Origin of the sequence: Curtobacterium sp. MCBD17_021 (assembly GCF_003234525.1) — a bacterium.
Taxonomy (GTDB): Bacteria; Actinomycetota; Actinomycetes; order Actinomycetales; family Microbacteriaceae; genus Curtobacterium.
This window is the reverse complement of the sequence record NZ_QKTS01000004.1, coordinates 1-57671: the sequence shown is the minus strand read 5'-3', so window position 1 is coordinate 57671 and position 57671 is coordinate 1. Positions and strand designations below refer to the sequence as shown.

The 57671-nt window shown below is 71.8% G+C and carries 50 protein-coding genes and 1 tRNA gene (1 of these 51 running past the window's edge); 4 read left to right on the top strand and 47 right to left on the bottom strand.

The genetic code is table 11. The annotated features are described in order from the left end of the window. The 6 genes from DEI83_RS05290 to polA form a co-directional block, all read right to left on the bottom strand. A protein-coding gene (locus tag DEI83_RS05290) for a class I adenylate-forming enzyme family protein (protein ID WP_181431076.1) crosses the window boundary here: on the bottom strand, nt 1-330 show its 5' end (the start). 1236 nt of this gene lie to the left of the window's left edge; 330 of the gene's 1566 nt are visible here — the first part of the coding sequence; its start codon is at nt 328-330; the stop codon falls past the left edge of the window. Nucleotides 331-352: 22 nt separating this feature from the next. Continuing rightward, a complete protein-coding gene (locus DEI83_RS05285; RefSeq protein WP_111080745.1) occupies nt 353-1420 on the bottom strand; it encodes a hypothetical protein in 1068 nt (355 codons plus the stop codon). Further along, complete coding sequence (coaE, locus tag DEI83_RS05280) at nt 1417-2019, bottom strand: dephospho-CoA kinase (RefSeq protein ID WP_111080744.1); 603 nt, start codon at nt 2017-2019, stop codon at nt 1417-1419. The genes DEI83_RS05285 and coaE overlap by 4 nt, the downstream gene beginning before the upstream one ends. A 119-nt stretch (nt 2020-2138) precedes the next feature. Continuing rightward, the gene (rpsA, locus tag DEI83_RS05275) at nt 2139-3593 is read right to left on the bottom strand and encodes a 30S ribosomal protein S1 (protein WP_111080743.1); all 1455 of its coding nucleotides are present in this window, start codon (nt 3591-3593) and stop codon (nt 2139-2141) included. 195 nt (nt 3594-3788) lie between these two features. Continuing rightward, nucleotides 3789-5468: a DUF885 domain-containing protein gene (locus tag DEI83_RS05270; protein WP_111080742.1), complete on the bottom strand. Its 1680-nt coding sequence runs from the start codon at nt 5466-5468 to the stop codon at nt 3789-3791. 31 nt (nt 5469-5499) lie between these two features. Then, nucleotides 5500-8172: a DNA polymerase I gene (gene polA / locus DEI83_RS05265; RefSeq protein ID WP_111080741.1), complete on the bottom strand. Its 2673-nt coding sequence runs from the start codon at nt 8170-8172 to the stop codon at nt 5500-5502. A gap of 177 nt (nt 8173-8349) precedes the next feature. On the opposite strand from polA, the gene DEI83_RS05260 reads away from it, so the two are divergent. Then, entirely contained in the window at nt 8350-8718 is a 369-nt protein-coding gene (locus DEI83_RS05260; protein ID WP_111080876.1) for a PaaI family thioesterase, read from the top strand. 41 nt (nt 8719-8759) lie between these two features. Here the strand turns inward: DEI83_RS05260 and DEI83_RS05255 are convergent, their stop codons facing one another. The 3 genes from DEI83_RS05255 to DEI83_RS05245 form a co-directional block, all read right to left on the bottom strand. Then, entirely contained in the window at nt 8760-9230 is a 471-nt protein-coding gene (locus DEI83_RS05255; RefSeq protein WP_111080740.1) for a GNAT family N-acetyltransferase, read from the bottom strand. A 60-nt stretch (nt 9231-9290) separates the two neighbouring features. Next, nucleotides 9291-9896 (bottom strand): ANTAR domain-containing response regulator, encoded by a 606-nt coding sequence (locus tag DEI83_RS05250; protein WP_111080739.1) that lies wholly within the window; start codon nt 9894-9896, stop codon nt 9291-9293. Between the two features lie 116 nt (nt 9897-10012). Beyond that, a tRNA-Leu gene (locus DEI83_RS05245) sits at nt 10013-10092 on the bottom strand. 107 nt (nt 10093-10199) lie between these two features. On the opposite strand from DEI83_RS05245, the gene DEI83_RS05240 reads away from it, so the two are divergent. Further along, nucleotides 10200-10739 (top strand): HdeD family acid-resistance protein, encoded by a 540-nt coding sequence (locus tag DEI83_RS05240; RefSeq protein ID WP_111080738.1) that lies wholly within the window; start codon nt 10200-10202, stop codon nt 10737-10739. A gap of 54 nt (nt 10740-10793) precedes the next feature. On the opposite strand, the gene DEI83_RS05235 is transcribed toward DEI83_RS05240, so the two are convergent. The 18 genes from DEI83_RS05235 to DEI83_RS05150 all read right to left on the bottom strand — a co-directional run bounded on the left by DEI83_RS05235 (nt 10794) and on the right by DEI83_RS05150 (nt 32203). Beyond that, nucleotides 10794-11930 (bottom strand): VIT1/CCC1 transporter family protein, encoded by a 1137-nt coding sequence (locus tag DEI83_RS05235; RefSeq protein ID WP_111080737.1) that lies wholly within the window; start codon nt 11928-11930, stop codon nt 10794-10796. Between the two features lie 186 nt (nt 11931-12116). Next, the gene (pyk, locus tag DEI83_RS05230) at nt 12117-13562 is read right to left on the bottom strand and encodes a pyruvate kinase (protein WP_111080736.1); all 1446 of its coding nucleotides are present in this window, start codon (nt 13560-13562) and stop codon (nt 12117-12119) included. Nucleotides 13563-13661: 99 nt separating this feature from the next. Further along, nucleotides 13662-15119, bottom strand: coding sequence for a glutamate synthase subunit beta (locus DEI83_RS05225; protein WP_111080735.1), 1458 nt, complete (start codon nt 15117-15119; stop codon nt 13662-13664). Between the two features lie 62 nt (nt 15120-15181). Next, nucleotides 15182-19699, bottom strand: coding sequence for a glutamate synthase large subunit (gene gltB, locus DEI83_RS05220; RefSeq protein ID WP_111080875.1), 4518 nt, complete (start codon nt 19697-19699; stop codon nt 15182-15184). 305 nt (nt 19700-20004) lie between these two features. After that, nucleotides 20005-20994: a prolipoprotein diacylglyceryl transferase gene (lgt, locus tag DEI83_RS05215; RefSeq protein ID WP_111080734.1), complete on the bottom strand. Its 990-nt coding sequence runs from the start codon at nt 20992-20994 to the stop codon at nt 20005-20007. Between the two features lie 97 nt (nt 20995-21091). Beyond that, complete coding sequence (gene trpA, locus DEI83_RS05210) at nt 21092-21877, bottom strand: tryptophan synthase subunit alpha (RefSeq protein WP_375334651.1); 786 nt, start codon at nt 21875-21877, stop codon at nt 21092-21094. A 5-nt stretch (nt 21878-21882) separates the two neighbouring features. After that, entirely contained in the window at nt 21883-23097 is a 1215-nt protein-coding gene (gene trpB / locus DEI83_RS05205) for a tryptophan synthase subunit beta (protein ID WP_111080732.1), read from the bottom strand. Nucleotides 23098-23141: 44 nt separating this feature from the next. Next, nucleotides 23142-23915, bottom strand: a complete 774-nt coding sequence (trpC, locus tag DEI83_RS05200) for an indole-3-glycerol phosphate synthase TrpC (RefSeq protein ID WP_111080874.1) — start codon at nt 23913-23915, stop codon at nt 23142-23144. A gap of 28 nt (nt 23916-23943) precedes the next feature. Beyond that, nucleotides 23944-24183, bottom strand: coding sequence for a DUF6704 family protein (locus DEI83_RS05195; protein ID WP_110825049.1), 240 nt, complete (start codon nt 24181-24183; stop codon nt 23944-23946). Further along, the gene (locus tag DEI83_RS05190; protein ID WP_111080731.1) at nt 24170-24928 is read right to left on the bottom strand and encodes a Trp biosynthesis-associated membrane protein; all 759 of its coding nucleotides are present in this window, start codon (nt 24926-24928) and stop codon (nt 24170-24172) included. Before DEI83_RS05190 ends, DEI83_RS05195 begins: the two co-directional genes overlap by 14 nt. Next, on the bottom strand, nt 24925-26457 hold the full coding sequence (locus DEI83_RS05185; protein WP_111080730.1) for an anthranilate synthase component I: 1533 nt from the start codon (nt 26455-26457) through the stop codon (nt 24925-24927). The genes DEI83_RS05190 and DEI83_RS05185 overlap by 4 nt, the downstream gene beginning before the upstream one ends. After that, complete coding sequence (gene hisI, locus DEI83_RS05180) at nt 26454-26861, bottom strand: phosphoribosyl-AMP cyclohydrolase (RefSeq protein WP_111080729.1); 408 nt, start codon at nt 26859-26861, stop codon at nt 26454-26456. Before hisI ends, DEI83_RS05185 begins: the two co-directional genes overlap by 4 nt. 98 nt (nt 26862-26959) lie before the next feature. Beyond that, entirely contained in the window at nt 26960-27751 is a 792-nt protein-coding gene (gene hisF, locus DEI83_RS05175; RefSeq protein WP_258371069.1) for an imidazole glycerol phosphate synthase subunit HisF, read from the bottom strand. Then, entirely contained in the window at nt 27748-28587 is an 840-nt protein-coding gene (hisG, locus tag DEI83_RS05170; RefSeq protein ID WP_111080728.1) for an ATP phosphoribosyltransferase, read from the bottom strand. The genes hisF and hisG overlap by 4 nt, the downstream gene beginning before the upstream one ends. A gap of 57 nt (nt 28588-28644) precedes the next feature. Further along, nucleotides 28645-28908, bottom strand: coding sequence for a phosphoribosyl-ATP diphosphatase (locus tag DEI83_RS05165; RefSeq protein ID WP_111080727.1), 264 nt, complete (start codon nt 28906-28908; stop codon nt 28645-28647). Nucleotides 28909-28917: 9 nt separating this feature from the next. Continuing rightward, entirely contained in the window at nt 28918-29583 is a 666-nt protein-coding gene (gene rpe / locus DEI83_RS05160) for a ribulose-phosphate 3-epimerase (RefSeq protein WP_111080726.1), read from the bottom strand. A gap of 23 nt (nt 29584-29606) precedes the next feature. Then, nucleotides 29607-31268 (bottom strand): RsmB/NOP family class I SAM-dependent RNA methyltransferase, encoded by a 1662-nt coding sequence (locus DEI83_RS05155; RefSeq protein WP_111080725.1) that lies wholly within the window; start codon nt 31266-31268, stop codon nt 29607-29609. Further along, nucleotides 31265-32203 (bottom strand): methionyl-tRNA formyltransferase, encoded by a 939-nt coding sequence (locus DEI83_RS05150; RefSeq protein WP_111080724.1) that lies wholly within the window; start codon nt 32201-32203, stop codon nt 31265-31267. The genes DEI83_RS05155 and DEI83_RS05150 overlap by 4 nt, the downstream gene beginning before the upstream one ends. An 87-nt stretch (nt 32204-32290) precedes the next feature. Here DEI83_RS05150 and DEI83_RS05145 point away from each other — a divergent pair, with 87 nt between their 5' ends. Then, nucleotides 32291-32620, top strand: coding sequence for a hypothetical protein (locus DEI83_RS05145; RefSeq protein WP_111080723.1), 330 nt, complete (start codon nt 32291-32293; stop codon nt 32618-32620). A 161-nt stretch (nt 32621-32781) separates the two neighbouring features. Further along, nucleotides 32782-33243 carry a DUF4383 domain-containing protein gene (locus tag DEI83_RS05140; protein WP_181431075.1) on the top strand — a complete coding sequence of 154 codons (462 nt, stop codon included), beginning with the start codon at nt 32782-32784 and terminating at the stop codon, nt 33241-33243. A 107-nt stretch (nt 33244-33350) separates the two neighbouring features. On the opposite strand, the gene DEI83_RS16115 is transcribed toward DEI83_RS05140, so the two are convergent. The 20 genes from DEI83_RS16115 to alaS form a co-directional block, all read right to left on the bottom strand. Further along, on the bottom strand, nt 33351-35552 hold the full coding sequence (locus tag DEI83_RS16115) for a primosomal protein N' (protein ID WP_111080722.1): 2202 nt from the start codon (nt 35550-35552) through the stop codon (nt 33351-33353). A gap of 7 nt (nt 35553-35559) precedes the next feature. Further along, nucleotides 35560-36771 carry a methionine adenosyltransferase gene (gene metK / locus DEI83_RS05130; protein WP_111080721.1) on the bottom strand — a complete coding sequence of 404 codons (1212 nt, stop codon included), beginning with the start codon at nt 36769-36771 and terminating at the stop codon, nt 35560-35562. Between the two features lie 4 nt (nt 36772-36775). Continuing rightward, nucleotides 36776-37039, bottom strand: coding sequence for a DNA-directed RNA polymerase subunit omega (gene rpoZ / locus DEI83_RS05125; RefSeq protein WP_110902190.1), 264 nt, complete (start codon nt 37037-37039; stop codon nt 36776-36778). Between the two features lie 29 nt (nt 37040-37068). After that, entirely contained in the window at nt 37069-37977 is a 909-nt protein-coding gene (gmk, locus tag DEI83_RS05120) for a guanylate kinase (RefSeq protein WP_111080871.1), read from the bottom strand. A gap of 44 nt (nt 37978-38021) precedes the next feature. Next, nucleotides 38022-38906: an orotidine-5'-phosphate decarboxylase gene (gene pyrF / locus DEI83_RS05115; RefSeq protein WP_111080720.1), complete on the bottom strand. Its 885-nt coding sequence runs from the start codon at nt 38904-38906 to the stop codon at nt 38022-38024. Then, entirely contained in the window at nt 38903-42181 is a 3279-nt protein-coding gene (carB, locus tag DEI83_RS05110) for a carbamoyl-phosphate synthase large subunit (RefSeq protein WP_111080719.1), read from the bottom strand. The genes pyrF and carB overlap by 4 nt, the downstream gene beginning before the upstream one ends. Then, nucleotides 42181-43398, bottom strand: coding sequence for a glutamine-hydrolyzing carbamoyl-phosphate synthase small subunit (gene carA / locus DEI83_RS05105; protein WP_111080718.1), 1218 nt, complete (start codon nt 43396-43398; stop codon nt 42181-42183). Before carA ends, carB begins: the two co-directional genes overlap by 1 nt. Further along, complete coding sequence (locus tag DEI83_RS05100; protein ID WP_111080717.1) at nt 43398-43940, bottom strand: hypothetical protein; 543 nt, start codon at nt 43938-43940, stop codon at nt 43398-43400. The genes carA and DEI83_RS05100 overlap by 1 nt, the downstream gene beginning before the upstream one ends. After that, a complete protein-coding gene (locus tag DEI83_RS05095) occupies nt 43937-45292 on the bottom strand; it encodes a dihydroorotase (protein ID WP_111080716.1) in 1356 nt (451 codons plus the stop codon). The genes DEI83_RS05100 and DEI83_RS05095 overlap by 4 nt, the downstream gene beginning before the upstream one ends. Continuing rightward, nucleotides 45289-46248: an aspartate carbamoyltransferase catalytic subunit gene (locus tag DEI83_RS05090; RefSeq protein ID WP_111080715.1), complete on the bottom strand. Its 960-nt coding sequence runs from the start codon at nt 46246-46248 to the stop codon at nt 45289-45291. Before DEI83_RS05090 ends, DEI83_RS05095 begins: the two co-directional genes overlap by 4 nt. Further along, nucleotides 46245-46814 carry a bifunctional pyr operon transcriptional regulator/uracil phosphoribosyltransferase PyrR gene (gene pyrR, locus DEI83_RS05085; protein WP_111080714.1) on the bottom strand — a complete coding sequence of 190 codons (570 nt, stop codon included), beginning with the start codon at nt 46812-46814 and terminating at the stop codon, nt 46245-46247. Before pyrR ends, DEI83_RS05090 begins: the two co-directional genes overlap by 4 nt. A 77-nt stretch (nt 46815-46891) precedes the next feature. Beyond that, entirely contained in the window at nt 46892-47344 is a 453-nt protein-coding gene (nusB, locus tag DEI83_RS05080; protein WP_111080713.1) for a transcription antitermination factor NusB, read from the bottom strand. 11 nt (nt 47345-47355) lie between these two features. Continuing rightward, entirely contained in the window at nt 47356-47916 is a 561-nt protein-coding gene (efp, locus tag DEI83_RS05075) for an elongation factor P (protein ID WP_111080712.1), read from the bottom strand. Nucleotides 47917-48017: 101 nt separating this feature from the next. Next, nucleotides 48018-49709 (bottom strand): AarF/ABC1/UbiB kinase family protein, encoded by a 1692-nt coding sequence (locus DEI83_RS05070; RefSeq protein WP_111080711.1) that lies wholly within the window; start codon nt 49707-49709, stop codon nt 48018-48020. Nucleotides 49710-49769: 60 nt separating this feature from the next. Beyond that, nucleotides 49770-50852, bottom strand: a complete 1083-nt coding sequence (gene aroB / locus DEI83_RS05065) for a 3-dehydroquinate synthase (RefSeq protein WP_111080870.1) — start codon at nt 50850-50852, stop codon at nt 49770-49772. Nucleotides 50853-50863: 11 nt separating this feature from the next. Beyond that, nucleotides 50864-51385 (bottom strand): shikimate kinase, encoded by a 522-nt coding sequence (locus DEI83_RS05060; protein WP_111080869.1) that lies wholly within the window; start codon nt 51383-51385, stop codon nt 50864-50866. A gap of 38 nt (nt 51386-51423) precedes the next feature. Continuing rightward, nucleotides 51424-52644 carry a chorismate synthase gene (gene aroC / locus DEI83_RS05055; protein ID WP_111080868.1) on the bottom strand — a complete coding sequence of 407 codons (1221 nt, stop codon included), beginning with the start codon at nt 52642-52644 and terminating at the stop codon, nt 51424-51426. Nucleotides 52645-52741: 97 nt separating this feature from the next. Then, on the bottom strand, nt 52742-54430 hold the full coding sequence (gene mltG / locus DEI83_RS05050) for an endolytic transglycosylase MltG (RefSeq protein WP_111080710.1): 1689 nt from the start codon (nt 54428-54430) through the stop codon (nt 52742-52744). Nucleotides 54431-54502: 72 nt separating this feature from the next. Next, entirely contained in the window at nt 54503-54955 is a 453-nt protein-coding gene (gene ruvX / locus DEI83_RS05045) for a Holliday junction resolvase RuvX (protein ID WP_111080709.1), read from the bottom strand. Further along, nucleotides 54955-57612, bottom strand: coding sequence for an alanine--tRNA ligase (gene alaS / locus DEI83_RS05040; protein WP_111080708.1), 2658 nt, complete (start codon nt 57610-57612; stop codon nt 54955-54957). Before alaS ends, ruvX begins: the two co-directional genes overlap by 1 nt. Nucleotides 57613-57671 lie beyond the last annotated feature (59 nt).

Genomic DNA, 57671 nt, shown 5'->3' with positions numbered 1-57671 from the left:
ACGCCCGGACGCGACGGCGGCCAGGTGGACGACGGCGAAGGCGAGCGGGTCGCCGACGTCGACGAGCACCCCGCCGGACGGCGGGACCCCGATCGCGTCGAAGGTCCGCGACCAGGAGGTCACGGCGTCGTGCAGCGCCCGGTACGTCAGGACGCGGTCGGAGCGGGCGTCCTCGAGGTAGGCACGGTCGCCGTGCTGCTCGGCGTGGAGGCGGATGAGTCCACCGAGCGCGGGCGGGACCCCGCCCCCGTCGTCGGGCGTCGCGGAGCCGCTCCCGTGGTCGGGCACGTCCGTGGTGGCGGAAGGGGTGGAGTCGCCGAGGTGCTGCACCACCCCATCGTATTTCCGCTGGCTATGACCGCGCGGAGGGAACGACCGGGGTGGGGAAGCGGTGCAACAGCCACTGCCACATGGGCAGCATCTGCGGGTCCCCGCGCACGTCGAGCGGGGTCGAGTCCTTGATGATGCGGGAGTGGGCGTGACGCGGGTCGTCGACGGGCAGGTCGGTCAGGATCGCGTGCGGGTCGGCTCCGGGCAGCGGAGGCGCGGTGTCGGTGCGCCACGGATCGGTCACGCTGCCGTCACCGGGGGTCCCGTCGAGGCCGAGGGCCGTCCACGAACCGGTGATGCGCGGCCGGTAGTGGTCCCGGACGTCGTCGATCGCGTACATCCGGTCTGCCGGTGTCTGGCCGGGGTGGTCCATCCAGGCCGCGTGCACCGGACCGACGGACTCGACCGGCGCCGAGAACATGAGGGCGCCGAGGACCGGGCGGATGTGCGCGATGTAGGCCGCCTCTCCCCCGCCCTGCGAGTGCCCGGCGACGACGATGTCCGACCACAGGACGTCCTCGTCGGCCTGCACGAAGCGCCCCCAACCACCGGCCGGGTCGACCTCGTCGAGGTGGGCCACGGCGTCGCGGAAGCGGGACACGATGGAGCCCGCGGGGCTGACGCTGCTGTACGCCGAACTCCGGGTGCCGTCGAACCGGTTCCGCTGGACCTGCCCGTAGCACCGGGCGTCGGCCTCGCACGTCGCCGACAGGGTCTTGCCGAGGTTCCAGTAGTCGAGTCCGAGCACGTGGTACCCGTCACCGAGCGCCGTCGTCAGGAACCGCTGGTAGTCGGCGGGCTTCGACCGGGTCGCCGGCAGGAACAGCAGGAGCGGACCGTCCGGCGAGGTCCGCGCGGCGAAGTCGTCCCGGTTCGGCGACAGTCGTTCGCCGTCGATCGCTCCGAGCCGGAACCGGTGGAACTGGCTGTGCGGTGCTTCCCCTGGCTGGAGCGTCCGGTGGGGCTGCCCGGGCCGTCCGCCCTCCGCGACCCGCTGCCCACCGAGCACGTTCGCCCCGACGAGCGATGCCAGCCCGATCGCGACGAGGACGAGCACCGCGACGACGACCAGGCGGTGGTGCGCCCTCATCGGACGAGTCGCGCCCAGACCTCGTCCGCCGAGCGGATGGTCTCGGCGAGGGACCGCGTGGCGTCGACCACGTGGTCGGCGAGGGCGAGACGATCGGCGTCCGTCGCCTGGGCCGCGACCCGGCGCTCGGCGTCCTCACGCGCCATGCCGCGGTGGTCGACGAGGCGCTGGACGCGGACCGCCGCCGGGGCGTCGACGACCACGACGGAGTCGAACCGCAGCGGCCGCGACCCCTGCGCCTCGGCCAGGAGCGGTACGTCGTAGACCACGACAGCGTCCGGGTCGGCGGACTCGGCGGCGTCGAAGCGCTCCTGTGCGAGCCGCCAGACTTCCGGGTGCGTGATCTGCTCGAGGTCCTTCCGCGCAGCCGGGTCAGCGAACACGACGGCACCGAGGGCCGGCCGGTCCAGCGAACCGTCGTCCGCGATCACGGCGTCGCCGAAGCGTGCCCGGACTGCAGCGAGGCCTGGGCTGCCCGGGGCCACGGCATCCCGGGCGAGCTGGTCGGCGTCGACCACCACCGCCCCGTGCTCCGCGAACCGCCTGGAGACCGTCGACTTGCCCGCGGCGATGCCGCCCGTGAGTCCGATGATGCGCACGACGACAGCGTGGCACGGACGTCTCCACGAACGCCGGAAGCCCGGCCCCGCTCGTCCCCTGCGGGACGATCAGGACCGGGCTGCCGGTCGTGCGACTCAGGCCGCTCGCGCGGGCTGACTCAGTTGCTGGAGCTGAGCTTCTCGCGGAGTGCCGCGAGGGACGCGTCGTCGGCGAGGGTGCCGGCGCCGGTCGTCTCGCTCGTGAACGAGGAGGCCGCGGCCGGGAGGTCGAAGCCACCCTGCGCCTCTTCGGTGAGCGACTTGGCGACCTGGGCCTTGTGGGCCTCCCAGCGGGCCTGGGCGGCGGCGTACTGACGCTCCCACTCCTCGCGCTGGGTGTCGTAGCCCTCGAGCCACTCGTTGGTCTCCGGGTCGAAGCCCTCGGGGTACTTGTAGTCACCCTTCTCGTCGTACTCGGTCGGCATGCCGTAGAGCGCCGGGTCGAACTCGGTGCTCTCCGGGTCGACGCCCTCGTTGGCCTGCTTGAGGCTGAGCGAGATACGGCGACGGTCGAGGTCGATGTCGATGATCTTGACGAACACCTCGTCGCCCACGGACACGACCTGCTCGGCGAGCTCGACGTGCTTGTTCGAGAGCTCCGAGATGTGCACGAGGCCCTCGATGCCGTCCGCGACGCGGACGAAGGCACCGAACGGCACGAGCTTCGTGACCTTGCCCGGCGCGATCTGACCGATCGCGTGGGTGCGGGCGAAGACCTGCCACGGGTCTTCCTGCGTGGCCTTGAGCGAGAGCGACACGCGCTCGCGGTCCAGGTCCACCTCGAGGATCTCGACGGTGACTTCCTGACCGACCTCGACGACCTCGCTGGCGTGCTCGATGTGCTTCCAGCTGAGCTCGGAGACGTGGACGAGGCCGTCGACGCCGCCGAGGTCGACGAACGCACCGAAGTTGACGATCGACGAGACGACGCCCTTGCGGACCTGGCCCTTGTGGAGGTTGTTGAGGAAGGTGGTGCGCGACTCGGACTGCGTCTGCTCGAGCAGGGCGCGACGCGAGAGGACCACGTTGTTGCGGTTCTTGTCGAGTTCGAGGATCTTCGCCTCGAGCTCCTGACCGAGGTACGGCGTCAGGTCGCGGACGCGGCGGAGCTCGATGAGCGAGGCCGGGAGGAAGCCGCGGAGGCCGATGTCGACGATCAGACCGCCCTTGACGACCTCGATGACCGTGCCGGTCACGACGCCGTCGGACTCCTTGATCTTCTCGACGTCGCCCCACGCACGCTCGTACTGTGCGCGCTTCTTCGACAGGATCAGGCGGCCTTCCTTGTCCTCCTTCTGGAGGACCAGGGCCTCGACCTCGTCACCGACGTTGACGACCTCGTTGGGGTCCACGTCGTGCTTGATCGAGAGCTCGCGCGAGGGGATGACGCCCTCGGTCTTGTAACCGACGTCGAGGAGGACCTCGTCGCGGTCGATCTTCACGACGGTGCCGGAGATGAGGTCTCCGTCGTTGAAGAACTTCAGGGTCTTCTCGACCTCGGCCAGGAAGTCATCAGCCGAGCCGATGTCGTTGATGGCGACCTGCTTGGGAGCCTTGGTCGTGGTGGTTGTCATGTAGAGATTGCTCCGAACGGACATGAGTCGGGCCGTGGCGGCGAGGGAGCGACCCCCGGTCCGCGAGCCGGTCCCGCAGGCGTTGCGGCCTGCCGGGCTCGGTGCGAGCCACCATGGCGATGTGTGTTGTTGGCGCGGATTGCGCCGCACAAGTCTATCCAGCGGGCCCGGTGCCCACAACCGGGCGTGTCGCCGTCAGCCGACGAGCGCACTCCGCAGGGTGTCGAGCCCCACGCCGCCGAGCGCCAGGGCCCGGTGATGGAAGGCCTTGAGGTCGAACGCCGCCCCCTCGCGGGCGGCCACCTCGTCGCGGATCGACTCCCAGACGCGCTGACCGACCTTGTACGACGGCGCCTGTCCCGGCCAGCCGAAGTACCGAGCGACCTCGAAGCGCACGAACGCCGGGTCCATGTTGACGTTCCGGCCCATGAAGTCGAGCGCGTACTCCCAGGTCCAGCCGCCGCCGTCCGGGTTGGTCTTCTGCAGGTGCACGCCGATGTCGAGCACCACGCGCGCCGCCCGCATCCGCTGCCCGTCGAGCATGCCCAGACGGTCGCCGTCGTCGTCGAGGAACCCGAGCTGCTCCATGAGGCGCTCGGCGTACAGGGCCCACCCCTCGACGTGTCCCGACGGACCGGCGAGCTGCCGGCGCCACGTGTTCAGCTCGCCGCGGTTGTAGACCGCCTGGCTGATCTGCAGGTGGTGCCCCGGGACGCCCTCGTGGTAGACGGTGGTCTTCTCGCGCCAGGTGCCGAACTCGGTGACGCCCTGCGGCACGGACCACCACATCCGGCCGGCTCGCGAGAAGTCGTCCGACGGGCCGGTGTAGTAGATTCCGCCCTCCTGCGTGGGGGCGATGCGACACTCCAGGCGCTTGATCGGGTCGGCGATGTCGAAGTACTCCCCGTCCATCGCACGGATCGACTCGTCGCTGGTCTCCTGCATCCATGCGCGCAGCGCGTCCGTGCCGTGGAGGACCCGCGCCGGGTCCGCGTCGAGCACCTCGATCGCCCGGGCGACACTCGCGCCCGACTCGATCCGGTCGGCGATGCGCTCCTGCTCGTCACGCATCCGGGCGAGTTCCTCGATGCCCCATTCGTAGGTCTCGTCGAGGTCCACGACGGCGCCGAGGAACCGACGGGAGTGCAGCGCGTAGTCGTCACGCCCGACCGCGTCGACCGGGGTCGAGAGCGGCAGGACGTCGTGCTGGAGGAAGCGTCCGAAGGACCGGTACGCGGCGGCGGCGACCTCGGCACCGCGGGCGAGCTCGGACCGCAGCTGCTCGGGCACCGGCGCACCGCCCTCGAGCACGGCGCCGTCGACCAGCTGCCGGAAGAAGCCGTCAGGCGCCCCGTTCCGGGCGGCCTGCTCCGCGATGAGCTCCACCTGGCGCTTCGCCGCGGTCACGCCCGCACGGGTGCCCTCGAGCAGGGTCTCGCGGTACCCCTCCAAGGCGTCCGGCAACGCCCGGAGTCGACCAGCGACGTCCTGCCAGTCGTCGGCCGTGGCGGTCGGCATGAGGTCGAACACCTCGCGCAGCGACTGCGCCGGACTCTGGATCACGTTGAGGTCACGCAGGTGCAGCTGCCGGTCGTACGACTCGACGACGAGGTCGAGTTCGGCGCCCAGGTCGGTCTTCGTCACCCGGTCCACGTCGTCCCGGGCGTCCGCGACGTCCAGTGCCCGCTTCGTCGTACGGGCTGCGTCAGCGAGGGCCGCGGCCCCGGCGGGTGAGGTGTCGCCGTACGAGTCGGTCCGGCCGGGCGCACCGATGTAGGTGGCGATGGTCGGGTCGAGGTCGACGAGTGTGGTCACCCACTGCTCGGCGACCTGGTCGACGGCGGACGGCTGGCGCACGGGACGGTCATCGCTCATGCTCCGACCCTACCGAGCACCGCGGCCGCGGTCAGTGCGCCGCGGCCTCCCAGTTCGCGCCCGTGCCCACCTGGACGTCGAGCGGGACGCTGAGATCGGCGGCCCCGCCCATCCGGGTGCGCAGGATCTCCTCGACGCGGTCCTGCTCGCCGGGCGCGACCTCGAGGATGAGTTCGTCGTGCACCTGCAGCAGCAGCCGCGAGCCGAGACCGCCGTCCCGCAGGTCGGCGTCGACGCCGAGCATCGCGATCTTCATGATGTCGGCGGCGGACCCCTGGATCGGCGCGTTGAGGGCGGCACGCTCGGCGTTCTCCCGCAGCACCCGGTTCGGGCTCTTCAGGTCGGGGAAGGGCCGACGACGACCGAAGATCGTCTCGGTGTAGCCGTCCTCGCGCGCCTGCTCGACGACGTTGCGGAGGTAGTCCCGCACCGCGCCGAAGCGGGCGAAGTACTCGGTCATCAGGGTGCGGGCTTCGCTCTGCTCGATGCGGAGCTGCTTGGACAGGCCGAACGCGCTGAGGCCGTACGCCAGGCCGTAGGACATCGCCTTGACCTTCGTGCGCATCTCGGGGCTGACGTCCGACGGCTCGACGCCGAACACGCGCGCGCCCACGAAGCGGTGCAGGTCCTCGCCCTCGTTGAACGCCTGGATGAGCCCCGGGTCACCGGACAGGTGCGCCATGATGCGCATCTCGATCTGCGAGTAGTCGGCCGTGAGGAGCGTCGTGTACGGCTCGGCGACCGCGAACGCGGACCGGATCCGACGCCCGACGGCCGTCTTCACCGGGATGTTCTGCAGGTTCGGGTCGGTCGAGGAGACCCGGCCCGTGCTCGTCCCGGTCTGCTCGTAGCGGGTGTGGATCCGGCCGTCGACGACCGCCGCGTCGAGCGTGTCGACGATCTGCCGCAGCTTGGTCGCGTCACGGTGCTGCAGCAGCAGGCCGAGGAACGGGTGCGGGTGCTGCTCCTGCAGGTCGGCCAGGCTGGCGGCATCGGTCGAGAACCCCGTCTTCGTCTTGCGGGTCTTCGGCATCGCGAGTTCGGTGAACAGCACCTCCTGCAGCTGCTTCGGGGATCCGAGGTTGACCTCGTGCCCGATCTCGGCGAACGCCTGCTGCGCGAGGTCCGCGGCACGCTCACCCAGTTCGTGCGACAGGCCGGTGAGGACGGGTCGGTCGATGCCGACCCCGGTCGTCTCCATCCGGGCGAGCACCGACGTCAGCGGCAACTCGATGTCGTCGAGCACCGTGAGCGAGCTCGGGTCGATCCGGGCACGGAGCGCCGTGGTGACACGGAGGACGTACCAGGCGTGCACGCCGACGTTGACCGGGTCCGTCTCCGGCACCAGCTGGTTCGGGTCGGCCGTCGGGAGCGTCTCACTGAGCTCCTGGTAGACGAGGTCGGCGAGGGGCTGGCCCTGTCTGCCCGGGTTCGCGAGCCAGCCGGTGATGCGGGCGTCTCCCGCGATGCCGGCGACCGTGAAACCCGCGGTCCCGAGCGCCTTCACCGCGGCCTTGGCGTCGTGGAAGTGCTTCGGCGCGTCCGAGGCGAACCAGGCCGAGAGCTGCTCGTAGTCCTGCATGCCGCTACCGCCGGGGACGAGCACGGCATCGTCGTGCGTGGCGATGCCGATCGCGCTGAGGCGACCGTCGATGAGTTCGACCGCCACGCCGTACCCGTTCTCGGCGTCGGCGGCGTTCTTCCGCTCGAGCCAGTAGCCGAGCTCCTCGTCGATCAGGGTCTTCACCGGTGGCGGGGTGGGGCCGGCGTCCTCGACGCTGCCCTCGGTCGTCGAGGGGTCGGTCGGCTCGCCGCTGCCCACCACCTTGAAGACGCGGTCGAGCAGCGTGCGGAACTGCAGGGTCGCGAACAGTTCACGCACCGCGGCTTCGTCGAGCGGGCGGAGGGCGACGTCGGCGGGGCCGACCGGCAGCTCGACGTCGGTGACCAGGCGGTTCAGCTTGCGGTTCCGGATCGCCCGGTCCTTCTGCTCGCGCAGGTTGTTGCCGACCACGCCCTTGATGTCGTCGGCGTGTTCGAGTACGCCGTCGAGCGAGCCGTACTGGGTGATCCACTTCACCGCGGTCTTCTCGCCGACCTTGTCGATGCCGATCAGGTTGTCACTGGTCTCGCCGACGAGCGCCGCGATGTCCGGGTACTGGTGCGGCTCGATGCCGTAGCGCTCGTAGACCTTGTCGCGGTCGTAGCGGGTCAGCTCGGAGACGCCGCGGACCGACGGGTAGAGCAGGGTGACGTCGTCGTTGACCAGCTGGATCGAGTCACGGTCGCCGGAGACGACGAAGACCTGGAAGCCCTGCTCGGCGCCCTGCTTCGACAGCGTCGCCAGGATGTCGTCCGCCTCGAAGTCCTCCTTCGTGACGGTGGTGATGCCCATCGCCTCGAGCGCCTGCTGCAGGAGCGGGATCTGTCCCTTGAACTCGGCCGGGGTCTCGGAGCGGGTGCCCTTGTAGTCCTCGTACTCGCGGGTGCGGAACGAGAAGCGGGAGATGTCGAACGCGACCGCCAGGTGCGTCGGCTTCTCGCGCTGCAGGAGCATGAGCAGCATCGAGATGAAGCCGTGGATGGCGTTCGTGTGCTGCCCCTCGCGGTTCACGAAGCTGTCGACCGGGAGCGCGTAGAAGGCCCGGAAGGCGAGCGAGTGGCCGTCGATGACCATGAGGGTAGGCTTTGCGGAGTCCGACACCCGGACAGCCTACCGACGGCCCCCGACAGGGTGCGGCCCGACCAGCCCGACGGGCGCAGGTCAGGTGGGCGGGACGACCACGCGGAAGGCCGGCGCGACGTGACCGACGACCACACCACCACGGCGGACGGCGTCACCGGCTCGCCGGAGGGCCTCGCCCGGTACGCCGAGCGCGGCATGGGCCAGCTCGCCGACAAGATGGGCATGGTCGTCACCGAGCTCTCGGCCGACCGTGCCGTCGCCTCCATCCCGGTGGAGGGCAACCGCCAGCCCGCCGGGCTGCTGCACGGCGGCGCCTACGTCGTCCTCGCCGAGAGCCTCGGGTCGATGGCCGCCAACATCCACGCCGGGCCGGGTCGGTACGCGGTCGGCATCGAGTTGAGCGCCTCGCACACCCGCAGCGCCACGAGCGGGCGGGTCACCGGGACGTGTACGGCGATCCACCTCGGCGGCACGCTCACGACGCACGAGATCGTCCTCACCGACGACGAGGGTCGCCGCTGCTCGACGGTGCGCATCACGAACATCATCCGCGACGCCCGCTGAGCCGCTCGTCGCCCCGTCGGGTCCGTGCGGCCCGGTGGCGGTCACGCCTCCGGCGGCCGCTGCAGCAGGAGCCGTGCGTCCCCGAAGCCGAGCCGCCGGTAGAGCGTCTCGCCGTCGACGCTCGAGTGCACCGACGTCCGCTCGACGCCGAGTCCGTCGGCGACGTCGAGCAGGGCCGTCACCAGCCGTCGCGCGACTCCCCCACCGCGGAGGTCCGGGTGCACGTAGACGGTCTGCACGTCGGCCGTCAGACGGCGCTGCGGCCGGTCGGGCGTCGGCGGCCGTTCGGTCAGGGCGAGCCAGGCCATCCCGAGCACGGTCCCGTCCTGCTCGGCGACGACGCACCAGTGCGTCCCGGGGTGCGCGGCGGCGAACGCGGACATCGCAGCGCGGTACTCCGCGGTCGTCGCCGCCGGTGTCGCTCCGCCCTCGTCGACGCTCCACCGCCATCGGAGGTCGGCCACCGCCGGCATGTCGGCCGGCCGGGAGGCCCGGATCACCACGTCGTCCATGCCCTCAGCCTGCCACGTGGTCGGGCGACGAGCAGCGCTCCGGAGAACGGAGGAGAGCGACTACTTCTTGGCGCTGAGCTGCTCGATGATCGCCTTGGCGACGTCGTGCATGGTCAGCCGGCGGTCCATCGAGGCCTTCTGGATCCAGCGGAACGCCTCGGGCTCGGTGAGGCCCATCTTCTCGTTGAGCAGGCCCTTGGCACGGTCGACGAGCTTGCGGGTCTCGAACCGCTCCACGAGGTCCGCGACCTCGGCTTCGAGCGTGATGATCTGCTGGTGCCGCGAGAGGGCGATCTCGATCGCGGGGAGCAGGTCGTTCGGGGTGAAGGGCTTCACGACGTAGGCGAGCGCACCGGCCTCGGTCGCACGCTCGACGAGCTCCTTCTGGCTGAACGCCGTGAGGAGGACGACCGGCGCGATGTGGTTCTTCGACAGCTTCTCGGCTGCCGAGATGCCGTCGAGCTGGGGCATCTTGACGTCCATGATCACGAGGTCGGGGCGCAGGTCGGTGGCGAGCTGCACCGCGGTCTCACCGTCGCCGGCCTCGCCGACCACGTCGAACCCGTTGTCGCGGAGGATCTCGACGATGTCGAGGCGGATGAGCGACTCGTCCTCGGCGACGACGACGCGACGGGGTGCGGCTGCGGTTGCTTCTGTGTCACTCACGACGGAGAGCCTACTAGACGCTCGATCCGACGGCGGCAACCGGCCGGACGGACACCGCGATCGGCACCGGCCACGACGTGGACCGACCGACCCACGACAGGTCCCGGGGGTTCGTGTACGAGTGGCGGGACTCGAACCCGCACGCCAGAGGCAGAGCATTTTGAGTGCCCCGTGTCTACCATTCCACCACACTCGCGAGCGCAGCCAGCGTAGCAGCCACCAACACCGACGACCTGCCGCGGACGGAGCCCGACGGCGCGCGGTACGGTCGGAGGTCCGGCAGACCAGTCAGGGAGGAGCCCCGTGGACTCACGTGCCGTCCGCACGTTCCGAGCGTTCGTCATCGTCACCGCCGTCGTCGCGATCGTGGCCGGCATCGTCGCCGTGGTCTGGCCGCGGCCGACGCTCGTGCTGGTCGCGCTCCTGTTCGGCGTCTACTTCGTCGTCGCCGGCGCCATGCGCGTCTTCGCCGCCGCCCGTGGGCACGGCACGTCGCCCGTCTGGCGCTGGACGTCCGGCGTGGTCGGGGCACTCGTGGGCGTCGCGGGACTCGTGACGCTCATCGACCCCGCGGTGCCGCTCGTGGTGTACGCGGTCCTGGCCGGGGTCGCGTTCCTCGTCGAGGGCGTCGCGGCGCTCGTCGGGGCACTCGTCGGACATCCGGGCTCTTCTCGCGTGCCGTCCGTCGTGAGCGGCGTGCTGTCCCTGCTGTGCGGTGTCGCCGTGCTGCTGGCGCCGACGCTCGCGCTCGAGGTCTTCACCGTCCTGGCCGGCATCGCCCTCGTCGGGGTGGGGAGCGCAGCCCTGCTCCTCCTGCCCGCTCGGGCGGCCGCCCGCCGCTGAGCACGAGCCAGCACGAGCGAGGCGCCACGGGCCTCCCGGTCGTGGCGGTGGCGCTCAGGCAGCGCCGGTGCCGAAGAGCAGGCCGAGCGCGTACGTCACGGCGGCGGCCCCGAAGCCGATGCCGAGCTGTCGGAGCGCCCGACGGAGGGGCGACGCACCGCTCAGGACGCCGACCACGGCGCCCGTGCCGAGCAGGGCCAGGCCCACGAGGGCCGACGCCACCCCGATCGCGGCCCACCCGTCGAGGCCGACGAGGTAGGGCAGCACCGGGATGACCGCACCGGAGGCGAAGAAGCAGAAGCTGGAGAGCGCAGCGCCCGTGCCGGTACCGATCGCCTCGTGGTCGGCGGGCTCCTCCGCAGCCGGACGCGGCACCGCGGAACGGGAGCGGACGACGGGCACACCTCCGGTGGCCGGTCCGGACAGCAGGGCGGCGATGACCTCGTCGGCGTGCGCGGCGGCCTCGTCCTCGGACATCCCCCGTGCCCGGTAGACGAGCGCGAGCTCGTTCGCGTCCACGTCGAGGTCCGCCACGGCGCGCTGCGCCTCCGGGTGCGGCGTCGACGCGTCGAGCAACTCCCGCTGTGACCGGACCGACACGTACTCCCCTGCCCCCATCGACAGCGCACCGGCCAGGAGGCCCGCGATGCCGCTGAGCAGCACGAAGTGCCGATCCGCACCCGAAGCGCTCACCCCGATGATGAGGGCCAGGTTCGACACGAGCCCGTCGTTGGCGCCGAAGACGGCCGCGCGGAACGTCCCGGACAGACGCATCCGTCCGCGGTTCGCGAGTCCCCGGACGACCTCCCCGTGGATGCGCTCGTCGGCGGCCATCTGCGCGGTCGCGTCGGCGTCGTCGGCGTACGGCGAGCGGTCCTCGGCTCGCTGCATGAGGGCGAGGACGAACACCGACCCGAACCGCTTCGCCAACGCGGCGAGCACCCGCGTCCGCAGGCTGCCGGAGCGCGGACGGCCGACGTCGTCACCGAGCAGGTCTCGCCAGTGCTGCTCGTGACGGCCCTCCGCCTCGGCCAGGGCCACGAGGATGGCGCGCTCTTCGCCGGTGCGGCGGTCCGCCAGGTTCCGGTACACCGCGGCCTCGGCGCGTTCGTCGGCGAGGTACCGGCGCCACCGCTGGACGTCGGCGCGGGACCGCGACGCGGTGTCGGACCGGAGGCTCGGATCACCCATGTGACGCTCCTCGCGTGCTCGGGTCGGACGGGACGGCACCACGGTAGTCCGGCGTGGTCGAGGCGGACGCGGGTGGCGTGGCGGGACCGGTGTCGGGCCTCCGGGCCGGGGACGACGGAGGCCGCCACCCGTGACGGGTGACGGCCTCCGCCCGGCGTCGATCCCGCGGGACCGCGTCGGACGTGCTCAGTCGCGGACGTACGCCGGCGCGGCCTCGGCGTGTGCGTCCCCGACCCGGTGCACCCGGAGGTCGTTCGTCGACCCCTCGAGTCCGGGAGGCGATCCGGCCGTGACGATGACCCGGTCACCGGGGACGGCGAGGCCCTCGCCGATGAGGACGTCGTCGACCTGCGAGAACAGCTCGTCGGTGTGCGTCTTGCGGTCCACCAGGTACGACCGGACGCCCCACGTCATCGCCAGGCGACGACGGGTGGCCTCGTTCGGGGTGAACGCGATGATCGGCAGCCCGTGGCGGAGGCGCGACATGCGGCGTGCGGAGTCGCCGGACTCGGTGAACACGCAGAGGTACGACGCCTCGGTGAACTCGGCGATCTCGACGGCGGCCAGCGTGATCGCACCGCCGAGGGTGCGCGGCTTGGTGCCGAGCGGAGCGATGCGCTCGAGACCGTGGTCCTCGGTCGACTCGACGATCCGGGCCATCGTGCGGACGGTCTGCACCGGGTACTCGCCGACGCTCGTCTCACCGGAGAGCATCACCGCGTCGGCGCCGTCGAGCACCGCGTTGGCGACGTCGGAGGTCTCGGCGCGCGTGGGGATCGGCGACGAGATCATCGACTCGAGCATCTGGGTCGCGACGATGACCGGCTTCGCCATCCGGCGGGACAGCTCGACCGCGCGCTTCTGCACGATCGGGACCGCCTCGAGCGGCAGCTCGACGCCGAGGTCACCGCGCGCGACCATGATCGAGTCGAAGGCGTCGATGATCTCCTCGAGCGCGTCGACGGCCTGCGGCTTCTCGACCTTGGCGATCACGGGGAGGCGCTTGCCCTCCTCGTCCATGATCTCGTGGGCTCGGTCGACATCGGCTGCGTTGCGGACGAACGAGAGCGCGATGAGGTCCGCGCCCTGGCGGATCGCCCAACGGAGGTCGGCCTCGTCCTTCTCGCTCAGTGCGGGGACGTTCACCGCCACGCCCGGGAGGTTGATGCCCTTGTTGTTCGACACGGTGCCGGCGACGACGACCTCGGTGCGCACCCGCACGCCGTCGGTGTCGAGGACCCGGAGACGCACCCGGCCGTCGTCGATGAGCAGCGGGTCGCCCGGCTTGACGTCCTGCGGCAGGCCCTTGAAGGTCGTCCCGCAGATCTCCTTCGAGCCCGGGACGTCCTCGGTCGTGATCGTGAAGACGTCACCGACGGCCAGTTCGTGCGGGCCGTCGGCGAACTTGGCCAGGCGGATCTTCGGACCCTGCAGGTCGACGAGGATCGCGACCGGCTTGCCGAGCTCGTCGGCAGCACGGCGGACGTTCGCGTAGTTGGCCTCGTGCACGCTGTAGTCACCGTGGCTGAGGTTCAGGCGGGCCACGTCGACCCCGGCCTCGATGATCTCCTTGACGACCTCGTAGTCCGAGGTGGCAGGTCCGAGCGTCGAAACGATCTTTGCGCGTCTCAATGGATTCCTTCGTGTGGTGGAGGTGGCTTCGCGGAACGACGAGAGGCCACCAGCACCCTATCGAGTGCTGGTGGCCTCTCGTCTACGGGGAGGGGACCATCAGACCGAGATCGCCCGGTCCGTCGCCTTGACCGGAGCCGGCAGGATCGTCGACCCCTCGAGGTACTCGTCGACCTTCGCCGCGGCTGCACGGCCCTCGGCGATGGCCCAGACGATGAGGGACTGGCCACGACCGGCGTCACCGGCGACGAACACGCCCGGCTCGTTCGTCGTGTAGTCCGCCTGGCGGGACACGGCACCGGACACGGTGGTCGGCAGACCGAGCTGCGGCTCGAGCGTGTCGGTCTCCGGGCCCGTGAAGCCCATCGCGATGAGCACGAGGTCCGCCGGGATCTCCCGCTCGGTGCCGGCCTTCGGGACGCGGCGCCCGTCGACGTACTCGGTCTCGGCCACCCGGAGGGCGCGGACCTCGCCGGCCTCGTTCGGCAGGAACTCCACCGTGGTGGCGAGGTACTGCCGCTCGCCGCCCTCCTCGTGCGCGCTGGTGACCTCGAACACCGTGGCGAACATCGGCCACGGCTGGTCCGACGGACGCTCCAGCGGCGGCTGCTTGCCGATCGCCAGGTTCGTCACGCTCAGCGCACCCTGGCGGTGCGCGGTGCCGATGCAGTCGGCGCCCGTGTCACCGCCGCCGATGACGACGACGTGCTTGCCCTCGGCGCTGATCTGGTTGTCGACGACCGTGCCCGCGTTCGCCTTGTTCTGCTGGACCAGGTACTCCATGGCGAAGTGCACGCCGGACAGGTCGCGCCCCGGGATCGGGAGGTCGCGCGGCACCGTCGCGCCCGTGGCGACCACGACCGCGTCGTAGCGGGACTTGAGGTCGTCCCACGTGATGTCACGGCCGATCTCGACGCCGGCGCGGAAGCGGGTGCCCTCGGCCTGCATCTGGGCGAGACGGGCGTCGATCTGCCGCTTCTCCATCTTGAAGTCCGGGATGCCGTACCGGAGCAGCCCGCCGATGCGGTCGTCGCGCTCGTAGACGGCGACCGTGTGGCCGGCACGGGTGAGCTGCTGCGCAGCGGCCAACCCGGCGGGGCCGGAACCGACCACCGCGACGGTCTTGCCGGTGAGGCGCTCGGGCGGGTGCGGGGTGACCCACCCGTTCTGGTAGGCCTCGTCGATGATCGAGACCTCGACCTGCTTGATGGTCACCGGCGGCTGGTTGATGCCGAGCACGCACGAGGACTCGCACGGGGCCGGGCAGAGTCGACCCGTGAACTCCGGGAAGTTGTTCGTCGCGTGGAGCCGCTCGATCGCCTGACGGCCCTCGCCGCGCCACGTGAGGTCGTTCCACTCAGGGATGAGGTTGCCGAGCGGGCAGCCCTGGTGACAGAACGGCACGCCGCAGTCCATGCAGCGACCGGCCTGTCGCTTGAGCGCGCCCGACTCCTGCTGCTCGTAGACCTCTTTCCAGTCCATGAGCCGGACGGGGACCGGCCGGCGTGGCGGGAGTTCACGTTCCTGGACCTTGAGGAAGCCCTTCGGGTCAGCCACGGGTCACCTCCGTTCCTGCTGTCATCTGCTGCGTGGTCGTGCGGGGGGTCGTGATGCGCTGCTCAGCCACCGGTGACCTCCATGATGCGGTTCCACACGACGGTGCCGTCGGGGTCGAGACCCTCGTCGACGGCCTGCTTCCGGGTCTCGAGGACCGCTGCGTAGTCGCGCGGCAGCACCTTGACGAACTCGGAGAGGTCACCGGAGTCGAGCAGCCCGCTGGCGATGGTCGAGCCCGTCTCGTCGGCGTGGCGACGGAGCAGGTCCGTGACGATCTCGACGTCCGCGCTGTCGAGCGGCTCCAGCCGGAGCTCCCCGGATGCCAGGGCGTCGGTGTTGACGAGCTCGGTGCGGAGCCCGCGGACGTACGCCGTCCCGCCGGACATGCCCGCGCCGAGGTTCCGGCCGGTCTCACCGAGGATGAGTGCCAACCCACCGGTCATGTACTCGAGCGCGTGGTCGCCCACGCCCTCGACCACGGCCGTCGCACCGGAGTTCCGGACCAGGAAGCGCTCCCCCACGATGCCGCGGATGAACATGCTGCCCTGGGTGGCGCCGTAGCCGATGACGTTGCCGGCGATGACGTTCTCGGACGGGTCGAAGCCGACGTCGGAGGACGGACGCACGACGATGTCCCCACCGGACAGGCCCTTGCCGACGTAGTCGTTGCTGTCGCCGACGAGACGGAGGGTGATGCCCGCCGGCAGGAAGGCCCCGAGCGACTGGCCGGCCGACCCCCGCAGGGTGATGTCGATCGAACCGGTCGGCAGGCCGTTCTCGCCGTGCCGGAGGGTGACCTCGTGCCCGAGCATCGTGCCGACCGCACGCTCCGTGTTGCGGATCGGGAGGTCGAGCGCCAGCGTGCCGCCGTGTTCGAGCACGTCGGACGCCTCGGCGATGAGCCGCACGTCGAAGTGCTGCTCGAGCTCGTGGTCCTGCGCGCGGTGACGGATGCGCGGCTCGTCGTCGCCGAAGTCCGGGCCCCTGAGGACGGGCTCGAGGTCGAGCCCCGATGCCTTCCAGTGCTCGACGGCACGGTCGACGTCCAGGGCGTCGGCGCGACCGATGGCCTCGTCGAGGCTGCGGAAGCCGAGCTCGGCCAGCAGCTCGCGGACCTCCTGCGCGATGAACTCGAAGAAGTTCACGACGAACTCCGGCTTGCCGGAGAACCGTGCGCGCAGTTCCGGGTTCTGCGTGGCGACGCCGACCGGGCAGGTGTCCAGGTGGCACACGCGCATCATGATGCAGCCCTCGACGATGAGCGGCGCCGTCGCGAAGCCGTACTCCTCGGCACCGAGCAACGCGGCCACGACGACGTCGCGCCCGGTCTTCATCTGCCCGTCGACCTGCACCGTGACGCGGTCCCGCATGCCGTTGAGCATGAGGGTCTGCTGTGTCTCGGCGAGGCCGATCTCCCACGGCGTACCCGCGTGCTTGAGCGAGTTCAGCGGGCTGGCGCCGGTACCGCCGTCGTGGCCGGACACGAGCACGACGTCGGCCAGGGCCTTCGTCACCCCGGCCGCCACGGCGCCGATGCCGGACTGGCTGACGAGCTTGACGTGCACACGGGCCGAGGGGTTGGCGCGCTTGACGTCGAAGATCAGCTGCTTGAGGTCCTCGATCGAGTAGATGTCGTGGTGCGGCGGCGGTGAGATGAGACCGACGCCCGCCGTCGCGTGCCGCGTACGCGCCACCCACGGGTAGACCTTCTGCGGGGGCAGCTGACCGCCCTCACCGGGCTTCGCACCCTGGGCCATCTTCAGCTGGATGTCGGTGGCGTGCGTGAGGTACATGCTCGTCACACCGAACCGACCGGACGCGACCTGCTTGATCGCGCTGCGGCGCTCCGGGTCGAGCAACCGCTCGACGTCCTCGCCGCCCTCGCCGGTGTTCGACCGGCCGCCGAGACGGTTCATCGCGATCGCGAGGGTCTCGTGGGCCTCCTGCGAGATCGATCCGTAGGACATCGCGCCGGTGTTGAAGCGCTTCACGATCTCGGCGATCGACTCGACCTCGTCCAGCGGCACCGGTGGGCGCGCGCCGTGCCGGAAACCGAACAGACCGCGCAGCGTCATGAGCTGCTCGGACTGGTCGTCGACCGCCTTCGAGTACTCGCGGAACACGTCGTACCGTCGAGCGCGCGTCGCGTGCTGCAGGCGGAACACGGTGTCCGGGTTGAAGAGGTGCGGCGGCCCTTCGCGACGCCACTGGTACTCGCCGCCGGTCTGCAGTCGCTCGTGCGAGAGCACGGCACCGTCCTGCGGGTACGCCTGGGCGTGCCGCTCGGCGTTCTCGGCGGCGATGACGTCGACGCCGACGCCCCCGAGGATCGAACTCGTCCCGGTGAAGTACCGGTCGACGAACTCCTGGCTCAGTCCGACCGCCTCGAACGCCTGGGCGCCGGCGTAGCTGGACACCGTCGAGATGCCCATCTTCGACATGATCTTGAGCACGCCCTTGCCGAGCGCCTTGATGACGTTCCGGACCGCCTGCTCCGGGGTGATCCCGGTGATCATGCCGGAACGCACGAGGTTCTCGCACGTCTCCATGGCCAGGTACGGGTTGATCGCCGAGGCGCCGTACCCGATGAGGGTGGCGACGTGGTGGACCTCGCGGACGTCCCCGGCCTCGACGATCAGGCCGACCTTCATGCGCTGCTCGGTGCGGATGAGGTGGTGGTGCACGGCAGCGAGCAGCAGCAGGCTCGGGATCGGCGCGGACTCGGCGTTGCCGTCGCGGTCCGACAGGACGATGAACTGCTTGCCGGACTCGATGGCCGCGTCGACCTCGTCGCAGACGGCCTTGATCCGCTGCTCCATCGCCGTCTCGCCGGCGTCGACGCGGTACAGCCCGCGGATCGTCACCGTGAGGTGCCGGCCGGACGCCGTCTCGAAGTGCTGGATCTTGGCGAGCTCGTCGTTGTCGATCACCGGGAAGTCCAGCACGATCTGCTTCGCGTGCTCGGGACCGGCCGTGAGCAGGTTCCGCTCCGGGCCGAGCCCGAGGCCCATCGACGTGATGACCTGCTCGCGGATCGAGTCGAGCGGCGGGTTCGTCACCTGCGCGAACTGCTGGGTGAAGTAGTCGAACAGCAGGCGCGGGCGCTGCGACAGCACCGCGATCGGGGTGTCGGAACCCATCGCACCGAGGGGCTCGGCACCGGTCTGCGCCATCGGGCGGAGCAGGATCCGGACCTCTTCCTCGGTGTACCCGAACGCCCGCTGACGGCGGGTGACCGAGGCCGGCGTGTGCACGATGTGCTCGCGCTCCGGCAGGTCGTTCAGGTTGATCCGACCGGACTCGAGCCACTCTGCCCACGGACCCGAGGCGGCGAGCTCGCGCTTGACCTCGTCGTCCTCGATGATCCGGCCGTTCTCGGTGTCGACGAGGAACATCCGGCCGGGGCGCAGCCGACCCTTCCGGACGACCTTGGACGCCGGGACGTCGATGACACCGGTCTCGCTGCCCATCACGATGAGGCCGTCGTCCGTGACCAGGAAGCGTCCGGGGCGGAGGCCGTTGCGGTCGAGCGTCGCGCCGACGAGCGTGCCGTCGGTGAAGGTGATCGCAGCGGGGCCGTCCCACGGCTCCATGAGCATCGAGTGGTACTCGTAGAACGCCCGGAGTTCCGGGTCCATGTCGGTCTGGTTCTCCCAGGCCTCCGGCACCATCATCGACATCGCGTGCGGCAGCGACCGCCCGGTGAGGGTGAGGAGCTCGAGGACCTCGTCGAACGACGCCGAGTCGCTCGCACCCGGGCTGACGATCGGCAGCAGGGGTGCCATGTCTCCGAGCAGTTCGCTCTCGAGCTGCGACTGCCGAGCACGCATCCAGTTCCGGTTGCCGCGGACGGTGTTGATCTCGCCGTTGTGCGCGAGCGAGCGGAAGGGCTGCGCGAGCGGCCACGACGGGAAGGTGTTCGTCGAGTAGCGCGAGTGCACGATCGCCAGGCGCGACGCGAAGCGCTCGTCACTGAGGTCGGGGTAGAACGGCTCGAGCTGGAGCGTCGTCACCATGCCCTTGTAGACCATGGTGCGGCTCGACAGCGACATGAAGTAGAGCTCCGTGCCCTGCTCCGCACGCTTCCGGAGTCGGAACGCCTGACGGTCGAGCTGGATGCCGGACCGCGACGCACCCTGCTCGTCGTGGTGCGTCGACTGCACGAAGACCTGCTCGAACGCCGGCATCGCCGCACGGGCGAGCGTGCCGAGGACCTCGGGGCGCACCGGGACGTCGCGCCACCCGAGGACACGCAGGCCCTCGTCCGCCGCGAGCTCCTCGACCCTGGCCTTGACGGCGGCACGGGCGTCCGCGTCGAGCGGCAGGTATGCGGTGCCGACCGCGTACTGCCCGGCGTCGGGCAGGTCGAACGGGACGACGTCACGGAAGAAGGCGTCCGGGACCTGGCAGAGGATGCCGGCCCCGTCGCCGGTGCCCGCGTCGGACCCGACGGCACCGCGGTGCTCGAGGTTCCGGAGCGCGCCGAGTGCGGCGTCGACGATGTCGTGTCCCGGCGTGCCGCGGAGCGTCGCGACCATCGCGAGACCGCAGGCGTCCTTCTCGTTCGCCGGGTCGTACATGCCGGCGGCGTCGGGGATCGCCGAGAACCGTCGGTGCGGCGAGCGGAGCCCGGTCCGGGTCGACGAGTCCGTCGCGCCGTTCGGGACAGCAGAGGGCTGGGGTGGCAGGAGCGCCATGGGGAACCGTCCTCACGAGGAAGTGGAACAGGGACAGCGGTGGCCCGGTGGTGCGTTCCGCCCGAGCGGGCGGGACTGGTGCCCGTGCTCGCCGCCAGGAGGTGTCCTGGCGGCGTGCGAGGAGTGGGGTCCGCTTGTGGCGGACCGCAAGCGCGGTGTGGTGCTGCGTTCGGGAGAGGCTGGGGACCTCAGCGTCGGTCGGCGACTGTGGCGACCGGCTCCGGATCGGCGACACCGGTCGTGGTGTCGTGCTCCGAGTAGGTGTCGTCCGAGTCTACATCGGACTTCGAGCGGGGCTCGCGACCCGGCAGGTACGGGCTCGGCTCCTTGCCCACGTGTCGACGGGACTGCACCCAGAAGATGACGAGGCCGAGCAGGATCGCCGCGAACGACATCCAGACGTTCGTGCGGATGCCGGCGAAGGTCTCGCTCGTGTCCACGCGGATCGACTCGAGGACCGAACGGCCGATGCCGTACCAGACGAGGTACAACGCCATGACGCGGCCCCACTGCAGCCGGAACCGTCGGTCGATGAGCAGGATGAGCACCGCACCGACGACGTTCCAGATGATCTCGTACAGGAAGGTCGGGTGGAACAGGACGCCCTCCGGCAGGCCCACCGGGTACGCCGGGTTCGTCGCCTCGATCTGCAGACCCCACGGCAGGCTCGTCGGCATGCCGAACAGCTCGTGGTTGAAGTAGTTGCCGAGCCGCCCGGCGGCCTGGGCGAGCAGCACCCCCGGGGCGGCGGCGTCGATGAAGGCCGAGAACCGCAGGCCCGCCTGACGGCACCCGATCCAGGCACCGAGCGACCCGAGGATCAGCGCGCCGAAGATCGCGAGCCCGCCCTCCCAGACGTAGAGGAACGACAGCGGGTCGATCCCCGGTCCGAAGTAGTCGCTGGCGTGGGTGACGACGTGGAACAGTCGGCCACCGATGATGCCGGCCGGCACCGCCCAGATGGCGATGTCGATGATGATCCAGCGCTCGGCACCGCGGGCGTTCAGTCGGCTGTTCGTGAGCAGCACGCAGATGACGATCCCGACGAGGATGCAGATCGCGTACGCGTGGATCCGGAAGTCCAGCGGCAGCGTGAGACCGAACGCGCTCTGCAGCCAGGCGGACAGGTCGAAGTACTGCCACGCCGTGCTCGGGCTCGGGATGCTCAGGAGGGACATGTGGGTGCTGTCGCCTTTCACGGGGGCTGGGAGTCGCCGGTCCTGGTGGTGCCGGGGGCCGGTCGGCCCCGATCACTGTAGCGCGGGTCGGCGACGGTCAGCGTCGCACGGCGCCCGAAAACAGGTCGGCCGCGCGGTCCGCGACGCCGGAGACCCCGAGGTCCGCCAGCGCCCGGACGAAGGCCGACCCGATGATCGCCCCGTCCGCGTACTCGAGCACCTCGGCGACCTGGTCGGCGGTCGAGATGCCGAGCCCGACGCAGGTGCGCTCCACCCCGGCGTCGCGCAGTCGTGACACCACCGTGCGGGCGGCGCTGTCGACACCGGTCCGCGCACCGGTGACACCCATCGTCGAGACCGCGTACACGAAGCCGCGGCTCCGGTCCACAGCCTGCTTCATCCGGACGTCGGTGGACGACGGCGCCGCCAGGAACACCCGGTCGAGCCCGGTGCGTTCCGAGGCGTCGATCCACTGCTGGCCCTCGTCGGGGATGAGGTCGGGCGTGATGAGCCCGGCGGCACCGGCGGCGACGAGGTCGTCGGCGAACCGGTCCACGCCGTACCGCAGCACCGGGTTCCAGTAGGTCATCACGAGGACCGGGGTGTCGACACGCTCGGTGATCGCCTGCACGGCGTCGAAGACCTGGGCGACCTTGAAGCCGTTCGCCAGGCTCTCCTCAGCCGCCCGCTGGATGACGGGCCCGTCCATCACCGGGTCGGAGTACGGCAGCCCGAGCTCGATGACGTCCACGCCGTTCTCGGCGAGGGCGACGGCCGCGTCGACGCTCGTCTGCAGGTCGGGGTAACCGGCCGGGAGGTACCCGACGACGGCGCCGGCGCGTTCGGTGTTCGCGCGGTCGATGGTCGCCGCGACCGTGTTGATCGTGCTCACGACTGCACCGCCGTCTCGTCGAGGATGCCGAAGTACCGACTGGCCGAGGCCACGTCCTTGTCCCCGCGGCCGGACAGGTTCACGAGCACGACGCCGTCCGGCCCGAGCTCCTTGCCGAGCTTGATCGCGCCGGCCAGGGCATGCGACGACTCGATGGCCGGGATGATGCCCTCGGTGCGGCTCAGGAGACGGAAGGCCTCCATCGCCTCGGTGTCCGTGATCGGCTCGTACTCCGCCCGGCCGATGGAGGCCAGGTAGGCGTGCTCCGGGCCGACGCTCGGGTAGTCGAGGCCGGCGGAGATGCTGTGGCTCTCGATGGTCTGGCCGTCCTCGTCCTGCATGAGGTAGGACTTCGCACCCTGCAGCACGCCCTCCCGCCCGAGGGTGATGCTCGCCGCGTGCCGTCCGGTCTCGACGCCGTCGCCCCCGGCCTCGAATCCGTGCAGACGGACGGACTCGTCGTCGAGGAACGCCTCGAAGATGCCCATCGCGTTCGATCCGCCACCGACGCATGCGGCGACGGCGTCCGGCAGGCGCCCCACGCGGTCGAGCACCTGCTGGCGGGCTTCTTCCCCGATCACCTTGTGGAACTGCCGGACCATCTCCGGGAACGGGTGCGGACCGGCCACCGTCCCGAGCAGGTAGTGCGTCGAGTCGACGTTCGCGACCCAGTCGCGCAGGGCCTCGTTGATGGCGTCCTTGAGCGTGCGGGACCCCGTCTCGACGGGGATGACCTGCGCGCCGAGCAACCGCATCCGGGCGACGTTGAGCGCCTGACGCTCCGTGTCGACCGCGCCCATGTAGACCACGCAGTCCATGCCGAACAGCGCCGCGGCCGTCGCGGTGGCGACACCGTGCTGCCCCGCCCCGGTCTCCGCGATGAGGCGGGTCTTGCCGAGGCGACGGGCGACGAGCGCCTGCCCGAGCACGTTGTTGATCTTGTGCGAGCCGGTGTGGTTCAGGTCCTCGCGCTTGAGGATGACCCGGGCACCGCCGGCGTGCTTGGCGAAGCGCGGCACCTCGGTGATGATCGACGGCCGCCCGGTGTACTCACGGTGGAGCGTGTCGAGCTCGTCGCGGAAGGACTGGTCGGCCCAGGCCTCCCGGAAGGCGGACTCGAGCTCGTCGAGTGCCAGGACGAGCGACTCGGGGACGAACCGGCCCCCGAAGTCGCCGAAGTACGGGCCTTGCAGGTCACGGAGTGAGGTCACGGTGGTGCTCCCGGGAGGTGCCCGGCCCAGGGCCGGACGGGTGGTCAGCCGTCGATGAACGACGCGAGCGTGGCGGCGGGGTCGGCGCCGGTGACGAGCGCTTCCCCGACGAGGACGACGTCTGCCCCGGCGGACCGGTAGTGGGCGACGTCGGCAGGGGTCTTGACGGCGGACTCGGCGACGCGCACGACCCCGTCGGGGATGCGCTCGGCGAGGGAGCCGAAGAGGTCACGGTCGAGCGAGAAGTCGGTGAGGTCACGGGCGTTCACGCCGAGGATCCGGGCGCCGGCGTCGAGCCCGCGCGAGACCTCGTCCGCCGAGTGCGCCTCGACCAGCACGCGCATGCCGAGCTCCTCGGCGAGACCGTGGAGCTCGACGAGCGTCGGCTGGTCGAGCGCCGCGACGATGAGCAGGACGACGTCCGCACCCGCCGCGCGCGCTTCGACCACCTGGTACGGGTCGGCGATGAAGTCCTTGCGCAGCACGGGCACGGAGACCCGGGCCTTGACCGCTTCGAGGTCGGCGAGCGAGCCGAGGAACTTCCGGCCCTCGGTCAGGACGCTGATCGCCGAGGCGCCGCCGCGCTCGTAGTCGGCCGCCAGGGAGGCCGGGTCCTCGATGGGTGCCATCGACCCACGGGACGGGCTCGCACGCTTGACCTCGGCGAGGACCTTGACGCGGTCCCCCGGTGCGAGGAACTCCAGTGCGTCGAGCGGCGACGCGACCCGGTCGAGGTCGCGTTCGACGTCTGCGTACGGCCGGTCCAGACGGCGGGCCGCGGCGTCCTCGAGCGCGCCGGCCACCAGGCTCTCGAGCAGGTTCGGGACGGACGCAGCGGTCACGCGCTCACTCGCCGTGGTGCTTGGGGACGAACTTCGGGCCGTTGACGCCGTAGCCGGCCTTGCCCATGACGGCACCCACGACGAGGCCGATCACCACGACGGCGGCGGACGCCCACACACCCCAAGCCATGTCGAACCAGAAGAAGAGCGTCCCGGCGGCGAAGCCGATCAGCATGATGACGACGGCCGTCCAGGCCGCCGGCGAGTGGCCTTCGCCGAGTTCTGCGGGCTCAGTGTTGCTCACGGTGCTCCTCGTGGTCGATGGCGTCGCCGGTCGGACGGCGCTCCGACGATCCTACCGCGTCCGTGGTCCGGGCCCGCCCGTCGACGACGTCCGCGGCGGTCGGGTCGACACCGGCACTGAGGTCGTCCCAGTCGACGACGGCGTCGCGGACGACGGGCGTCCGCGCTCCGGTGCCGACGGGTGTCGGGCCGCCGTCCGGGTGCGTCGCGGTCACGTCGGTGGCGGACGCGCTGCCGGGCGTGGCGGCGTCACCGTACCTGCGGCTCGGCCCGGGCCACGACCGCTGCAGGAACAGGACCGCCACACCGAGCAGCGCCGCGAGCACGCCGCCGATGATCCCGACCACGGGCCAGACGCTGACGTCGACGCTCGTGACGACCTGGCGGACGGCGCCGATGTCGCTCACGCCGGCGACCGAGCCGACGGCGCTCCGCGCGGCGGCGACCGGGTCGGAGAGCGCGGCGGCGCCGGTCACCACGACCGCCACGCCGAGCAGGACCTGCACGACCGCGAGCACGACACGGACGACCCGGCCGGCGATGGTCAGGGCGAGGAAGAGCGCGAGGCTGGCGATCGCGACCGCGGTGTACTGCGGCACGACGGTCGCCCCGTCGGCGTCGACGGTCTTCACGACCGCCGCGCTGTGGTCGAGGTGCACGGTGAACCAGGTCTGCGTCCACGCGAGCATCACGAGGCCCGCGACGGCGAGCCCGATGACGACGACGAGCGGGCGGGAGCGCTTCACCGTGCGACCCCGGTCATCCGGTTCGCGGTCGCGACGGCTCGGAGCGGTGCCGCCGCCTTGTTGACGGACTCGAGGTGCTCGCTCGTCGGGTCGGAGTCCGCGACGAGTCCGGCGCCGGCCTGGACCCGGGCGACGCCGTCCTTGATCAGCGCGGTACGGATCGCGATCGCGACGTCGGCGTCCCCGGCGAAGTCGAAGTACCCGACCACGCCCGCGTAGGCCCCGCGCTTCGCGGGTTCCAACTCGTCGATGATCTGCAGCGCCCGCGGCTTCGGGGCGCCCGACAGCGTGCCGGCCGGGAAGGTCGCGCGGAACACGTCGATCGCCGATGCTCCCGGGCGGACGGCGCCCTCGACGCTCGACACCAGGTGCATGATGTGGCTGAACCGCTCGACCGTCATGAACTCGGTCACCGCGACGGTGCCCGGCTCGCACACCTTCTGGAGGTCGTTGCGTGCCAGGTCGACGAGCATGAGGTGCTCGGCCCGTTCCTTCGGGTCCTGCAGGAGTTCCTCGCCGAGTCGTACGTCCTCCTCCGTGGTGGCGCCACGAGGACGGGACCCGGCGATCGGGTGCGTCATCGCCCGGCCGTCCTGCACCTTGACCAGGGCCTCGGGCGAGGCACCGACGATCCAGAAGGCGCCGCCGTCCGTGCCCTCGAGGGACAGGAAGTACATGTACGGGCTCGGGTTGAGCGTCCGCAGGACCCGGTACACGTCGAGCGGGTCCGCCGTCACGTCGTGGTCGAACCGCTGCGAGATGACGACCTGGAAGACGTCGCCGTCGCGGATGTACCGCTTCGAGCGCTCGATCGCCGCGGCGTACTCCTCCGGCGTCGAGCGGGAGCGGGCCGTCGGCTCGGCGATGTCGAACGCCTCGGCGACCGTGGCGATGCTCGGCTGCACGAGGTCGGCCTGCATCCGGTCGAGCCGGGCCTGGGCGTCCGTCCAGAGCGTGTCGGCGTCGTCGGTGCCGTCGTTGAGCACGCTCGCGACGAGGAGCACCAGCCCGGTGCGGTGGTCGAGCGCGGCGAGCTCGGAGACGAAGGACAGCGCCTGCCCCGGCACCTCGAAGTCGGCCGGCGGCGCGGCGGGGAGGTGCTCGAGCTGCCGGACTGCCTCCCAGCCGATGAACCCGACGGTGCCGCCGACGAGCGGCGGGGTGCCCGGCACGCGGGGTGTGGCCCACCGTTCGTGCAGGCGGGCGAGGACGTCGAGCGGAGCGCCCTCGAGCGACCCGACGGCACGCTCGACCGACAGCCCGGTGTCGATCCACGCCGCCCGGTCACCCTCCTGCGTCAGGACACCGAAGCTGCGGACACCGACGAAGGACCAGCGCGACCACAGCCCGCCCTGCCCGGCGGACTCGAGCAGGAACGACCCGGCTCGTCCGTCCGCGAGCTTGCGGTAGACACCGACGGGCGTCTCGCTGTCCGCGAAGAGCGCGCGGACGACGGGGAGCACCCGGTGACCGGCGCCGATCCGGTCGTCGAAGTCGGCGCGGACGGTGGTGCGGGGCGCGTCGCTCACCGGTCCGCTCCCGAGGCCGGGTCGGCCGGGTCCTCCGGCGCCGAGGCGGTCACCGGGTCGAGCGGGTCCACGTCGAAGCACCGGTGCGCGCCGGTGTGGCAGGCGGCCCCCACCTGGTGCACCGTGACGAGCAGCGTGTCGTCGTCGCAGTCGAGGGCGGCGCCCCGCACGTACTGCGCGTGTCCCGACGTGTCGCCCTTGCGCCAGTACTCGCGCCGGGACCGCGACCAGAAGGTCACCCGGCCCTCGGTCAGGGTGCGGCGGAGGGCCTCCCGGTCCATGTAGCCGAGCATGAGGACGTCCTTCGACGATTCCTCCTGCACGATGGCGGGGAGCAGTCCGTCCGCACCGAAGCGCGCGCGGTCGAGGACCGCTTCGGTGCTGGTGCTGGTGCTGTCGGTCATGAGACCACCAGCCTACGGCCCGGCGCGGTGCGCATCCGGCGCACCGCCCGTCCGTCGCCCGTGCGGCCGGGAGGCCCGCCCCGCTCGGTCGCGTCGGCTCAGCGGACGACGTGATTGGTGGCGCGCAGCGCGTCCTTGACGTCGCCGACGGTCATCTCGCCGCGGTGGAACACGCTCGCCGCGAGGACGGCGTCGGCTCCCGCGTCGATGGCCGGGGCGAAGTGCTCGACACGGCCCGCGCCTCCCGAGGCGATCACGGGTACCGAGGACACCGCGCGGACCGCGGTGACGAGCTCGAGGTCGAACCCGTTCTTCGTGCCGTCCGCATCGATGGAGTTGACGAGCAGCTCCCCCGCGCCGCGCTCGACCGCGTCCCGCGCCCAGGCGATCGCGTCGATGTCGGTCTCGGTGCGTCCACCGTGCGTGGTGACGACGAAGCCGGACGCCGTCCTGGGCGACCGCTTCACGTCGAGCGACAGCACGACCGCCTGCGAACCGAACCGGTCGGCGATCTCGGTGACGAGTTCCGGGCGGGCGATGGCGGCGCTGTTGACGCCGATCTTGTCGGCACCGCACTGCTGCAGGCGCGAGACGTCGTCGACGCTCCGGACCCCGCCCCCGACGGTGAGCGGGATGAAGACCTGCTCGGCGGTGCGGGTCACGGTGTCCCACATCGTCGCCCGGTTCTCGACCGTGGCGCCGACGTCGAGGAAGGTCAACTCGTCGGCGCCCTGCTCGTAGTACCGGGCGGCGAGTTCGACCGGGTCGCCGGCGTCCTGCAGGTCGAGGAAGTTGACGCCCTTGACGACGCGGCCGCCGGAGACGTCGAGGCACGGGATGACACGGACGGACACGCCGCCGAGGGCGGTCGCGACGGGCGCGTCGGTCACAGGCGTGCGGCGTGGATCGGGCTGACGAGGATGGCCCGCGCGCCGAGGTCGTAGAGCGCGTCCATGATGAGGTTCGCGTCCTCGCGCGGGATCATCACGCGGACGGCGGACCAGTCGCGGTCGTGCAGCGGTGAGACGGTCGGCGACTCGATGCCCGAGGCGATCGCCGTCGCCTGTTCGAGCAGCGCGGACGGGATGTCGTAGTCGAGCATGACGTACCCGCGGGCGACGAGGACGCCCTGCAGGCGACGACGGAGCACGTCGATCCCGGCGATCGTCTCGTCGGTGGTGATGAGGAGCGCGGTCGACTCGAGGATGACCGGGCCGAAGATCTCGAGTCCCGCGGCGCGGAGGGTGCTGCCGGTCGACACCACGTCCGCGACGGCGTCCGCGACACCAAGCCGGACCGCGCTCTCGACCGCGCCGTCGAGCTTCACGAGCGTGGCGGAGACGCCGTGCTGCGCGAGGAACTCCCCGACCAGGCCGGGGTAGCTGGTCGCGACCCGGACGCCCTCGAGGTCCTGCAGGCTGGCGTAGCGGCCGGGGGTGCCGGCGAAGCGGAACGTCGAGTCGGCGAACCCGAGCGCGTCGACCTCGTGCGCGGCCGACCCGGAGTCGAGCAGCAGGTCGCGGCCGGTGATCCCGACGTCGAGCGCGCCGGAGCCGACGTAGGTGGCGATGTCGCGCGGCCGGAGGAAGAAGAACTCCACCCCGTTGCGCTCGTCGAGCAGGTGCAGCGCCTTCGGGTCACGGCGACCGGCGTACCCGGCCTCCCGCAGCATCTCGGAGGCGGTCTCGGACAGGGAGCCCTTGTTGGGCACGGCGATGCGGAGCATCAGGTCTGCTTCCTGGAGGAGGGTCAGTGGGTCTGCGACGCGCTGGACCAGCGCTCCCTACAGATGTCGCCAGATGTCCGCCGGGGTGAGGCCCTTCGCGATCATGAGCACCTGCAGGTGGTACAGGAGCTGCGAGATCTCCTCCGAGGTGCGCTCGTCGCCCTCGTACTCGGCCGCCATCCAGACCTCGGCGGCCTCTTCCACGATCTTCTTGCCGATCTGGTGCACGCCGGCATCCAGTTCGGCGACGGTGCCGGAGCCGTCCGGGCGCGTCCGCGCCTTCTCGGTCAGTTCCGCGAACAGGTCGTCGAACGTCTTCACGCTCTCAGGTTACCGGTCCGCGAGGGCACGCTGCGCCGCCGAACGGAGATCGGCGATCCGTGCTGCCGGTTCCCCGCCGTAGACCGCGGACCCGGCCACCAGGGTGTCGGCACCGCTCCGGACGGCCTCGGGCACGGTGTCGACCGCGATGCCGCCGTCCACCTCGAGCCAGACGTCGAGCCCGGAGGCGTCGACCGCGCCCCGGGCGTCGGCGAGCTTCGGCATCACCTCGGACATGAACGCCTGGCCGCCGAACCCGGGCTCGACGGTCATGAGCAGGATCATGTCGTAGGCGTCGAGGTGGTGCAGGACCTGCGTGATCGGCGTGCCGGGCTTCACGGCGACGGCCGCGCGGGCCCCGTTCGACCGGATCGCGGCCGCGGTGGCCACCGGGTCGGTCGCGGCCTCGAAGTGGAACGTCACGCTGGACGCCCCGGTCTCCGCGTACTTCGGGGCCTCGGTGTCGGCATCGGTGATCATCAGGTGGACGTCGAGCGGCACCGGCGAGACCTGCTGCAGGCGCTGCACGATCGGCAGGCCGAGGGTCAGGTTCGGGACGAAGTGGTTGTCCATGACGTCGACGTGCACCATGTCGGCGGTCCCGATGCGCTGCAGTTCGCGCTCGAGGTTCGCGAAGTCGGCGGACAGGATGCTCGGCGAGATGCGGATCGTCACCCGTCGAGCCTACCGGCCGCGGTTCACGCCGTTCGGCGGACGAGTGCGATGAACATCGCGTCGGTGCCGATGCGGTGCGGCCACAGCTGCACCGTCCGGCCGTCGGCGACCTGCGGGTCCCGTGCGGCCACCGACCGGACCACGGACGCCGTGTCGAGCTGCTCGAGTTCGTGGCCGTGTCGACGCATCAGGGCGTCGACCTGGCCGCGCGTCTCCGCCAGGTGCGGGGAACACGTCACGTACGCCAGGGTGCCGCCCGGGGCGAGGACGCGGACCGCGGCCTCGAGCAGTTCCTCCTGCAGGGCGGCGAGTTCGGCGACGTCCTCGGGCTGCTTCCGCCAACGCGCCTCGGGACGACGACGGAGGGCGCCGAGTCCTGTGCACGGGGCGTCGAGGAGGATGCGGTCGAACGTGACGCCGGAGCCGTCCTGGCCGTACCGGCGGCCGTCGCCTTCGACCACCGTGACGGTGTCGCGGAAGTCGCGGAGGGCCTCCCGGACGAGCCCCACCCGGGCCGGGACGAGCTCGTTCGCGACGAGGGTCGCACCGGCCTGCGCGGCCTCGGCCGCGAGGAGCGCCGCCTTGCCGCCCGGACCGGCGCAGAGGTCGAGCCACCGCTCACCCGGTCGGACGTCCGATGAGCGGGAGAGCGCGAGGGCGGCGAGCTGCGAGCCCTCGTCCTGCACGCGGAGCCGGCCGGCGGCGACGCCGGGGACGCGCGCCGGGTCACCGGTGACCCCACGGATGCCGATCGGTGAGACGGGCAGGTCGTCGCCGGCGACGGAGGTGGAGCCGACGGTGGGCTCGGCACCGTCCGCAGGGTCGGTGCCGTCCGCGGGGTCGGTGCCGTCCGCGGTCGCGTCCTCCGCGCCGGGAGGCCCGTCCGCACCCGACGGGTCGTCGGACGTCGTCCGCGCGGTCGCCGCCGCCACGTCGTCCTCGGTGGCGAGCCCGGGCAGCGCGGCGAGCTGCACGCGGGGTGCCTCGTCGTCGGCCGCGAGGAGCGCCACGAGTTCGTCGCGGGAGCGCTCCGCGGCGAGGGCGTCCCGGAGCGCGGACACGACCCACACCGGGTGCGACCAGCGCGTCGCCAGGAGGGCGTCTCCGCCGAGCCCGGCCGTGACCAGGCCGTCCCACTCCTCCGGGGTCTTCGCCGCGACCTTCCGCATCACGGCGTTGACGAAACCGGTGGCACGGGCGACGCCGACCTCGCGCGCGAGTTCGACCGTGGCGGACACCGCCGCGTGGGTGGGCGTCCGCATCGCGAGCAGCTGGTGGACGCCGAGGCGCATCACGTCGAGCACGTCGGCCTCGATGAGGTCCGCGCGCCGTCCGGAGGCGACCGCGACGACCGCGTCGTACCGCCCGATCATCCGGATGGTGCCGTAGGTCAGCTCGGTCGCGAAGCCGGCGTCGCGGGCGCTGAGCCCCGCGCGGCGGATGCGCGTGGGCAGGAGGAGGTTGGCGTAGGCGTCGTCGACCTGCACGGCGCGGAGCACGTCGAACGCGACCCGTCGGGCACTCACCTGGCGCGGTGCCTGCGGGCGGCCACCGGCGCGACGTCCGCCGCCGCCCGGTCCGCCGCTGCGCTGGCCGGAGTCCCGTCGGCCGGCGTCACGCCGACCGCCGGTGCGACCGCCGCCATCGCCCTGCTGGCCCCGAGACCGTGGCTGTTCCGCGCTCATGCGAGCACCTTCCCGTCGAGCGGTCCGAGCCCTCGGGCCCAGGCCGCGGCGTCCATCGCCTTCTTGCCGGCCGGCTGCACCTCGCGGAGGACCAGCGGCTCGTCCGCCGTCCCCACCAGGAGCGTGCCGCCGTCGAGCCGGAGCGCACCGGGCGCGAGGGCCGGGGCGTCGTCCCCCGGGCCTCCCGGTCGGGACCGCTCGGCCCGCAGCAGCTTGACCCGCGTGTCGCCGAGGTGTGTGAACGCTCCCGGTTCCGGGGTGACGCCCCGGAGGCGCGCGTGCACGGCCGCGGCCGGTGCGGCGAAGTCGACGCGGCCGTCCTCGAGCGTCAACTTCGGCGCGGTGGTCGGCTCGCCGACCTGTTCGGTGGCGACCGCGGTGCCGGCGGCGATGTCGTCGACGACCCGTGCGACGAGTCCGGCGCCGCTCTCGGCCATCGCGGCGAGCACGTCGCCGGAGGTCGCCGCCGGGTCGATGGCGAAGGGCTCGGAGGTGAACACGGGACCGGCGTCCAGGGCCTCGACGAGCTGGAACACCGTGGCGGCCGTGGTCGTCGCACCGGCCATCACTGCGCGCTGCACCGGAGCGGCACCGCGGAGGGCGGGCAGGTCGGAGAAGTGCAGGTTCACCCAACCGAGTCTGGGCGCGTCGAGGGCCGGCCGACGGAGCAGTGCGCCGTAGGCGACGATCACGCCGAGGTCGACGCCGAGGTCCGCGATGCGAGCCGTGACCGCGTCGTCGACACGAGCGGCCTCGATCACCGGGAGCCCGAGCTCGGCGGCGACCTGCGCGACCGGGGTGGGTGTCAGCACGCGCTTCCGGCCCTGCGGCGTCGGCGGACGGGTCAGGACCGCCGCGATCTCGTGGTCGGACGCCGCGAGGCGGCGGAGGGTGGGGACCGCAGCAGCGGGGCTGCCGGCGACGACGAGACGCATGGGCTCCAGTCTCCCACGGCGCGGCTCCTGGACGGACGCTGAGGCCACCGTGCCTACGGTCACGGTCACCTCGACGGAAGGAGCACCATGACCACCGATGCACTCCCCCTGCCGGACTTCGACCACCTGCCGCTCGGCAACCTCGCCGAACACGTGCGGCCGCTCGACCGGAGCCAGCTGCAGACCCTGCTCGAGCACGAGCACGCGCACGGCGACCGGTTGCCCGTCGTGGAGGTCCTGACCGCGAGGATCGCCGCGCTCGAAGCCGGGGCGGAACCGACCGGCAGCGTCCCCGACCACCTGCCGGAGGTCCAGCAGGGCGGCTCCGGCTCCCCCGCCGTCAGCCCGGCGACCGCCGGGCCGACGATCAACCCGCCGTCGCACGGCGACCCGACGAACCCGGCGCAGCCGCGCTGACGACCCGGTCGTCACGGAGGACGGCAGCACCGGCGGTCGCCCTCCGAGCCGCCGTCCTCCTGTCGTCGGTGTCGTGCCGTCGTCCGTTCGGCGCGGAGACCGCGAACGTCCGGGGCCCCGGACGGGTACCTTCACAGGCAATTCCCTGAAAGGAACGAGCCATGTCAGACCGACTGTCCACCCCCGCACCCACCAGCTTCGCCGAGACGCCCGTGCAGAAGGGCGCCCTCGTCGTCGGCATCGTCTTCCTGGTCGTCGGCATCGCCGGCTTCATCCCCGGTCTCACCACCGGTGACCTGGGCGGCGCCGGCAACGACTCCATGGGGATGCTGCTCGGCATCTTCCAGGTGTCGGTGCTGCACAACATCGTCCACCTCCTGTTCGGCGTCGTCGGGATCCTCGCGGCCCGTCGCGCGAGCGGCTCCCGCCTCTACCTCGTGGTCGGCGGCGTGATCTACTTCGTCCTCTGGATCTACGGCCTCTTCACCGCGGGCAGCGACAGCGCCGCGAACTTCGTGCCGCTCAACTCGGCCGACAACTGGCTGCACCTCGTGCTCGCGATCGGCATGGTCGCGCTCGGCGTCGTGCTGTCGCGCGGTCGTCGCGCTCCGGTGCGCGCGTAGCGACCGGATCGCCGACCTCGTGGTCGGCGGCTGGACGGGAGGCCCGTGGCGGGAACGCCACGGGCCTCCCGTGTGTCCGCCGGCCCCATCGCGCTCGTCTGCGCGCGTCAGACCTCGGAGAACGGTTCGGCGTCGTCCATGCGGACGCGGAGCGCCGGCGCTGCCCGGCGCTTGTTGCCACCCGCCATCACCCGACGGGTCGACGAGCGCCGGATCACCTCGGCCTTGAGCGTCGCAGCGACCTCGGCACCGTGGCCGTAGGGGAACCGCACGATGGCGCGGACGGTGCCCGGCGTCGGGTCCTCCACCGGCACCGGACCGAGGACCGGGCCGACCGGGGCGTCGCCGAGGGCCTCGACCGCGCCGGTCACGGCCTCGTCCGTGCCGGTGAGGGTGGCGACCCGGACCGCCGGCGGGAAGAACAGCTCCCGGCGGTCGGCCAGTTCGTCGTGCGCGGGCAGGTCGAGCCGCCAGAGCGCCATCGCGTTCGCGAGCTTCCCACCGATGCCGACCAGGTAGACCGGAGCCCCCGCGGCGCCCTTCGCCGCGGCGTTCGCCCAGACCCGGAGGACGTCCTCCTGCACGCGCAGCCCTTCGCGGGCGAGCATGCGCTCGCCGTCGAGGAGCAGCACGCACGCGTAGCCGCCGGCGACGTCCGGCTCGGCACCGCGGGTCGCGACGACGACCGCGGGGCGCGCCGGCACCTCGTCGATCGGGCGGGACCCGTCCGCCACCACGATCCGGGTGTTCGGGAACGCGCGGCCCAGTTCGTCAGCGGTCCGCTGGGCGCCCTGCCCGACGGGCTTGAGCTTTCCGTTGCCGCATGTCGGGCAGCGGTACCCGGCGGCCAGGGCCCCGCAGAACCGGCACTGCGGGGTGGCACCCGCGTGCGGACTGCCGAGCGGACCACCGCAGACGCGACAGTGCGCCCGCTCCCCACACTCGGCGCACACCAGCCCCGTGCCGAAGCCCGGGTTCGACACCTGCACCAGGACCGGGCCCGCCCGGCTGGCCTCGCGTGCCGCACGCCATGCGCTGCTCGGGATCCGGGCCTGCGCGGCGTAGCCGTCGGCGTTGGTCTGGTGTGCGGTCGGGACCACCTTCGGCACGCGGGCCCGATGCGGCGCGACCTCCTGCAACCAGCCGAGTTCGACCAGCCGCTGCACGTCGGTGCTCCGCGCGTGCGAGAGCATGAGCAGCGCGGCACCCGACTGCGCGGTCCGCACCAGGGCGACATCGCGGGTGTGCACGTACGGCGCGCGCTGCTCGGCGAAGGACGGGTCGCCGTCGTCCCACAGCGCGATGAGCCCGAGTCCGGACGCCGGGGCGTACACGGCGGCCCGGCTGCCGATCGCGACCACCGGGTGCGTGCGGGCGGTGAGCAACGCTCGCGCCCGCTGCCCGTTCGTCTGCTTCGCGTCGAACCGGACGACCCGCTCGGCCGGCACGAGCACGTGCAGGGCACGTTCGAGGTCGGCGACGTCGCGGAAGTCCGGCACGGCGATGACGGCGGAACGCTCGCCTGCCAGGGTGTGTGCCGCGGCCTGGGCCAGGGTCGCGGCCCATCCCGGCACCCAGACACCCGAGGAGCGCTCCCCGGCGGTGGGCTCGGGACCGCGGGCAGCGTCCGACCGGGGCGCGGCGACGCCCGCGGTGCCGTCGTGGACCTCGGTCTCGTCGCCGGCCCCGGACGTACCGGCGGCGCTGACAGCGCTGCCGTCGCCGTCGCCGTCGCCGTCGTCGTCGATGTCGGCAGGGGCGTCGTCCTCGGCGCCCGGTGCCGGTGCCGCGGCCGTCGGGAGGAGGAACACCGGGTGCGGGATCGCGCTGACCGCCGCACGGCCACCCGTGTCGATTACGGCCTCGAGCGCACCGTCGACGTAGCCCGTGACGGCCGTGGCGGGTACCGGCGGGGGCACGTGCTCCGGGTCCCGGGCCAGCCATGCCTTCTCGGGGCGCACCTGTCGGGTCGGCACGGCGAGCCGCAGCACGTCGCTCGCGACCCCGGCGGCACGGTCTGCCACCGCCCGGGCGAGCCGCCAGACCTCGGGCGCGAGCACGGGAACCGGACTGACGAGTTCCTCGATGGCGCTCAGCTCACCCGGGAAGTCGTTCTCGGGCGACAGGGCGTCGTCCGGCACGACCTCGACGACGTAGGCGTCGGTCATCCGGGCACCGGATCGGAGGGGCACCTTCACGCGCACGCCCGGCACGCAGTCGTCCTCGAACTCGGCCGGAACCCGGTAGTCGAACAGGCGGTCGAGCTGCGGGAGCGGCGAGTCGAGGACGACACGCGCGACGGTGGCCACGAGGGCCTCAGGCGGAGGCGGGGACGAGTCCTGCGGCGGTGCGGAGCTCCTCGACGCGGTCCAGCTGCTCCCAGGTGAAGCCCGGCAGCTCCCGACCGAAGTGACCGTAGGTCGCGGTCTGCGCGTACTTCGGGGTCAGCAGGTCGAGGTCGCGGATGATCGCGGCCGGGCGCAGGTCGAACACCTGGCGGATCGCGGCCTCGATCGTCGCGTCGTCGACGTGGCCGGTGCCGAAGGACTCGACGTACAGCCCCACGGGGGCGGCGCGGCCGATCGCGTAGGCGACCTGGACCTCCAGCCGGTCGGCGAGCCCCGCCGCGACCGCGTTCTTCGCGACCCAACGCAGCGCGTACGCCGCCGAGCGGTCGACCTTCGAGGGGTCCTTGCCGCTGAACGCGCCGCCGCCGTGCCGGGAGGCCCCGCCGTAGGTGTCGACGATGACCTTGCGCCCGGTGAGGCCGGCGTCGCCCTGCGGCCCGCCGATCTCGAACCGACCGGTCGGGTTCACGATGACGTCGACGTGCGACGAGTCCAGGTCGACGAGGTCGAGGACCGGACGGATCACGTGCTCGGTGATGTCGGCGGTCAGCTGCGCGAGCGTGACGCTCGGCGCGTGCTGCGTCGACAGGACCACGGTCTCGACGGTCTTCGGCGTGACGCCGTCGTACCCGACGGTGACCTGCGTCTTGCCGTCCGGGCGCAGGTACGTGAGCTCACCGGACTTGCGCACCGCGGCGAGCTTCTCGGCCAGGCGGTGGGCGAGCCAGATGGCGACCGGCATGTACTCGGGCGTCTCGTTCGTCGCGAAGCCGAACATGATGCCCTGGTCACCGGCACCCTGGCGGTCGAGCGGGTCCACGCCGGCACCCGAGCGCGAGTCGAGCGACTCGTCGACGCCCTGGGCGATGTCCGGCGACTGCGCGCCGATCGAGATCTCGACGCCGCAGGTGCGGCCGTCGAAGCTCACGTCGGACGAGTCGTACCCGATCCCGGTGATGACGTCGCGGACCAGCTGCGGGATCTCGACGTAGCCGGAGGTGGTGACCTCTCCAGCGACGTGCACGAGTCCGGTCGTCACCATCGTCTCGACGGCCACGCGCGCGTGCGGGTCGACCGTGAGCAGGGCGTCCAGGATCGCATCGGAGATCTGGTCGCAGATCTTGTCGGGGTGGCCCTCGGTCACCGATTCCGACGTGAACAGACGGAGTGCGCTCGTCACCGGATCAGGCGGAGGGCTGCTGCTGCTTGGTGACGGTCAGCTTGTCCTCGTTGATCTCGTGGAGCGCGACCGAGAGCGGCTTGTCGTCGATCGTCGAGTCGACGAGCGGTCCGACGTTGTCGAAGAGCGAGCCCTCGTGCAGGTCGGCGTAGTAGTCGTTGATCTGGCGTGCGCGCTTCGAGGCGAAGATCACGAGCGCGTACTTCGACTCGACCTTGCTGAGCAGGTCGTCGATGGGCGGGTCGATGATGCCCTGGGGGTTGGCCATGGGGTTGCTCCTCGTCGTCGGTGCACCCGTCAGGGCGCAGTGAACAAGTCTACGACCTCACGTGCCGCCGTGCTGACATCCGAGTTCACGATGCGCACGTCGAACTCGTCCTGCGCGGCGAGCTCCACCTTCGCCGTCTCGAGACGACGCGCCTGTTCCTCGGCGGACTCGGTCCCGCGGCCGATGAGCCGACGCACGAGCTCGTCCCACGTCGGCGGGAGCAGGAACACCAGGACCGCCTCGGGCATCGCGTCCCGCACCTGGCGGGCGCCCTGCAGGTCGATCTCGAGCATGACCTTCTCGCCCGCGTCGAGCGCCCGGTCGATCGGCGGACGCGGGGTGCCGTAGCGGTACGAGTTGTGCACCGTCGCCCACTCCAGCAGCTCCCGGTCGCGGATCATCCGGTCGAACTCGTCGTCGTCGACGAAGTAGTAGTGCACGCCGTCGACCTCACCGGGTCGGGGCTTGCGCGTCGTCGCCGACACGCTGAGGTTCACCTCGGGGTACTGCTCGCGGATGTGCGCGCTCACGGTGCCCTTGCCCACCGCCGTCGGACCGGCGAGCACGACGAGCTTCGACGCCGCGCGCTTCCGGCCGCGGGCGGCCAGCCAGTCCGCGAGTTCCGTACGCTGCCGGCTGCCGAGGCCGCCGAGACGCTTCGACGGCGCGATCCGCAGCGCTCCCATCACGGCGTCCGCGCGGGCCGGTCCGACGCCGGGCAGGCTCGTCAGCAGGTCGCGGACGCGGAGCGACCGTTCGGCCGAGGTCGCCTCGACCACGGACGCGTCCTCGGACCAGGCCGACCGCGCCACCTCGAGTGGCGACCGGTCCCCCGAGGCGACGGCGGCCTTCACGGCGGCACGCGCGCGTCGGGCGGCGACGGCGGCCTTGGCGGCTGCGACGCGGTCCACCTCGGGCGGGTTGCGGTGTGCCGGCAGCTCCGCGCGGTCCCCGGCGTCGGGCGCTCCGGCCCGCTGCTCGCTCACGCGGCCGTCCCCAGTGCCACCGCGATCCGGTCGGCACGGTCCACCACGAGCGCGGCGACCCCGTCCGGCCCGTCGCCGAGGAGCCCGCGGGACTCGTTCACCAGGACCTGCTCGGCACGGCTGCCGTACAGCGCGCGGAGGTCCTCGATCCGCGCGCCCTGGGCACCGAAGCCCGGTGCGAGGACCGGCGCGGAGCCGATCTCGTCAGCGGTGATGCCGAAGTCGTCGAGGTCGAGGGTCGCGCCGAGCACCAGCCCGACGTCACCCAGGGCCTGGTCGGCCGTCGTCCGGTTCTCGTCTGCCACGTCCACGACGATACCGGCCGCCACGGTCCGCCCCGCACGGGGGCCCTCCGCCAGCACGGCCGTCTGCAGCACGCGCGCCTCCGGGTTGCTCGTCGCGGCGAGCACGAACACGCCCGCACCGTTCGCGCGGGCGACACCGATCGTGCCGCCGAGCGAGCCGTAGCCGAGGTACGGCGACACCGTCATCGCATCCGCAGCGAACGGGCCGTCCCGGTCCAGCCAGGCGAGGGCGTAGTCGTCCCCGGTCGACCCGATGTCGCCGCGCTTGACGTCGGCCACGACCAGGAGGCCCGCATCGCGCGCCCGACGGATCGTCGCGCCGAGCGCACGGAAGCCCGCCACCCCGGCGGCCTCGAAGAACGCGATCTGCGGTTTCACCACCGCCGCCCGTCCTGCGGCCGCGTCGACGAGCGTCGCGCCGAACGCGGTCAGGCCCGCCTCGTCACGGCCGAGCCCCCACGCCGCCAGAGTGGCGGCGTGGGGATCGACACCGACGCAGAGCGCCGACCGCGACTCGATGGCGGCGGCGAGCCGCACGCCGAAGGGAGCCGGGCCTCCGTCACGTCCCGACGTCACCAGCCGGCTCGCTCGAGCGCGTAGTCCTGCAGGCTCCGGACGCTGTGCGGCGTCCCGATCGTCTCGATCGCCGCGACCGCCGCGCCGAGCTGCGAGATCGTCGTGAACAGCGGCTTGTCGGCCGCCACGGTGGCTGCGCGGATCTCGTACCCGTCCGCGCGACCGGACGCGCCGCTCGGCGTGTTGATGACGATGTCGACCTCGTTGCGGGCGAGCAGGTCGACGACGCTCTCCTGCCCCTGGCTGTACTTGCCGACGGTGCCCACCAGGATGCCGTTGCGGCGGAGCACCTCGGCGGTGCCCTCGGTCGCGATGATCCGGAAGCCGAGCTGCTGCAGGCGGTGCACCGGCAGGACGATGGCGCGCTTGTCGGTGTCGGCGACGCTCACGAAGACCGTGCCGCCGGTGGGCAGACCGCCGTACGCGGCCTCCTGGCTCTTGAGGAAGGCCCGCGGGAAGTCCCGGTCGATGCCCATGACCTCACCGGTGGAGCGCATCTCCGGGCTGAGCACGGAGTCGACGACCTGCCCCTCGGTGGTGCGGAAGCGGCGGAACGGGAGCACGGCCTCCTTGACGGCGACCGGGGCCTGCGCCGGCACGAACGCGCCGTCGCGCTCCGGGAGCATCCCCTCGGCGACCAGCGCGGCGATCGACGTGCCGGTCATGATCCGCGACGCGGCCTTCGCGAGGGCGATGCCGAGCGCCTTCGAGACGAACGGGACCGTCCGGCTGGCGCGCGGGTTCGCCTCGAGGACGTAGAGCACACCCGCGGCGATGGCGAACTGCACGTTGAGGAGTCCACGGACGCCGACTCCCCGCGCGATCTCCTCGGTCGCGTCGACGACGGCCTGGATCTCGGCGCGGCCGAGGCCGACCGGGGGCAGGGTGCAGGACGAGTCGCCGGAGTGGATGCCGGCCTCCTCGATGTGCTCCATGATGCCGCCGACGTAGAGTCGCTCGCCGTCGTAGAGGGCGTCGATGTCGATCTCGACCGCGTCGTCCAGGAACCGGTCCACGAGCAGCGGCAGCTCCGGGCCGATGATCGCCTGGTCGGCCATCCGGTCGAAGTAGTCGGCGAGGGCGGCGGAGTCGTAGACGATCTCCATGCCGCGACCGCCGAGCACGAACGACGGGCGGACGAGCACCGGGTAGCCGATGCCCTCGGCGACCTCGGTGGCGCTGGCCAGGTCGTGCGCGGTCCCGTTCTTCGGCGCGAGCAGGCCCGCGTCGTCGAGGATGCGCGAGAACGCCCCGCGCTCCTCGGCGAGGTCGATCGCGTCCGGGCTGGTGCCGAGGATCGGGATGCCGGCGGCCTCGAGCGGCTTCGCGAGCCCGAGCGCCGTCTGGCCACCGAGCTGCACGACGACGCCCACCACCTCGCCGGAGGCCTGCTCGGCCTCGATGACCTCGAGGACGTCCTCGGTGGTGAGCGGCTCGAAGTACAGCCGGTCCGAGGTGTCGTAGTCGGTCGAGACCGTCTCCGGGTTGCAGTTCACCATGATCGTCTCGAACCCGGCGTCGCTCAGCGCGAAGGACGCGTGCACGCAGGAGTAGTCGAACTCGACCCCCTGGCCGATGCGGTTCGGGCCGGAGCCGAGGATGACGACCTTCTTGCGGTCGCTCGGGGCGACCTCGGTCTCGGTGTCGTAGGACGAGTAGTGGTAGGGCGTGAGCGCCGGGAACTCGCCGGCGCAGGTGTCGACGGTCTTGAAGACCGGGCGGATGCCGAGCGCGTGCCGGGCGTCGCGGGCCTCCTGCTCGGTGATGCCGCGCAGCGCCGCGATCTGGGCGTCGCTGAAGCCGTGCTCCTTGGCCCAGCGGACGGTGTCGGCGTCGAGCGCGTCGGCGGCACGGACCTCGTCCGCGACCTCGTTGATGAGGACGATCTGGTCGATGAACCAGGGGTCGATCCCGGTCGCCGCGAAGACCTCGGCGGTGGTCGCGCCGGCGACGAGCGCCTGCTGGACCGTGACGATGCGGCCGTCGGTGGGGATGCTCGACTTCTCGAGCAGGGCGGCCTTGTCGAGCTCGTCGGCCGGCACGTCCCAGTGGAAGCTCGACCCGCGCTTCTCGAGCGAGCGGAGCGACTTCTGCAGCGCGGTGGCGTAGTTCCGGCCGATGGCCATCGCCTCGCCGACGCTCTTCATGGTCGTGGTGAGCGTGGCGTCGGCGGCCGGGAACTTCTCGAACGCGAAGCGCGGGGTCTTCACCACGACGTAGTCGAGCGTCGGCTCGAAGCTCGCCGGCGTGACCTGCGTGATGTCGTTCTGGATCTCGTCGAGCCGGTACCCGATGGCGAGCTTCGCGGCGATCTTCGCGATCGGGAAGCCCGTGGCCTTCGACGCGAGGGCCGAGGAGCGGGAGACGCGCGGGTTCATCTCGATGACGATCACGCGACCGTTCGACGGGTCGACGGCGAACTGGATGTTGCAGCCGCCGGTGTCGACGCCGACGCGACGGATGATGTCGATGCCGATGTTCCGCATGTTCTGGTACTCGCGGTCGGTCAGGGTGAGCGCCGGGGCGACCGTGATCGAGTCGCCGGTGTGCACGCCGACCGGGTCGACGTTCTCGATCGAGCAGATGACGACGGTGTTGTCCGCGTTGTCGCGCATCAGTTCGAGCTCGTACTCCTTCCAGCCGAGGATCGACTCCTCGAGCAGGACCTCGGTCGTCGGGCTGGACTGCAGACCGTCACCGACGAAGCGCACGAGCTCCTCCTCGGTGTACGCGAAGCCCGACCCGAGGCCACCCATGGTGAAGGACGGGCGGACGACCAGCGGGTAGCCGAGGTCCTTCGCGAACTCCTTCGCCTCCTCCAGCGTGTGGGCGATGTGGCTGCGGGCCACGTCCGCACCGGACTCGAGGACGAGCTCCTTGAAGAGCTGGCGGTCCTCACCGCGCTGGATCGCGTCGACCTTGGCGCCGATGAGCTCGACGCCGTGCTCGGCGAGGATCCCGGCCTCGTCGAGGGCGATCGCCGCGTTCAGGGCGGTCTGCCCGCCGAGCGTCGGGAGGACCGCGTCCGGCTGCTCGATGCGGATGATCTCCTCGAGCGACGCGTTCGTGATCGGCTCGATGTAGGTGGCGTCGGCGAAGTCCGGGTCGGTCATGATCGTCGCCGGGTTCGGGTTCACCAGGATGACCCGGACGCCCTCGGCGCGCAGGACACGGCACGCCTGGGTGCCGGAGTAGTCGAACTCGGCGGCCTGCCCGATGACGATCGGGCCGGAGCCGATGACCAGGACGGAGCTGATGTCGGAGCGCTTGGGCATCAGTTGCCCTCCTTCGTGGTGTCGGAGCCGTTCGTCGGGTCTGCGGCGGGCGTGGTGGCGTCGGCGGTGGCGGCGTCGAGCGGCGCCCCCTGCCGACGGGCGACCACCATGTCCCGGAAGCGGTCGAAGAGGTACATGCTGTCGTGCGGTCCGGCGGCCGCCTCGGGGTGGTACTGCACGCTGAACGCCGGGATGTCGAGCGCGCGGAGGCCCTCCACCACGTTGTCGTTGAGCGAGTAGTGCGACACCTCGACCCGACCGAAGCCGATCGGCGACTCGAGGGTCTCGCCGACCGGGGCGTCGACCGCGAAGCCGTGGTTCTGGCTGGTGATCTCGACCTTGCCCGTCGTCGTGTCGAGCACCGGCTGGTTGATGCCGCGGTGGCCGAACGGCAGCTTGTACGTGCCGAAACCGAGCGCGCGGCCGAGGAGCTGGTTGCCGAAGCAGATCCCGAAGAAGGGCCGACCGTCGCGGAGGCTCTCCTGCAGCAGGGACACCTGCGCGTCGGACGCGGCCGGGTCACCGGGGCCGTTCGAGTAGAAGAGGGCGTCCGGGTCGAGCTCGCGGAGCCGTTCGACCGTGACGTCCTGGGGCAGCACGTGCACCTCGAACCCCCGTTCGGAGAGGTACCGGGTGGTGGACGCCTTCACGCCGAGGTCGAGGACGGCCAGTGTGCCGATGCGCTCACCGACCGGCGCGACGACGTACTCCTCGGCGGTGGAGACCTCGGCGGACAGGTTCTTGCCCGTCATGCCGGACTGCTCGGTGACGATCCGGAGCTGCTCGTCGGCGTCGAGGGCGGCGTCGGCACCGCTGAACACGCCGCCCTTCATCGCACCGGCGTCCCGGATGCGCCGGGTGAGGGCACGGGTGTCGATGCCGGAGATCCCGACGATGCCGTCGCGCACGAGGTGCTCGTCGAGCGAGGCGTTCGCCCGGTGGTTCGACACGACGCGGCTGGGGTCGCGGACGACGTACCCGGCCACCCAGATGCGGCGGGACTCGGGGTCCTCGTCGTTCACCCCGGTGTTGCCGATGTGCGGTGCGGTCTGCACCACGATCTGCCCGGCGTAGGAGGGGTCGGTGAGCGTCTCCTGGTACCCGGTCATGCCGGTCGCGAAGACCACCTCGCCGAGCGTGCGCCCACGGGCGCCGTAGGCCCAGCCGTCGTACCGGGTGCCGTCTTCGAGGACCAGTACGGCCCGTTCGCGTGTCATCAGTTCGTCCCTTCGCCCGCGGTCTGCGGGGAGTCGTTCGTCGTCACCAGTGCCTGCAGGGCGGTGAGCGCTTCCGCGTCGCCCTCCGGGAACCGGAAGTAGGTGTCGAGGTCCGTCGCTGCTGCGGCGCCGGTCGCCGTCCATCGCAGTCGGACCAGTCCGCCGGGCTCGACCACGCGGTCGATCGCCCACGTGGCCCGGTCGGCGCCGCGGACGGCACTGCGGGCGATCCAACGGTCGTCCGCACCGGCGTGGTGCAGCACGACGCCGCTCGCGTGCACGGTCACACCGCCCCGTCCGCGGAACCCGAGCCCGCCGGCCGTGATCCGTTCGAGCGGTTGGTCGGCGCGCGTCGTCGCGACGGTGAACCCGTCCCACGAACCGGTCGCGGCGCCGCGGTCGGCCGGCACCGGGACGGGAGGCACGGCCTCCGCCTGCCGTCGGCTGCGCGTCCGCCACGTGCGGGCCATCGCGACGAACAATGCGGCCACCGCGAGCAGGACGACCCCGCCCAGCAGCCAGCGTGCCGCGTCACCGCTCATGCCGTCGCCACCCGTGACGCTGCCGCCCGTGCGGCGACGGTCTCGCTGTCGAGGAGCTGTCCGTCGAGCACCGTCGGCATGCCGTGGTGGAAGGTCGCCACGACCCGGCCCGGCAGCGGCACACCGAGGTACGGCGAGTTCTGCGACTGCCCGTGCAGGTCGGCCACCGAGAACTCGCGGCCTGCGGCGGGGTCGTAGAGCGTGATCTCGGCCGGGGCTCCCTCGGCGATCGCGTGGCCGTGGCCCTCGACCTGACCGATCCGGGCCGGGGCGCTCGAGAGCACCCGGGCGACGTCGGCCCAGTCGAGTCGGCCGTCCTCGACCACGGCGGCGTGCACGACGCGCAGCGCGGACTCGAGTCCGACCATGCCGTTCGCGGCCGCCGGCCACTCGCAGTGCTTCGCCTCGGCCGGGTGCGGGGCGTGGTCGGTCGCGACGATGTCGATCGTGCCGTCCGCGAGGGCGGCGCGGAGTGCCTCGACGTCCTCGCGCCGACGGAGCGGCGGGTTCACCTTGTACCGGGCGTCGTAGCCCGGAGCGCCGTCGTGTCCGGCGATGAGGTCCTCGGTGAGCAGGAGGTGGTGGGGTGTGACCTCGGCGGTGACGTCGATGCCACGGGTCTTCGCCCACCGGATCACCTCGACGCTGCCGGCGGTCGAGACGTGGCAGACGTGCAGGCGCGCACCGACGTGCTCGGCGAGCAGGACGTCCCGCGCGATGATCGACTCCTCGGCCACCGCTGGCCACCCCGCCAGGCCGAGCTCCGACGACAGCCGGCCCTCGTTCATCTGCGCGCCGATGGTCAGGCGGGGCTCCTGGGCGTGCTGCGCGAGCACCCCGCCGAAGCCCTTGATGTACTCGAGCGCCCGGCGCATGAGCAGCGGGTCGGCGACGCACGAGCCGTCGTCCGAGAACACCCGGACCTTCGCGCGGGAGGTCGCCATCGCACCGATCTCGGACAGGTGCGTGCCCTGCAGTCCCTGCGAGACGGCGCCGATCGGACGGACCGTGACGTACCCGGCGTCGTCCCCGAGCGCCTGCACCTGCTCGACGACGCCCGCGGTGTCGGCGACCGGCGACGAGTTGGCCATCGCGTTCACGGCCGTGAAGCCGCCGGCGGCCGCGGCCCGTGAGCCGGACAGGACGGTCTCGGACTCCTCGTGACCGGGCTCCCGGAGGTGCGTGTGCAGATCCACGAGCCCGGGCAGGGCGAGCAGCCCGTCCGCGTCGACCACGGTCGCACCGGCGGCGTCGAGACCGGGACCGACGGCGGTGACCAGCGGACCCTCGAGGCGGATGTCGGCACGCGAGCCGTCGACGAGCTGCGCGCCGCGGATGAGGTGTGCGGTCATGCCACGGTCTCCTTCTGGTGGTCGCCGGTGAGGGCGAGGTAGAGCACGGCCATCCGGACCGAGACGCCGTTCGCGACCTGTTCGACCACGGTCGACCGCGGGTCGTCGGCGGCGACACCGGCGATCTCGAGGCCGCGGTTCATCGGCCCCGGGTGCATCACGAGCGTGCGCTCGGGCAACCGGGCGAAGCGCGCGGCCGTGAGCCCGAAGTGTCGGGTGTACTCGCGCGGGTTCGGGAAGAAGGCGTCGTTCATCCGCTCCTGCTGGATGCGCAGCGTCATCACGACGTCCGGGTCCTCGGCGAGGGCGGCGTCGAGGTCGTGGTGCACGGCGGCGCCGAACGGGCGGTCGACCGCGGGCAGCAGTGTCGGCGGGGCGGCGAAGGTCACGTGTGCGCCGAGGGTCCCGAGCAGCCAGGCGTTGCTCCGGGCGACCCGGCTGTGCAGGACGTCGCCGACGATGAGCACGCGGACGCCGTCGAGGCCCTGCCCGCGGCTCGCCGTGCCGTGCAGCCGGCGGCGCATCGTGAACGCGTCGAGGAGCGCCTGCGTCGGGTGCTCGTGTGTACCGTCGCCGGCGTTGACGACCGGCACGTCGATCCAGTCGGCCTCGGCGAGCACTCGGGGCGCGCCGGAGGCACCGTGCCGGATGACGATGCCGTCGATGCCCATCGCGTCGAGGGTCTGCACGGTGTCCTTGAGGGACTCGCCCTTCGAGACGCTCGAACCCTTCGCGGCGAAGTTGATGACGTCGGCCGACAACCGCTTGGCGGCGGCTTCGAACGAGATGCGCGTGCGGGTCGAGTCCTCGAAGAAGAGGTTGACGACCGTCCGACCGCGCAGCGCCGGCAGCTTCCGGACCTCACGCGTGTTCACCTCGGCCATCTCCTCGGCGACGTCGAGGATCCCGATGGCGTCGTCGCGCGACAGGTCCGCGGTGGAGAGCAGGTGCCTCATGCCGCACCGCCCTGTTCGATGACGACGTCGTCGACGCCGTCCGTCTCGGTCAGGTGCAGCGAGACCCGTTCGTCCCCCGCCGTCGGCAGGTTCTTGCCGACGTGGTCGGCACGGATCGGCAGCTCGCGGTGACCGCGGTCGACGAGGACCGCCAGGCGGACGGCGCGCGGTCGGCCGATGCCCTGCAGGGCGTCGAGCGCGGCGCGGACCGTGCGGCCCGAGTACAGGACGTCGTCGACGAGGACCACGACCTTGCCGTCGACGCCGCCCGCCGGGATGACCGTCGGGTGCGGTGCACGTCCCATGCCACGGCGCAGGTCGTCGCGGTACATCGTGACGTCGAGGGCGCCGACCCGTTCACTGCCGATGCCACCGGCGGCCGACTCCCAGCCGGGCTCGATGTCCGCCAGGATGCGCCCGAGCCGTTCGGCGAGGACGGCTCCGCGCGTCGGGATGCCGAGCAGCACGAGGTCCGAGCCGCCGTGGTTGGCCTCGAGGATCTCGTGTGCGATGCGTGTCAAGACACGCGTGATGTCGGATTGCTGCAGGACCGTTCTGGTACCCACGCCGACCTCCTTCCTCGTCTCTCTGGACGACCCCCGCCTCACTGGACGGCATCAAAGGATGCTGGTTGCGTTCGAGCCTAGCGGGACTCCTGGTCCTCCGCGACAGTCCGACCGGACGGTCCACGGCCACCCGCGACGGCGCCGAGCACGCCGTTCACGAAGCTCGCCGAGTCGTCGGTGGAGAGCGACTGCGCGAGCTCGACGGCCTCCGCGATCGCCACCGCGTCGGGGACCTCCGGGTTGAACCGGATCTCCCACACGCCCATCCGCAGGATGCAGCGGTCGAGGACCGGCATCCGGGCGATCGACCAGCCCTGCGCGTGGTCCGAGATGACGCCGTCGATCTCGTACCGGGCCTCGTCGACGCCGGTCACGATCTGCCGCGCGTAGTCCCAGCTGGAGGCGCGCTCCGGCTGGTCGAGGTGACGGACGGTCTCGGTCGCGAGGACGTCCGCGATCGGCAGCTCGCGCACCTCCGCGACGTACAGCATGTCGAGGGCGCGCTTGCGGGCCTTCGAACGAGCACTCATACGGTCAACGCCTAGTCGTTGACGCGGCCGAGGTAGTTGCCGTCACGGGTGTCGACCTTGACCTTGGTGCCGGACTCGAGGAAGAGCGGGACCTGGATCTGGTAGCCCGTGACGATCGTCGCCGGCTTCGTGCCACCGGAGGAGCGGTCGCCCTGCAGGCCCGGCTCGGTCTCGATCGTCGTGACGATCGAGGTCGGGAGCTCGACGTAGAGCGGGTTGCCCTCGTTCATCGCGATGGTGACCTGCGCGGACTCGAGCAGGAAGTTGCGCGCGTCGCCGACGACCGCTGCGGGCACGTTGACCTGGTCGTAGGTGTCCTGGTCCATGAACACGTACGAGTCACCGTCCTCGTAGAGGTACTGGAAGTCGCGACGGTCCACCGTGGCGGTCTCGATCTTCGCGCCGGCGTTGAACGTGCGGTCGACGACCTTGCCGGTGACGACCTGCTTGAGCTTGGTGCGCACGAACGCGCCGCCCTTGCCCGGCTTCACGTGCTGGAACTCGACGACCGACCAGAGCTGCCCGTCGATGATGAGAACGGCGCCGTTCTTGATGTCAGTGGTACTCGCCATGGGTCTTCCGTTCGATGGTGTTGTGAAGGTGTCCAGGCTCGTGGAGCCCCGGACGAGTGTAGCGGACGGGGCCCGGCGTGCCGGGACCGGACCGGACCGGCCTACTGCCGTCGGCGCGCCAACCACGCGTCGACGGCAGCCCACGTGAGCAGCACCACGCAGGTGCCGCCGAGCAACGCCCCGGCCACGAGCGTGCTGATCACGGCCGTCGGTCGGGCCGGCGCGGCCAGGTAGACCACGGCCACAAGGCCCGCCCCGGCTCCCAGGAGCACGAGCAACACCCGGCGGACCATGCCGGAGACGGCCTGCCGGTCGCGTCGGTCGCTGAGCAGCCGGACGTTCACCGACAGCCGCCCCGCCTCGACCGCCTCGGTGATCTTGTCGATGCGGCGCGGCAGCCGCCGCGCCGAGGCCACCAGCCCGAAGAGCTCGCGGACGAGGACGGTCCGCACCGCGGCGGGCCGGAGCTGGTCCCGGATCTGCTCCGCCGCGAGGCCGCGCGACTCCTCGAGCAGGTCGAACGACGGTGCGAGCGTGCGGAGCGTGCCCTCGAAGATCGCCAGCGCGCGAGCGGCCGCCACGAAGTCGGCCGGAGCACGCAGCCGGTAGCGGCCGAACACCTCGACCGCGTCGTCCACCGTCTCGACCCCGATCCGCGCACCCGGGCCGAGTTCCTCGGCGACGAACCGTGCCAGGTCCCGACGGAAGTCGGCCTCGTCCTCCGGGTCCCGCACCGGCGCCATCCGGAGCACCGCGTCGGCGATGCGCGAGGTGTCGTCCTGCAGGTAGGCGGCGAGGAGTTCCTGGACCGTGTCCCGGAGACCCGGGTCGAGCCTCCCGACCGAACCGAAGTCGATGAGCGCCGGCCGCCCGTCGGGCAGGACCAGCACGTTCCCCGGGTGCAGGTCGGCGTGGTAGACGCCGTCGAACACGACCTGCCGGAGGAACGCGCGGAGGATCGTCCGCATCGGCTCGTCGAGGTCGCGGGCGGAGCGCTCGGCGCGGATCGCGCTGAGCGTGTCGCCCTCCAGGAACTCCATCACGAGCACGCGGCGACTCGACAGGTGCCGGTACGGCTCGGGGAACCGGACCTCGTCCGGACGGGCACTCCGGGCCTGCGCGGCCCGCAGCGACTCGAGGTTCCGCAGCTCGGCGGAGAAGTCGACCTGTCGGACGAGGTCGGCGCCGTACTGCTCGGCGACCTCGACGACGCCGAGCTGTCGGGCCTGCACGGACGTCCGGGTGAGGAAGCGCACGAGCCGCAGGGCGATGTCGACGTCCCGGCGGACCGCTGCGTCGATGCCCGGCCGCTGCACCTTGACAGCCACCGAGGTGCCGTCGGCGAGGCGGGCTCGGTGCACCTGCGCGATCGAGGCGGCCGCGACCGGGTCGGGGTCGAAGGCGGCGAACACCTCGGTGACCGGCGCACCGAGTTCGGCCTCGAGCAGCGCGGCGACCTCGTCGGCTGCGGCCGGACGGACGCTCCCCTGCAGCTGGGCGAGGCGCTCCGTCCACTCGTCCGGCAGCAGGTCGTCCCGCGTCGACAGGATCTGGCCCATCTTCACGAATCCGCCGCCTGCCTCCTCGAGCGCCAGACGCAGGTGGTCGGCCTGGTCGTGGCGGAGGTCCGCGGTCGCCGGGTCCCGCGTGAAGTCGAGCCGGCGGAACGGCAGCAGCCCGTGACGTCGGGCGATCCCGAGCACCTCGGCGAAGCGGCGCCCGCGACTGCGGACTCCCCCGGGTCCCTGGCGCTGCTGGCTGGAGAAGTCGCTGAGGCGGGGCGGGTTCGGCACCCCGTCAGTCTGCTCCGTGGGCCTGGAGCCGACCGGGGTACACCGGGCTGCCCGCCGACGTCAGGCGCCGACCTCCTGGTAGGCGGTGAAGAGCAGGTGGTCCTCGGGGCCCTCGAGCGTCACCGGCTTGCCGACGCCGTCGAGGATGACGAAGCGGAGCATGCCGGCGCGCGCCTTCTTGTCGCGGCGCATGGTGGCGAGGAGGCTCTGCCATCGTCCCAGCGGGTAGGTCGTCGGGAGCGACAGGGCGTCCAGGATCGAGCGGTGCCGGTCGACGGTCGCGTCGTCCAGGTGCCCGGTCAACCGCGCGAGCTCGGCGGCGAACACCATGCCGACCGAGACGGCCGCGCCGTGCCGCCACTGGTACCGCTCCGCGTGCTCGATCGCGTGGCCGAGCGTGTGCCCGTAGTTGAGGACCTCGCGGCGGCCCTGCTCGGTGAAGTCCTCCGACACCACCTGTGCCTTGAGCTCGATCGCGAGTTCCACCACGCGCCGGAACTCCGGCGTCGTCGGGTCGGTCACACGGTCGACGTCGGCCTCGATGACGTCGAGGATCTCGGGCACGGCGATGAAGCCGGCCTTGACGATCTCGGCGAACCCGGCCAGGACCTCGTTCCGCGGCAGGGTCCGGAGCAGGTCGAGGTCGGCGACCACGGCGCGCGGGGCCGAGAACGCGCCGACGAGGTTCTTGCCCTCGTTCGTGTTGATGCCGGTCTTGCCACCGACGCTCGCATCGACCATGCCGAGCACGGTCGTCGGCATGGACACGTACGGCACGCCCCGCAGCCAGGTCGCGGCGACGAAGCCCGCCAGGTCGGTGACGGCACCGCCGCCGAGGCCGATGACCGCGTCGGTGCGGGTGAAGTCGGACTGGCCCATGATCTGCCAGCAGAACGACGCGACCTCGATCCGCTTCGCCGCCTCGGCGTCGGGCACCTCGGCGATGAGCGCCTCGAGCCCGGCACCGACGAGCAGCTGGCGCAGGTCCTCAGCCCGGGCGCCGAGCGTCGGGGCGTGCACGATGAGCACCTTCGCGACGCGCGGTCCGAGGACGGCGGGGACGGCACCGAGCAGGCCGTTGCCGACCGCGACGACGTAGCCGTCCTCGCCGCCGACGCGGATCTCGGTGGTGCCCTCTGGCATGGTCGACTCGGTCACGGTGCTCCTTCGTCGGAGGTGGTGGGGCTGCTGGTCCGGCGGTCGGTCGGGTCGCTGCGGCGGACCCACGCGACGACGTCGTCGGCCACGCGGGACATCGGACGACGGGAGGTGTCGAGCACCAGGTCGGCGAGCCGGTCGTACGTGGGCGCGCGCTCGTCGAGGATCGACTGCCACGCCGCGATGCCGCCGGAGGCGATGAGCGGACGGTCGCTGCCGAGGATCCGCGGTGCGACCGCCTCGGCCGAGACGGTCAACAGGACGACGCGCGCATCGGCGATCGCCGCGCGCGTCGCCGCGTGCATGACCGCTCCCCCGCCGAGGGAGACGACACCGCCAGCCTCGACCGCGCCTCGGACCGCCTCGGCCTCGAGCTCGCGGAACACGGTCTCGCCCCGCTCGGCGAACAGCTGCGGGATCGGGCCGTGCTCACGCGCGATCACCCGGTCGGTGTCGGTGAACGGCACGCCGAGGGCCTTCGCGACCCGTCGGCCGACACTGGACTTCCCCGCGCCCATCGGTCCGATCAAGACCACGGGTGCCAGGACGGCCGCGGTCACCAGGCCGACGCGTGGACGGCCGCCCCGGTCCGCCGCGTCCGGAGCGTCTCCGGGATCGCCGCCAGGTAGGCCTCGAGGTTGCGCTTGGTCTCGGCCACGCTGTCGCCGCCGAACTTCTCGAGGACGGCGTCGGCCAACACCAGCGCGACCATCGCCTCGGCGACGACGCCGGAGGCCGGCACGGCGCACACGTCAGATCGCTGGTGGTGCGCGCTGGCGTCCTCACCCGTCGCGACGTCGACGGTCTGGAGCGCGTGCGGGACCGTGGCGATCGGCTTCATCGCGGCCCGGACACGGAGCACCGTCCCGGTGGACATGCCGCCCTCGGTGCCGCCGGCCCGGTCGGTGGTGCGGACGATCTCACCGTCGGCGCGCTGGAGTTCGTCGTGTGCGGCGGACCCGCGACGAGCAGCGGTCGCGAAGCCGTCGCCGACCTCGACGCCCTTGATCGCCTGGATGCCCATGATCGCCGCCGCGAGTCGCGCGTCGAGTCGACGGTCCCACTGCACGTGCGAGCCGACGCCCGGCGGGACGCCGTAGAACAGGACCTCGACGACGCCGCCGAGCGTGTCGCCGTCCTTCTTGGCGGCCTCCACCTCGGTCACCATCCGGGCGGAGGTGTCGGCGTCGAAGCAGCGGAGCTGGTCGTCGTCGAGACGGTCGACGTCCGCCGGGACCGGCAGTGCGGCGTCCTCGGGCACCCGGACCGTACCGACCTGCAGGGTGTGCGCCACCGAGGTCATGCCGAGTTCCGCGAGGAAGGACTTCGCCACGGCGCCGAGCGCGACGCGGGCGGCGGTCTCTCGGGCTGAGGCGCGCTCGAGGATCGGTCGGGCCTCGTCGAAACCGTACTTCTGCATGCCGACGAGGTCGGCGTGCCCGGGGCGCGGACGCGTCAGCGGGGCGCCACGGCCACGCGAGGCATCGGTCTGCTCGACCGGCTCCGGGTTCATCACCTCGACCCACTTCGGCCACTCGGTGTTGCCGATGCGGATCGCGATCGGGCTCCCCATCGAGAACCCGTGCCGAACGCCGCCGGAGAGGTGCAGTTCGTCCTGCTCGAACTTCATGCGCGAACCACGACCGTAGCCGAGCTTGCGGCGCGCGAGGTCGGCGCGGATGGACTCGTACGACACCGGGACGCCGGCCGGGAGGCCTTCCATCATGGCGATGAGTTCGGGTCCGTGGGACTCTCCAGCGGTCAACCAACGAAGCATGACGTCATCCTCCCACAGCGTGGAGCCGTGCGACGTGCGCATGACGGCCGGGCGGGTGCCCGGCCGTCAGTCGCCACGGACCGTCGTCCTGTCTGCGTTACTGGTACTCCGGGTGCGCCCGCAACCAGGCCCGGAACCGCTCGACCGCGACGAGGTGCTGGTCGTACGTGTCCGAGAACACCGTCTCGCCGCTGTCGAGGTCGACCGTCACGAAGTACAACCAGTTGCCCGACGCCTGGTTCACGACCGCGTTGATCGCGACCTCGCCGGGGTTCGAGATCGGCGCCGGCGGCAGGCCCTCGTGCTGGTAGGTGTTGTACTCGTTCGACGCGTCGGCCCGCTCGGCGTCGGTCGTCGTCACGGTGTGGGTGTTCCCCGTGCCGTAGGCCACCGTGGCGTCGGACTGCAGCCGCATGCCGTCGTCGAGCCGGTTCTGGAACACCCGCGCCACCTTCGGGTAGTCGGCCGCGAGACCGGCTTCCTTCTGGACGAGCGAGGCGAACACGACGACGCGCTCCTGGTCGGCCTCGGCGACGCCCGCCCTGGCGAGCCGCTCCTTCATCGTGTCGACCATGGCCTGGAAGTACTGCTTCGCCGTCCAGTCGGGCTTGATGGGGTACGTGGCGGGGAACAGCCAGCCCTCGAGGGTCGTGACGCCGGGCGGCAGACCGTACGCCGAGACGTCCTTCGCCGCCGCGGCGACCTCGTCCTTGCTCAACCCGGCCTTCGACACCATGCCCGCCTCGATGTCCTGCAGGGCCGTGCCCTCCGGGATGACGATGGACGGGTCCTCGACGCGGTTGGCCTTGTCCTGCAACGCCGAGAGCGCGGCCTTCGAGCTCATCTTCTTCTTCAGCGCGTAGGACCCGGGCTGGAACTGGATCTCCGGGGACGCCAGGAGCAGCTCGTAGAACGCGCTCGAGGTCTTCACGACCCCGCTGCGCTTGAGCGTCGCCGCGACGTCCTCGCCGATGTCGCCGTCCTTGATCGTGATGGTCACCTTCGAGGTGCCGTCACCGGTGTAGTCGTCGGTCTCCTGCGACCCGGAGAACGCACTGACGAGCGCCTGCACCTTGGGCGCGGCGAACGCGTACGCACCCCCGGCCGCGGCGAGGACGAGCGCGACGATGACGATCCCCGCGATGAGCGGGCCCTTGCGGCGCGGCGGTCGCTCGCCGCGCGCCGGACGGGAGGCTCCGCCACGTCCGCGGCGTCGGCCACCGTCGTCCCCGCCGCGGCCACCGTCCGGCCCGCCGGGACCGTCGTCGTCACCGGGTCCGTCGGCACCACCGGCGGTGGCAGCGGCACCGGCCACGTCCGCGCCGGTCCGGTCGGTCGTCCGGCCGTCATCCGCCGTTCCGACGCCCTGCCACGTGCCGCGGCGGCGGACCGGCGCGGTGCCGTCCTCTGCACGGCCCCGCTCACCGCGGTCGGGGTGGTCATCGGCGCCACGCCCGGCGCCGGGAGCGGGGACGGGACCGCTGTGGAGCGTGCCGCCGAGGAGGGCGTGCACGTCGGGGTCCACGTCACCGGCTGCCGGAGCGGTGCCGACGCTCGGTCGGGGACCGGGCCTCCCGGGCCCGTCTGCCGGGTCCTCGGACGGGAGGTCGGCCCTCCCCGGCACCGCGGCCGCCTGCCGTTCTCGTGCCGCTCGGGCGGCTCGGCGCGAGAGCGGCGCCTGCGCGCTGCCCTGGCCGGTGCCGTCCGTCGGGGTACCGCCGCGCTCAGCGCGCTCGGCGTCGTTGCCGGTCGCGATGATCGCGTTCCAGTCCAGATCGTCTGCCAACGGTCCTCGGTCTCTCGGTCGGGAACTCCACGCGGCTCCGGGCCGCGGTGGCGACGTCGGGAGGGCAGCCGGTCAGGGGAGCTCGGCCCCAGGCGGGGCGCCGGATGAGCGCTCGTGGTCGAGCGCATGTTGCAGAATGATAACAGCGGCCGCTTGGTCGATCACGGCGCGGGACTTCTTCGTGTTCTTGCCGGCCTGGTGCAGGCCCCGCTGGGCGGTGACGGTGGAGAGCCGTTCGTCCACGAGCCGGACCGGTCGGTGCGCCGCGATGCGGGCCGCGAAGTCCCGCGCATCGGCGGTCGACGCGGTCTCGGCGCCGGACATCGACAGCGGCAGACCGACGACGACCTCGAGCACGTCGTACTCATCGGCGATCGCCAGGATCCGGCGGAGGTCCGACGAGTCGTCCCGCCGGACCGTCTCCACCGGCGTCGCGAGCAGACCGTCCCGGTCACACACCGCGACGCCGATCCGGGCGCGACCGACGTCGACGCCGAGCCGTCGCCCGGACCGGATCGCCACGATCAGGCCGCGATGCGGTCGGTCACCGCACGGAGAGCCGCCGGGAGTGCCGAGGCATCCGTCCCACCACCCTGCGCGAGGTCCGGCTTGCCGCCACCGCCGCCGCCGAGCACGCCGGCGGCCTCCTTGGCGAGCGGACCGGCCTGTACGCCGGCGGCACGAGCCGCGTCGTTCGTGGCGACGATGACGACGGGCTTGCCTCCGACGACGGCACCGAGGACCACGACGGCAGCGTCGGAACCGAGCTGGCCCCGGACACCGGTCGCGAGGGGGCGGAGGTCGTCACCGGACGACAGCCCCTCGACCACCTGCGCCACGACCGAGACGGTGCCGACCCGCTCGGCGGTGCGGGCGATCGACGGGACCCGCTGCTGCAGGTTCGCGGACTCGAACTCGGCGATCCGCTTCTGGGCGGTCTTGAGGTCCTCGAGCAGGGTCTGCACGCGTCCCGGGAGGTCGTCACGCTGTGCCTTGAGCGCGCTCGACAACTGCGAGACGATCGTCCGCTCGACTGCGAGCTCCCGGAACCCCTCGAGTCCGACGAGCGCCTCGACGCGGCGGTTCGTCGATCCGACGCTCGCCTCTCCGACGAGGTTGACGAGGCCGACCTGTGCGCTCGAGGCGACGTGGATGCCACCGCAGAGTTCACGGGACCACGGGCCGCCGATGTCGACCATGCGGACCTCGGCGCCGTACTTCTCGCCGAACAGCGCCTGCGCGCCGAGCGCCTTCGCCTCGTCGATCGGGAGGATGCGCGTGGACACCTCGAGGTCGGACCGGATCGCCGTGTTCACGACCTCCTCGATCTCGGAGCGGGTCTCGAGCGACACCGGCTGGCTCCAGGAGAAGTCCAGGCGCATGTAGCCGGCCTTGTTGTACGACCCGGCCTGGAGCGCCTCCGGTCCGAGGACGTCCCGGAGCGCCGCGTTCACGAGGTGCGTCGCGGAGTGTGCCTGCGTGGCGCCGCGGCGGTACTCGGCGTCCACGACCGTGGTGGCGGGGTCGCCCACGCCGACCTCGCCCGAACGCACCTGCACGGTGTGGCTCCACAGGCCGGAGACCGGACGCTGGACGTCGAGGACCTCGAGGTCGAACCCGTTGCCGACGATCGAGCCCTGGTCGGCGTCCTGCCCACCGGACTCGGCGTACAGCGAGGTCTCGTTCAGGATCACCTCGGCGATGTCGCCGACGACCGCGCGGTCCACGCTCCGCCCGTCGACGATGAGGCCGAGCACGCGGCTCTCGGCCTGGAGGGCGTCGTAGCCGAGGAACACGGTCTCACCCGCAGCGCGGAAGGCACTGTAGACGCTGAGGTCCGCGAGCGCGGTCTTCTTGCTCTTCGCGTCCGCCTTCGCCCGGGCACGCTGCTCCGACATGAGCGTCTCGAAGGCGGAGCGGTCGACGTGGACGCCGGCCTCCTCCGCCATCTCCATCGTCAGGTCGATGGGGAACCCGAATGTGTCGTGGAGCAGGAACGCGGTGTCCCCGCCGATCGCCGGGCGGCCGTCCTGCTTGGCGCGGTCGACCGCGACGTCGAGGATCGTCGTGCCCTGCGCGAGCGTGCGGAGGAAGGTCTCCTCCTCCGCGTAGGCGATGCGGGCGATGCGGTCGTACTGCTCGCCGACCTCCGGGTAGGCGTCGCGCATGGCGTCGCGGGAGGCCGGGAAGAGCTGCGGGAAGGTCGCACCCTCGACGCCGAGCAGGCGCATCGCACGCACCGTGCGGCGGAGCAGCCGACGGAGGATGTAGCCGCGGCCTTCGTTCGACGGCGAGACACCGTCGGTGATGAGCATGAGCGCCGAGCGCACGTGGTCGGCGACGATGCGCATCCGGACGTCGTCCTCGTGGTCGGCACCGTAGCGCCGTCCGGAGACCTCTGCGGCCATGTCGAGCACCGGACGGACCTGGTCGATCTCGTACATGTTGTCGACGCCCTGCTTGATGAAGGCGACGCGCTCGAGCCCCATACCGGTGTCGATGTTCTTGTTCGGCAGCTCGCCGGTGATCTCGAAGTCGTACTTGGACCGCACGTCGGCGATCTGGTACTGCATGAAGACGAGGTTCCAGATCTCGACGTAGCGGTCGTCGTCCGTCGCAGGACCGCCGTCGACGCCGTACTCGGGGCCGCGGTCGAAGAAGATCTCGGAGCAGGGGCCGGCGGGACCGGGCTGGCCGGTCGACCAGTAGTTCGTGTCCTTGCCGAGGCGCTGGATGCGGTCGTCGGGCAGCGTGGAGTGGCGCTTCCAGAACGCGATCGCCTCGTCGTCCTCTTCGTAGACGGTGACCCAGAGGTCGTCCGCCGAGAAGCCGAGCCCGCCGTCGGACTCCGGGTTCGTCAGGAACTCCCAGGCGTACTGGATCGCCTGCTCCTTGAAGTAGTCCCCGAACGAGAAGTTCCCGTTCATCTGGAAGAACGTGCCGTGCCGCGGGGTCTTGCCGACCTCTTCGATGTCGTTCGTGCGGATGCACTTCTGCACGCTCGTGGCACGGGGGTACGGCGCCGGGATGAGTCCGGTCAGGTACGGGATGAACGGCACCATGCCGGCCACCGTGAACAGCAGCGACGGGTCGTCCGAGACGAGCGACGCGGACGGGACGACGGTGTGGCCGCGGTCACCGAAGAACTGGAGCCAACGGCGGCGGATCTCTGCGGTCTGCATGGTGCTTCCTGTAGGGCGTGTGGCGGGGACGGGAGGCTCGGGGCGAGTCAGGTGGGGGC

Coding starts and splice junctions, on each gene's coding strand:
- DEI83_RS05285 (WP_111080745.1), bottom strand. CDS start 1,420: ATGAGGGCGCACCACCGCCTGGTCGTCGTCGCGGTGCTCGTCCTCGTC.
- rpsA (WP_111080743.1), bottom strand. CDS start 3,593: ATGACAACCACCACGACCAAGGCTCCCAAGCAGGTCGCCATCAACGAC.
- DEI83_RS05270 (WP_111080742.1), bottom strand. CDS start 5,468: ATGAGCGATGACCGTCCCGTGCGCCAGCCGTCCGCCGTCGACCAGGTC.
- DEI83_RS05260 (WP_111080876.1), top strand. CDS start 8,350: ATGGGCCAGCTCGCCGACAAGATGGGCATGGTCGTCACCGAGCTCTCG.
- DEI83_RS05255 (WP_111080740.1), bottom strand. CDS start 9,230: ATGGACGACGTGGTGATCCGGGCCTCCCGGCCGGCCGACATGCCGGCG.
- DEI83_RS05235 (WP_111080737.1), bottom strand. CDS start 11,930: ATGGGTGATCCGAGCCTCCGGTCCGACACCGCGTCGCGGTCCCGCGCC.
- gltB (WP_111080875.1), bottom strand. CDS start 19,699: ATGTACGACCCGGCGAACGAGAAGGACGCCTGCGGTCTCGCGATGGTC.
- lgt (WP_111080734.1), bottom strand. CDS start 20,994: ATGTCCCTCCTGAGCATCCCGAGCCCGAGCACGGCGTGGCAGTACTTC.
- hisI (WP_111080729.1), bottom strand. CDS start 26,861: ATGACCGACAGCACCAGCACCAGCACCGAAGCGGTCCTCGACCGCGCG.
- hisG (WP_111080728.1), bottom strand. CDS start 28,587: ATGCTCCGCATCGCCGTGCCCAACAAGGGCTCCCTGTCCGAGACCGCC.
- DEI83_RS05155 (WP_111080725.1), bottom strand. CDS start 31,268: ATGAGCGCGGAACAGCCACGGTCTCGGGGCCAGCAGGGCGATGGCGGC.
- DEI83_RS05150 (WP_111080724.1), bottom strand. CDS start 32,203: ATGCGTCTCGTCGTCGCCGGCAGCCCCGCTGCTGCGGTCCCCACCCTC.
- DEI83_RS05145 (WP_111080723.1), top strand. CDS start 32,291: ATGACCACCGATGCACTCCCCCTGCCGGACTTCGACCACCTGCCGCTC.
- DEI83_RS05140 (WP_181431075.1), top strand. CDS start 32,782: ATGTCAGACCGACTGTCCACCCCCGCACCCACCAGCTTCGCCGAGACG.
- rpoZ (WP_110902190.1), bottom strand. CDS start 37,039: ATGGCCAACCCCCAGGGCATCATCGACCCGCCCATCGACGACCTGCTC.
- carB (WP_111080719.1), bottom strand. CDS start 42,181: ATGCCCAAGCGCTCCGACATCAGCTCCGTCCTGGTCATCGGCTCCGGC.
- carA (WP_111080718.1), bottom strand. CDS start 43,398: ATGACACGCGAACGGGCCGTACTGGTCCTCGAAGACGGCACCCGGTAC.
- DEI83_RS05100 (WP_111080717.1), bottom strand. CDS start 43,940: ATGAGCGGTGACGCGGCACGCTGGCTGCTGGGCGGGGTCGTCCTGCTC.
- DEI83_RS05095 (WP_111080716.1), bottom strand. CDS start 45,292: ATGACCGCACACCTCATCCGCGGCGCGCAGCTCGTCGACGGCTCGCGT.
- DEI83_RS05090 (WP_111080715.1), bottom strand. CDS start 46,248: ATGAGGCACCTGCTCTCCACCGCGGACCTGTCGCGCGACGACGCCATC.
- nusB (WP_111080713.1), bottom strand. CDS start 47,344: ATGAGTGCTCGTTCGAAGGCCCGCAAGCGCGCCCTCGACATGCTGTAC.
- efp (WP_111080712.1), bottom strand. CDS start 47,916: ATGGCGAGTACCACTGACATCAAGAACGGCGCCGTTCTCATCATCGAC.
- aroB (WP_111080870.1), bottom strand. CDS start 50,852: ATGCCAGAGGGCACCACCGAGATCCGCGTCGGCGGCGAGGACGGCTAC.
- DEI83_RS05060 (WP_111080869.1), bottom strand. CDS start 51,385: ATGGGCGCGGGGAAGTCCAGTGTCGGCCGACGGGTCGCGAAGGCCCTC.
- aroC (WP_111080868.1), bottom strand. CDS start 52,644: ATGCTTCGTTGGTTGACCGCTGGAGAGTCCCACGGACCCGAACTCATC.
- alaS (WP_111080708.1), bottom strand. CDS start 57,612: ATGCAGACCGCAGAGATCCGCCGCCGTTGGCTCCAGTTCTTCGGTGAC.